This is a genomic window from Janthinobacterium sp. 64 (assembly GCF_002813325.1).
In the GTDB taxonomy this organism is placed as follows: Bacteria; Pseudomonadota; Gammaproteobacteria; order Burkholderiales; family Burkholderiaceae_D; genus Janthinobacterium.
Window position 1 is genome coordinate 2337875 of sequence record NZ_PHUG01000001.1, and the last position, 57671, is coordinate 2395545.

General features: G+C 64.1%; 48 protein-coding genes (2 of these 48 running past the window's edge). 33 read left to right on the forward strand and 15 right to left on the reverse strand.

What is annotated here, in order from left to right:
- Positions 1-1463 carry the 5' portion of a Y-family DNA polymerase gene (locus CLU91_RS10230; RefSeq protein WP_100874066.1) on the reverse strand. 25 nt of this gene lie to the left of the window's left edge, so 1463 of the gene's 1488 nt are visible here — the first part of the coding sequence; it begins with the start codon at positions 1461-1463; the stop codon falls past the left edge of the window.
- Positions 1393-2103, reverse strand: a complete 711-nt coding sequence (gene imuA, locus CLU91_RS10235) for a translesion DNA synthesis-associated protein ImuA (protein ID WP_100876675.1) — start codon at positions 2101-2103, stop codon at positions 1393-1395. Before imuA ends, CLU91_RS10230 begins: the two co-directional genes overlap by 71 nt.
- A gap of 206 nt (positions 2104-2309) precedes the next feature.
- Between imuA and CLU91_RS10240 the strand changes: the two genes are divergently transcribed.
- Positions 2310-3575, forward strand: a complete 1266-nt coding sequence (locus CLU91_RS10240) for a putative Na+/H+ antiporter (RefSeq protein ID WP_100874067.1) — start codon at positions 2310-2312, stop codon at positions 3573-3575.
- 34 nt (positions 3576-3609) lie between these two features.
- Here the strand turns inward: CLU91_RS10240 and CLU91_RS10245 are convergent, their stop codons facing one another.
- From CLU91_RS10245 to CLU91_RS10255, 3 genes are all read right to left on the reverse strand, one after another.
- A complete protein-coding gene (locus CLU91_RS10245) occupies positions 3610-5643 on the reverse strand; it encodes a GNAT family N-acetyltransferase (RefSeq protein WP_100874068.1) in 2034 nt (677 codons plus the stop codon).
- Positions 5644-5726: 83 nt separating this feature from the next.
- A complete protein-coding gene (locus tag CLU91_RS10250; RefSeq protein WP_100874069.1) occupies positions 5727-6941 on the reverse strand; it encodes an MFS transporter in 1215 nt (404 codons plus the stop codon).
- A gap of 284 nt (positions 6942-7225) precedes the next feature.
- On the reverse strand, positions 7226-8428 hold the full coding sequence (locus CLU91_RS10255) for an extracellular catalytic domain type 1 short-chain-length polyhydroxyalkanoate depolymerase (protein WP_100874070.1): 1203 nt from the start codon (positions 8426-8428) through the stop codon (positions 7226-7228).
- Positions 8429-8666: 238 nt separating this feature from the next.
- Between CLU91_RS10255 and CLU91_RS10260 the strand changes: the two genes are divergently transcribed.
- Complete coding sequence (locus CLU91_RS10260) at positions 8667-9254, forward strand: PRC-barrel domain-containing protein (RefSeq protein ID WP_100874071.1); 588 nt, start codon at positions 8667-8669, stop codon at positions 9252-9254.
- 188 nt (positions 9255-9442) lie between these two features.
- On the opposite strand, the gene hrpA is transcribed toward CLU91_RS10260, so the two are convergent.
- Positions 9443-13639, reverse strand: coding sequence for an ATP-dependent RNA helicase HrpA (gene hrpA / locus CLU91_RS10265; protein WP_198521301.1), 4197 nt, complete (start codon positions 13637-13639; stop codon positions 9443-9445).
- A 57-nt stretch (positions 13640-13696) separates the two neighbouring features.
- On the opposite strand from hrpA, the gene argA reads away from it, so the two are divergent.
- Positions 13697-15007: an amino-acid N-acetyltransferase gene (gene argA / locus CLU91_RS10270; RefSeq protein ID WP_100874072.1), complete on the forward strand. Its 1311-nt coding sequence runs from the start codon at positions 13697-13699 to the stop codon at positions 15005-15007.
- A gap of 73 nt (positions 15008-15080) precedes the next feature.
- Here argA and CLU91_RS10275 read toward each other — a convergent pair whose 3' ends face one another.
- The 3 genes from CLU91_RS10275 to kdsA all read right to left on the reverse strand — a co-directional run bounded on the left by CLU91_RS10275 (position 15081) and on the right by kdsA (position 24362).
- On the reverse strand, positions 15081-16763 hold the full coding sequence (locus tag CLU91_RS10275; RefSeq protein WP_198521302.1) for a ShlB/FhaC/HecB family hemolysin secretion/activation protein: 1683 nt from the start codon (positions 16761-16763) through the stop codon (positions 15081-15083).
- A 66-nt stretch (positions 16764-16829) separates the two neighbouring features.
- Entirely contained in the window at positions 16830-23279 is a 6450-nt protein-coding gene (locus tag CLU91_RS10280) for a YDG domain-containing protein (protein ID WP_100874074.1), read from the reverse strand.
- A 237-nt stretch (positions 23280-23516) separates the two neighbouring features.
- On the reverse strand, positions 23517-24362 hold the full coding sequence (kdsA, locus tag CLU91_RS10285; RefSeq protein WP_071075913.1) for a 3-deoxy-8-phosphooctulonate synthase: 846 nt from the start codon (positions 24360-24362) through the stop codon (positions 23517-23519).
- 219 nt (positions 24363-24581) lie between these two features.
- On the opposite strand from kdsA, the gene CLU91_RS10290 reads away from it, so the two are divergent.
- Together CLU91_RS10290 and CLU91_RS10295 are read left to right on the forward strand one after the other, a co-directional pair.
- Positions 24582-24854 carry an oxidative damage protection protein gene (locus tag CLU91_RS10290; RefSeq protein ID WP_034750797.1) on the forward strand — a complete coding sequence of 91 codons (273 nt, stop codon included), beginning with the start codon at positions 24582-24584 and terminating at the stop codon, positions 24852-24854.
- A gap of 166 nt (positions 24855-25020) precedes the next feature.
- Positions 25021-25545 carry a DUF6622 family protein gene (locus CLU91_RS10295; protein WP_100874075.1) on the forward strand — a complete coding sequence of 175 codons (525 nt, stop codon included), beginning with the start codon at positions 25021-25023 and terminating at the stop codon, positions 25543-25545.
- 36 nt (positions 25546-25581) lie between these two features.
- On the opposite strand, the gene rpiA is transcribed toward CLU91_RS10295, so the two are convergent.
- The gene (rpiA, locus tag CLU91_RS10300; RefSeq protein WP_099762697.1) at positions 25582-26259 is read right to left on the reverse strand and encodes a ribose-5-phosphate isomerase RpiA; all 678 of its coding nucleotides are present in this window, start codon (positions 26257-26259) and stop codon (positions 25582-25584) included.
- Between the two features lie 206 nt (positions 26260-26465).
- Here rpiA and CLU91_RS10305 point away from each other — a divergent pair, with 206 nt between their 5' ends.
- The 23 genes from CLU91_RS10305 (at position 26466) to CLU91_RS10410 (ending at position 46514) form a co-directional block, all read left to right on the forward strand.
- Complete coding sequence (locus tag CLU91_RS10305) at positions 26466-26834, forward strand: response regulator (RefSeq protein WP_100874076.1); 369 nt, start codon at positions 26466-26468, stop codon at positions 26832-26834.
- A gap of 2 nt (positions 26835-26836) precedes the next feature.
- Positions 26837-27463, forward strand: a complete 627-nt coding sequence (locus CLU91_RS10310) for a chemotaxis protein CheC (RefSeq protein ID WP_071075909.1) — start codon at positions 26837-26839, stop codon at positions 27461-27463.
- 5 nt (positions 27464-27468) lie between these two features.
- The gene (locus CLU91_RS10315) at positions 27469-28428 is read left to right on the forward strand and encodes a sensor domain-containing diguanylate cyclase (RefSeq protein WP_198521303.1); all 960 of its coding nucleotides are present in this window, start codon (positions 27469-27471) and stop codon (positions 28426-28428) included.
- A gap of 150 nt (positions 28429-28578) precedes the next feature.
- Entirely contained in the window at positions 28579-30246 is a 1668-nt protein-coding gene (locus CLU91_RS10320) for a sensor histidine kinase (protein ID WP_157814671.1), read from the forward strand.
- Entirely contained in the window at positions 30243-30944 is a 702-nt protein-coding gene (locus tag CLU91_RS10325) for a response regulator (protein WP_232730701.1), read from the forward strand. The genes CLU91_RS10320 and CLU91_RS10325 overlap by 4 nt, the downstream gene beginning before the upstream one ends.
- Positions 30945-31210: 266 nt before the next feature.
- A complete protein-coding gene (locus CLU91_RS27850) occupies positions 31211-31357 on the forward strand; it encodes a hypothetical protein (RefSeq protein ID WP_157814672.1) in 147 nt (48 codons plus the stop codon).
- A gap of 83 nt (positions 31358-31440) precedes the next feature.
- Positions 31441-31614, forward strand: coding sequence for a Flp family type IVb pilin (locus tag CLU91_RS10330; protein ID WP_100874079.1), 174 nt, complete (start codon positions 31441-31443; stop codon positions 31612-31614).
- 94 nt (positions 31615-31708) lie between these two features.
- Entirely contained in the window at positions 31709-31882 is a 174-nt protein-coding gene (locus CLU91_RS10335) for a Flp family type IVb pilin (RefSeq protein ID WP_100874080.1), read from the forward strand.
- Positions 31879-32949, forward strand: a complete 1071-nt coding sequence (locus tag CLU91_RS10340) for a phosphatase PAP2 family protein (protein ID WP_100874081.1) — start codon at positions 31879-31881, stop codon at positions 32947-32949. The genes CLU91_RS10335 and CLU91_RS10340 overlap by 4 nt, the downstream gene beginning before the upstream one ends.
- A complete protein-coding gene (locus CLU91_RS10345) occupies positions 32946-33533 on the forward strand; it encodes a prepilin peptidase (RefSeq protein WP_198521304.1) in 588 nt (195 codons plus the stop codon). The genes CLU91_RS10340 and CLU91_RS10345 overlap by 4 nt, the downstream gene beginning before the upstream one ends.
- 40 nt (positions 33534-33573) lie before the next feature.
- Positions 33574-34194 carry a methyltransferase family protein gene (locus CLU91_RS10350; RefSeq protein WP_100874082.1) on the forward strand — a complete coding sequence of 207 codons (621 nt, stop codon included), beginning with the start codon at positions 33574-33576 and terminating at the stop codon, positions 34192-34194.
- A 31-nt stretch (positions 34195-34225) separates the two neighbouring features.
- Complete coding sequence (locus CLU91_RS10355) at positions 34226-35572, forward strand: ATP-binding protein (RefSeq protein ID WP_198521305.1); 1347 nt, start codon at positions 34226-34228, stop codon at positions 35570-35572.
- The gene (gene cpaB, locus CLU91_RS10360; RefSeq protein WP_100874083.1) at positions 35569-36417 is read left to right on the forward strand and encodes a Flp pilus assembly protein CpaB; all 849 of its coding nucleotides are present in this window, start codon (positions 35569-35571) and stop codon (positions 36415-36417) included. The genes CLU91_RS10355 and cpaB overlap by 4 nt, the downstream gene beginning before the upstream one ends.
- A gap of 22 nt (positions 36418-36439) precedes the next feature.
- A complete protein-coding gene (locus CLU91_RS10365) occupies positions 36440-38008 on the forward strand; it encodes a type II and III secretion system protein family protein (RefSeq protein WP_100874084.1) in 1569 nt (522 codons plus the stop codon).
- A gap of 9 nt (positions 38009-38017) precedes the next feature.
- Entirely contained in the window at positions 38018-38296 is a 279-nt protein-coding gene (locus tag CLU91_RS10370) for a hypothetical protein (RefSeq protein WP_100874085.1), read from the forward strand.
- A 46-nt stretch (positions 38297-38342) separates the two neighbouring features.
- A complete protein-coding gene (locus CLU91_RS10375; protein WP_100874086.1) occupies positions 38343-39893 on the forward strand; it encodes a TadE/TadG family type IV pilus assembly protein in 1551 nt (516 codons plus the stop codon).
- Between the two features lie 7 nt (positions 39894-39900).
- Positions 39901-40368, forward strand: a complete 468-nt coding sequence (locus CLU91_RS10380; protein WP_100874087.1) for a TadE/TadG family type IV pilus assembly protein — start codon at positions 39901-39903, stop codon at positions 40366-40368.
- A gap of 10 nt (positions 40369-40378) precedes the next feature.
- Positions 40379-40897 (forward strand): TadE/TadG family type IV pilus assembly protein, encoded by a 519-nt coding sequence (locus tag CLU91_RS10385; protein WP_100874088.1) that lies wholly within the window; start codon positions 40379-40381, stop codon positions 40895-40897.
- A 36-nt stretch (positions 40898-40933) separates the two neighbouring features.
- A complete protein-coding gene (locus tag CLU91_RS10390; protein WP_100874089.1) occupies positions 40934-42085 on the forward strand; it encodes an AAA family ATPase in 1152 nt (383 codons plus the stop codon).
- Positions 42086-42149: 64 nt separating this feature from the next.
- A complete protein-coding gene (locus CLU91_RS10395) occupies positions 42150-43517 on the forward strand; it encodes a CpaF family protein (protein WP_100874090.1) in 1368 nt (455 codons plus the stop codon).
- A gap of 10 nt (positions 43518-43527) precedes the next feature.
- Complete coding sequence (locus tag CLU91_RS10400) at positions 43528-44502, forward strand: type II secretion system F family protein (RefSeq protein WP_100874091.1); 975 nt, start codon at positions 43528-43530, stop codon at positions 44500-44502.
- A gap of 19 nt (positions 44503-44521) precedes the next feature.
- The gene (locus CLU91_RS10405) at positions 44522-45472 is read left to right on the forward strand and encodes a type II secretion system F family protein (RefSeq protein WP_100874092.1); all 951 of its coding nucleotides are present in this window, start codon (positions 44522-44524) and stop codon (positions 45470-45472) included.
- 13 nt (positions 45473-45485) lie between these two features.
- Positions 45486-46514: a LytR C-terminal domain-containing protein gene (locus CLU91_RS10410; protein ID WP_100874093.1), complete on the forward strand. Its 1029-nt coding sequence runs from the start codon at positions 45486-45488 to the stop codon at positions 46512-46514.
- On the opposite strand, the gene CLU91_RS10415 is transcribed toward CLU91_RS10410, so the two are convergent.
- The 3 genes from CLU91_RS10415 to edd form a co-directional block, all read right to left on the reverse strand.
- Positions 46476-46997 (reverse strand): type IV secretion protein Rhs, encoded by a 522-nt coding sequence (locus CLU91_RS10415; RefSeq protein WP_100874094.1) that lies wholly within the window; start codon positions 46995-46997, stop codon positions 46476-46478. The two genes, CLU91_RS10410 and CLU91_RS10415, sit on opposite strands and share 39 nt — an antisense overlap.
- Before the next feature lie 181 nt (positions 46998-47178).
- Complete coding sequence (eda, locus tag CLU91_RS10420) at positions 47179-47808, reverse strand: bifunctional 4-hydroxy-2-oxoglutarate aldolase/2-dehydro-3-deoxy-phosphogluconate aldolase (RefSeq protein ID WP_100874095.1); 630 nt, start codon at positions 47806-47808, stop codon at positions 47179-47181.
- Between the two features lie 3 nt (positions 47809-47811).
- Complete coding sequence (gene edd / locus CLU91_RS10425; protein ID WP_100874096.1) at positions 47812-49725, reverse strand: phosphogluconate dehydratase; 1914 nt, start codon at positions 49723-49725, stop codon at positions 47812-47814.
- A gap of 336 nt (positions 49726-50061) precedes the next feature.
- On the opposite strand from edd, the gene pgi reads away from it, so the two are divergent.
- Both pgi and CLU91_RS10435 read left to right on the forward strand, forming a co-directional pair.
- Complete coding sequence (gene pgi / locus CLU91_RS10430) at positions 50062-51726, forward strand: glucose-6-phosphate isomerase (RefSeq protein ID WP_100874097.1); 1665 nt, start codon at positions 50062-50064, stop codon at positions 51724-51726.
- 11 nt (positions 51727-51737) lie between these two features.
- Positions 51738-52634, forward strand: a complete 897-nt coding sequence (locus CLU91_RS10435) for an SMP-30/gluconolactonase/LRE family protein (RefSeq protein ID WP_100874098.1) — start codon at positions 51738-51740, stop codon at positions 52632-52634.
- A gap of 94 nt (positions 52635-52728) precedes the next feature.
- Here the strand turns inward: CLU91_RS10435 and CLU91_RS10440 are convergent, their stop codons facing one another.
- Complete coding sequence (locus CLU91_RS10440; RefSeq protein WP_029496595.1) at positions 52729-53682, reverse strand: chemotaxis protein; 954 nt, start codon at positions 53680-53682, stop codon at positions 52729-52731.
- A gap of 528 nt (positions 53683-54210) precedes the next feature.
- Between CLU91_RS10440 and zwf the strand changes: the two genes are divergently transcribed.
- Together zwf and CLU91_RS10450 are read left to right on the forward strand one after the other, a co-directional pair.
- Complete coding sequence (gene zwf / locus CLU91_RS10445; RefSeq protein WP_100874099.1) at positions 54211-55683, forward strand: glucose-6-phosphate dehydrogenase; 1473 nt, start codon at positions 54211-54213, stop codon at positions 55681-55683.
- Positions 55684-55770: 87 nt separating this feature from the next.
- Entirely contained in the window at positions 55771-56625 is an 855-nt protein-coding gene (locus tag CLU91_RS10450) for an SIS domain-containing protein (protein WP_034750862.1), read from the forward strand.
- Positions 56626-56676: 51 nt separating this feature from the next.
- On the opposite strand, the gene CLU91_RS10455 is transcribed toward CLU91_RS10450, so the two are convergent.
- Positions 56677-57339 (reverse strand): DUF3304 domain-containing protein, encoded by a 663-nt coding sequence (locus tag CLU91_RS10455; RefSeq protein WP_157814673.1) that lies wholly within the window; start codon positions 57337-57339, stop codon positions 56677-56679.
- Between the two features lie 169 nt (positions 57340-57508).
- Here CLU91_RS10455 and tal point away from each other — a divergent pair, with 169 nt between their 5' ends.
- Positions 57509-57671, forward strand: the start of a protein-coding gene (tal, locus tag CLU91_RS10460; RefSeq protein ID WP_100874101.1) for a transaldolase. It continues 773 nt past the right edge of the window; the window shows 163 of its 936 coding nt (coding positions 1-163); its start codon is at positions 57509-57511; its stop codon lies off the right edge, out of view.

Here is a 57671-nt window from a genome sequence, read left to right on the forward strand (position 1 = left end):
CAGCGCGGCGCGGCGTCTTCCGCGCTGCCGGCGATGCGTTCGCGGTAGACCCAGTAATGGGCGTGGTCGCGTCCTTCCGCAATAAAATAGTCGCGCGCCTGCGACTGGCCCCACCAGCCCGCCTCGATGCGCTCGGCGACGGACACCATTTTCAAGGGCGAGCCATAGAATGGCCGGTGTTCGCGCATCAACAGGGCGATGGGCTGGGCCAGCAACCAGCCGGGGCGGGGCATGCCGGGCAAGCCGGGCGGCAAGTCGGGTAGCGCGATTTTTGCGCCTGGCTTGGCCGGCAGCGGCAGCCACTGGTTGGCCGCTTCGGGACGGTAATCGGCGCGCGGCACTGCCTGCAAGACATTCTCGGCGCCCAGGCGCGCCACCAGCAATTCCAGCAAACGCTGGCGCTCCTGCGGCGTGCCGCCCGGCTCGGGAAACAGGCTCTCGCTGGGCGGCGCCATCGGCTGCACCTGCAGCGCTTCCAGGGTCAGGCCGATCACGGGGGCCTCCAGCACCAGCTGCGCCAGGCGCTCCTTGAGCAGGCGCACCAGGTGCTCGTCGCGCCAGACGGCCTCGCCCAGCGCCAGGTCGATGACGGTGGGCGGGCGCGCCACCCTGCCCCGCTCGTGCGCCAGCAGCAGCTGTATGCGCTCGACGGCGAATTGCCGCGCGCACAGCCAGCCCGTCATTTGCTGCAGCAGGCGGCGCGCGCCGAACAGCAGCGCGTCGGCGTGCTCGACGCGGTCGAACAATTCCAGGCTGGCGCGGAACGTGGGCGGCGCCTCAATCCACACAAACAGTTCCGTGCTGTGGCCATGCGCGTCGTCGAGCATGTCCAGCACGGCGGCGCCGCAGCGGCGCTGCAAGCCGGGCCGGGGCAAGTGGCGCAGCTGCCCCAGGGTGCGGCAGCCGATGCCCTCGAACCAATCCAGGTAAGGGCGCGCGGGCGGCAGCAGGGCGCACGGCAGGCGGTCGAGGCGGCGCACCAGACTGGCCATGCTCAAGGTCCGGCCCCGGCGCGTGCCGGCGCGCGCCAGCAGCCAGGCGCCGCGCGCCGTGGGCGCGCACGACAGCTGGGCCGTGTAGCCGAGCGCGCGCAAGCTGGCCGCAATCTGCCGGCACAGGGCGCGCACGCCGCCAAACAGGCGCAGGCTGGCCCCCGCGTCGACCAGCAAGGTCGCTTCTTCGCCCTGCGCCACCAGCGGCGAGTATTGCAGCAGCGCCAGCGCCACCGCTTGCAGGGCCTGCGCTTCCAGTTCAAGCGAGCGTTCGTGCAGGCGCGCCTGCGGCGCCAGCATCAGCGCACCGGCGCGGCGCATGCCCGGCCGGATGCCTGCCGCCCGCGCCAGCGGCGACAGGGCCATCACTTGCTCCTGCTCCAGCACCACGCCCAGCTGGTCAGCCGACCAGCGCGGGCAAAACACTTCGAGCGGAAGCCGGGGCAGGCACAGGCCGATCCAGAGTCGCATGGCGTAACAGTAATGAAGGAGGTTGCAGGGGCAGGAACAGGGGCGCATCGCGCTGCGGTCCCCGGCGCTTGATGAAGCCGATTTCGATGCCGCCGGCGGCCGGGCGCACGGACAGGCGCAGCGGCGCCGGCGACGCATCCTGCGCGCCGTGCAAGGGGCGCAGCATGCAGAACAAGGTGTTGCCGCCTTGCGCGGCCAGGTGCAGCCGGCGCAGGCTGTCAGCGCGCACGTGCGGCTGCCAGAACAGCAAGGCGCCGCAACTGCCGCTGCGCAAGATGTTTTCTGCCGCCCATAGGGCATCCTTGCTGCCGGCGCTTTTGAGCCACAGCAGTTGCGACGGCGCCAGACCCTGCGCGGCCAGAGCCAGCGCCTGCGGCGGATGGGGCGGCTGCAGCAGCACGATGGGCAAGCCCGGCAGCTGCGCCAGCGCGGGCGCCAGCAGCCGCAATTCGCCACTGCCCGCCTGCTGCACCAGCAGGTCGATCAGGCTGCCGCTGGGCCAGCCGCCGCCGGGCAGTTGCGCCGACAGGGCGGCAAAGCCCGTGTCCAGGCAGCGCGTGGCCCCCTGCCCCAGCTGCGATGCGCGCCATAAAGACGGGTGCAAGGCTTCCGGCGAGGCCATCAATTGAGAATGTTGCATCATTGGCTAGATAGAAGAATACTGTATGCATATACAGTACTATCCGGCCCCGCTTTTGGCAAGGTTTATCTGTCAGATCGCGTGCCAGGGGCCGCTCCGCCATGTCCGAAAAACCCCGTTTTTGGCATCGATTGCTGTACCATAAGCACTCTCCTTACCGTCTGGCAAAGTACCAGTCGGCTCCCTTCGTCCATAAGGAAACGCATTTGACCACCATCCAACTCATCAGCGCCATCGTCTTCGGCCTTGCGCTCATCCACACCTTCGCCGCCAAGTCGTTTGAAACCCTGGCGAACCGCCATCCCCGCCATGCGGGCCTGCTGCACCTGCTGGGCGAAGTGGAAGTCGTGTTCGGCTTCTGGGCCTTTATATTGATCATCATCATGGCCTTTGTCTCGGGCGGCGAGGCGGCCATCGAGTACGCCGAATCGCGCCAGTACACGGAACCGCTGTTCGTCTTTGTCGTCATGGTGGTGGCCGCTTCGCGCCCCGTGCTCGACGCCGTGCAGCGCCTGCTCAAGGGCGTGGCGCGCGTGATGCCGCTGCGCACGGAACTGGCCCTCGTCTGGCTGGGACTGGCGCTCGTGCCCCTGACGGGCTCGATGATCACGGAACCGGCCGCCATGACCCTGGCCGCGCTGATGCTGGCGCCGCAAATCTTCCGTCCGGGCATCCCCGAATGGCTGAAATATGGCGCGCTGGGCGTGCTGTTCGTCAACGTTTCCATCGGCGGCACCCTGACTTCGTACGCGGCGCCGCCCGTGCTGATGGTGGCCACCACGTGGAACTGGGACAGCGCCTACATGGCCAGCCATTTCGGCTGGAAGGCCGCCATCGCCGTGCTGGTCAATGCCACGGGCGTGAGCATCTTGCTGCGTAAATACCTGCACAGCAACACCTCCGACATCAAGCCGAAGGCCGGCGAAGTGGAAGCGCCGAAAGTGCCGCTGGCCATCAGCCTCGTGCACATGATCGTGCTGGGCGGCGTGGTGGCCCTGGCGCACCATCCCGTGCTGTTCTTCGGCCTATTCCTGTTCTTCCTCGGCTTCGTGCAAGCGTATGAGCGTTATCAAAGCCCGCTGATCCTCAAAGAAGGTTTATTGGTCGGCTTCTTCCTCGGCGGCCTGGTGGTACTGGGCGGCATGCAGCAATGGTGGTTGCAGCCCATCGTCTCCAGCCTGAAACCGCTGGCCCTGTTCTTCGGCGCCCTGGGCTTGACGGCGATCACGGACAATGCCGCCCTCACTTACCTCGGTTCGCTGATCGTCGGCATGACGGACGAAGCAAAATACATGCTGATGGCCGGCGCCGTGGCCGGTGGCGGCCTGACCGTCATCGCCAACGCGCCGAACCCGGCCGGCGTGGCCCTGCTGCGCCGCGGCTTCAAGGATGAATCGATCGGCGCCGTCGGCCTGCTGGCTGGCGCCCTGCTGCCGACGGCCGTGGCGGCCCTGGCCTTCCTGGCTTTGTAGTCACCGCAGTGCGGCGGCCACCCTGGCCGCCGCTTTAATCGCCTTCATACACGAGGAAATGCAGCCGGTCATAGAACAGGCTGTAGGCATAGTCGAACGTGCCCACGCTGCGAAACCCCTTGTGCAGATACACCTGCAGCGCTTCGCTCTTTTCCCACACCGTCAGGGTGATGCGCGCACAGCCCTTGCGGCTGGCCAGGTCGCCGATTTCATGGAACATTTGCCGGAACAAGCCCTGGCCCCGGTATTTCTCGTCGATGGCCAGGCTGCTGACGAAACAGTCGTCGGCGCGCGCATGCGCGAGCACGAAGGCGTCATACGCATCGTCGAGCGCCTTCATGTCGTCGCGGTAATATGACACGGCGCCGCAGGCCTGGAACTCGTCCATCGTCGCGGCCGTGAAAAAGCCGATGAAGCGCCCGTCCTCGTCATGCAGGCCGTGGATGTGCGCCAGATACGGGTCGATGTTCTGCCGCCGCTGCAGTTCGACGAATTGCAGATTGAGTTTATTGCCGAACGAGCAGTATTCGAGGTAGCTGGTGGCAAACAGCAATTTGGCCATGCGGTTCTTCGTCTCGTCGTCCAGCAGTTCGCCCGGCACCAGCGTGAGCGGCGCATGCGACAGCAAGTCCGCCTGCGCCTCGTCACCTGGCGGGGCCGCATCGCCGATGGCCGGCATGCGGCTGCCGTGGCGGCCTACGGTCGGGCGCCAGAAGTTGCCAGCGGCAATCTGCTGCGCACGGTGGGCCAGCAGGTAGCGGCAAAAGACGCTATTCGCACGGTCGAGCTGCGGGTCGTCCGACAACACCGAGTAATAATGAAAATGCTCGATGTCGGCCCGCAACTGGGCCGCATACGCCATGCGCGGCACTTCCTCGATGTCGAACACGTCGACGATGTCGGGCAGGCGCAAAGGATCGTCGAGTTGCCAGCCGAGTTCATCGAGCCGCGCCACGCAGCGCGCATATGCGCGCCGCTCTTCGTCGCTCAAGGGGATGTGCATGTCGGTAATGATATCGTCCAGCAAGCGCATGCCGCGGATGCCGCCCGCCACCGCTTCGCGCACACCGTCATACAGCACGCAATAGCGCTGGTAGAACTCGGCATGGCTGAGCACAGTCACGCCCAGGTTCTTCTTCCATTCGGCATAAAACTGGCCGAACAGCTGCGCTTCGAATTGCGGGCAGGAACGGGGAACCTGCGCAGTGATGCCCGCATAGGCGAGGTTCACATTGCGCTGGATCACGCGCAGCGCCGCATCGTTCCTCTTGGCGATCAGCATGCCCGTTTCATCGAGAAACAGATTCATCCAGCTGACATGCCGACGCGCTTCGCTGTCATCAGCGTTGCGCTGGAAGTAGTCGGGCACTTCCGGCTTCATCAGGAAAATCGTCGCCGGATTGTGCGGCACCGTATCGACATCCATATACATGCCGCCGTATTCGCACATGATGAGGATGCGAAAATAATCGGACAGGGTAGCGAAGTAGCGCTGCGCATGCAGGGTATCGAGGATGCCGAAGCGGGCCGGCGCAAAGTCCAGCGCCAGCGCGCGCAGCGAGTTGATGTGCAAGGTCGTGCCGCCGATGGCGTAGCGGCCTATCGTGTAGCGCCCGGCGCCGCCCGTCGGGCTGAAACGCGCGTCATGGCACAGCTGCTGCGCATCCCACACCCACAGGATGGAGACGTACGGCGCGCCGCCGTTGCGCCGCACGTCGTCGAGCGCCGCGCCCCACTGCCCGATCGCTTCACAGGCGATGGCCGGCAAGGGGCCGCCCATCCAGATGCGGTGCAGGTAGCGCTCGTCGTCGCCCAGCGCGCGCGTGGGGATGCAGCTCAGCGAGGAACAGCTTGCCGCATTGAAATACGGAAAATTGCCGGCAACGAAGCTGCGCAGGGCGGCGATGCCCGCCTGGTGCTCCACGGCCAGTTGCTCCAGGTCGCTGCCGGGGGGCCGGACATCGGCCAGGGTGATGTAATCGAGTTTCAGCCGGTGGATGCGAAACTCGTATTCGAGGCTGAAAATCTTTGCTTGATCGTGTTTTGAGGCCAGGTCATCTATTTTCATGGGCGCACCATTTTCCACAGGAGAGTGTCAATCAACGTCGCAGGAGGTAAAACAAGGGCGGGAACAGGCGCAGCGTGGCGCCATCAGTGCCGGGCCAGCCGCACCGCGCTTTCCCGGCGCCCCGCCATGCCCCGCGTAAACAGCAGCAGGCAGGCGGCGATGACCACGATGACGGGGATATTGAGCAGCGCATACGTTTCCAGCGCATAGCCGAAGCGCTGGCACAGCACGTTGTACAGTTGCAGCCAGGCGGACAGATAAATGCAATAAAGGAGGCTCATGGCGGCCGTCGTCAGTGTCATCGCCTCCTTGCTGGCCGTAATCGCGCAGCGGATCAGGGCGCCGTTGAACAGGCCGAAGCCGATGGAATAGACAAACATGCAGGCCGCAAACACGTCCACGTGATGGCGGCCCGCGCCCGCGCCCAGCATGCCGGCCGCCGCGACCAGCCCGCCCAGGCGCAGCAAATGGACGAGGGGGAAATCCTGGCGCAGGCGCTGGATGGCGATGCTGCTGAGGACAAAGCCGGACAAGATCACGCATTGCAGGGCGATATATGTGGCGTACGAGGCGCCCATCTCCTGCAGCACGAAGAGGGGCGAAAAGCCGATCCAGGCCGTCAGGGGCACGGTGGCCAACCCGGCAATAAACATGCCGAACATGAAGCGCCCGTTGCTGAAAATGGCGGCATAGCTGCGCACGATGGCGCGGCCATCCAGGCGCGGCTGTGCCGGCGCCGTGCGCGGCATGCTCTTGAACAGACCCAGCAGAGACAGCAGCGCCAGCAGGCCGGAGAGGAAAAACACGTAGCGCCAGTCCAGCCGGCTGATGATGGCGCTGCCGAGGATGGGGCCAGCCAGGGGCGCGAGGATGGTGGTGCTCGACAGAATGCTGCTGAGCTTGACGGCGGCCATGTCGTCGAACAGTTCATGGATCATGGCATAGCCGACGAAGATGAAGCAGCAGCCCATGCCCTGGATGAAGCGCGCAGCGAGAAATTGCTCGATCGACGTGGAAAATGGCACGGCCATGGTGGCCAGCAAGAACAAGGTATTGCCGGCGAGTACGAGCTTGCGCTTGCCGATCACATCGGCCAGGGGCCCGAGGAAAATCTGCAGCGAACTGCCGCCCAGCAGATACAGGCTCAAGGACAGGGGGACGAACTTTTTCTCCGCCTGGAACTCGCCGACGATGCCCAGCATGGCCGGCATGATCATGTCGTTCGACAGATAGATATTCAGTTCAAAGACGAGGAAAAACGCAAAAAACCACAGCAACTGCCTGGACTGGATGGACATGGCGCGTTCCGTAATATGGGTGGCTGCCGTCAGTGCGTATCTACCGTCGTGGCATGGGGCGGCAGACACGGATCACACTGATAACGTGTACCAATTGTATACCAGTTAGGATTTTTATCGCCTGTTTTTGTGTTTTTTAAATACCGCAGCAATACCACTTAGAAAAATCGAGGGCAGCACGGCATGCGCTGCCGTGACTGAGGAGGTCACGGCCGGCGATGGGGGAAGGCAGTAGCGATGCGTACCAGTGCCTGCCGCGCCGTTGCGGCGCGCGGCAGGCTGGCTTAGCGGCGGCGGCGGTGGCTGGCGAAGAAATCGAGCAGCATCTTGCTGGCGTCGGGCCTGGCCTTGTCGTTGAACGGCAGGCTGGCGTCGCCGCCGCTCCACGCGTGTTCAAGGTGCTCGACCTGCGCCACGCGCAGCAGCACTTCCTGGCCCACCTGATAATCGTGCAGCGCATACGCATGCGCCGGATTGCGCCCGCCCGCCGCACCGCCCGGCAGGCGCTGCGCCGTCACCAAGGTATCGGCTGGCAGGCGGTTCACGCGCACGCTCTGGCGCACCAGCTGCGTCTGGTTGATGGGCCGCACCACCTTGTCGGCCAGCCCTTGCAGCAGGATGGTCGGCAGGCGGGGAAACGCGGGCTGGCGCGCCAGCACTTCATCGATGGCCGCGTCGGCACGGGCGGCAGCGCCATGCTGCATCACGCCCAGCGCGCCGATCAGGTTATGCCCGGCGCCAAACACGGGCCCCGAATGCAGGCCCAGCGCGGCAAACAGATGGGGATGGTTCAGGGCCACGATATGCGCCATGCCGGCGCCGGCGGAAATGCCGCAGATATAGATGCGCGCGCGGTCAATCGCGTAGCGGGCCGCCACCTGCTCGATGGCGCCGATGATCAGGCGCACGTCGCCGCCGCCCTCCTGCGTCAGCTTGTCGTACCACTTCCAGCAGCGGCGCGCATGCGAACGCAGCGATTGCTGCGGGTACAGCACGGCATAGCCCTTGCGTTCGGCCAGGCGGTTCATGCGCGTGCCTTCGGCAAACTGCGTGGCGCTCTGCTCGCAGCCATGCAGCATCACCAGCAGCGGCCGGCCCCGGCTGCGCATGGCGGCGCTGGGCGCTTTCTCGGGCAGGTACAAAAAATATGGCAGGCGCCGGCCCGGCAACTGCCCCAGCTCCGGCAACGGCGCATAGTGGGTGGCCAGCCACTTGCCCGGCGGGGGCGCCGTTCGCTTGCGCACGCGCGGCGGCGACAGGGGCGTGGCAAACGGCGCCAGCGCGGGCGTCGCATCGCCAGCCGGCCTGGCACGCGGCTTGGCGATTGTTTTGGCCTTGGCCTTGGCCACGGGCTTGCTGCGGGGTTTGGCCGTGGGCTTGGCCGGCACGGGCCCGAACAGCACCTTGGCCAGTGTGGTCGCCGTGCGCTGCTGCGCCTTACCGGCGCGCAGCAAGCCGCGCAGCCATTTGGTAGCGGGCTTTACCATGGCGCGCGGCGCGCATGTCGTGGTGGAGCGTACTGCCAGTTCATCCCATTGCAGCGTTGCATCGTCAGCATGTGCGGCTCCTCCTTGGAACGCATAGAGTACCGCAATTGGCTGACAGCACCGTACGTTTGCGCACCGATAAAAGTGCCGCAGGCACCATTGAGGCAGATCAAACGCGATCTGGAGCGTATGCTTAATCTGGATGTTCGATCAGCACTTCACACGAGGAGAGAACACCATGAGCTATCTGGACCGCGACATCCTGGGCATGTACCGCAACCACGACGGCCCGGGGCCGGCCCTGATGGGGGCCGATACCCTGATCGGGGACGATGTCTACAATCACGACGACGAGGAACTGGGCGACATCAAGGAAATCATGCTCGACATGCGCACCGGTCAGATCGCCTATGCCGTGCTGTCCTTCGGCGGCATCCTGGGCATGGGCGACAAGCTGTTTGCCGTGCCCTGGGAACGCCTGACCCTGGACACCGTCAACAAGCGCTTCCTGCTCAACGTGGACAAAGACCTGCTGAAAGACGCCCCCGGTTTCGACAAGGACAACTGGCCCGACATGGGCAGCGATGCGTGGAACCAGCAGATGGAAGCGTTCTATGGCAGCGGCACGCGCTATGGCAGCATGGCGGGCAGCCGCATGCCATCGGGCAGCGACCTGCGCGGCGGCGCCAGCCTGCAATCGGGCAGCGAAGGCAGCATGTCCGGCACCTCCATGAGCGGCAGCCGCGCCGGCACGGGCAGCAGCCAGGGCGACCTGGGCTCGCGCTCATCGCTCGGCGACGATGATGATCTCAATAGGCGCACTTGAGAAACCAGGTGAAGGCAGGTCGGGTAGGTCGGGTAGGTCGGATTAGCGGCGCAGCCGCGTAATCCGACACCACCAGCGGCACGGTTAACACCGCCAAACCGTAACCCGGCTGGCACCGCTAACCCTATCCACCGTCGCGCCAACGATATTGTCGGATTACGCGTGCCCTTCGGGCACGCTAATCCGACCTACCGCTGCATCGATTCCCATACTTTTTGCAAACGCTTGGCAGACACCGGCATCGGCGTGCGCAATTCCTGCGCAAACAGCGACACGCGCAGCTCTTCCAGCATCCAGCGGAACTCGACCAGTTTCGGGTCCGTGTTCTTGCCGGCCTGGCGGTCCTTGCTCTGGCGCAGATAGGGTGCGGCCGCCGATTGCCATTCGGCCATCAACTTGGTGTCGCGCGCAGGGTCGGCGCGCAGTTTTTCCAGACGCACATTGATCGCCTTCAGATAGCGGGGGAAGTGCGCCAGCTGCGTGTACTCATTTTCCGTCAAGAAACGCTTGTGCACGAGGCCCTGCAACTGCGACTGGATATCGGTGGCGGCCGCTGCGGGAATATTCTGCAAGCGCTTGGGCAAGCCGTGAAATTCCGTCAGCACTTGCGACAGCAGGCGGGCGATTTCATTCACCAACAGAACCAACCGCGACTTGCCTTCCGCCTGGCGCTTGGCAAACGAGGCGGCGTCCAGCGGCAGCGGATCTTGCAGGCATGCAATGTCGAGCGCCTTGTTGATGATTTGCTCGCGCAGCTCTTCCTGCGAACCGAGGGCCATGAACTGCATGCCCATCTGCTGCAAGCCCGGAATGCTTTTCTCGACGTACTTGATCTGCTCCTTCATTTGCAGCGCGAACAAACGGCGCAAACCGATCTTGTGCGTGCGGGCGGCCACGGTCGGGTCGTCAAACACTTCCAGATCGCAATGCGTGCCCTTGTCGACCAGCGCGGGGAAGCCGATCAGGGTCAGCTTGCCCTGCACGATTTCCAGCAGCTCCGGCAATTCGCCGAAGGTCCAGGCCGTCAAACCCATGTGCTGCGAGACGGTAGCATTGCTTGGCGCCGGCGCGGCGGCAGCGGCGGACGCGCCCTTGCCTGCTGCCACTGTAGCGCTCTGCGCCTGCAGCCGCGACGCCACTTGCGCGCCCGCCACCTTCGCACCGGGCGTGCCCGTGCCGGACACGCCCGACACTTCGGCCAGTTTCTGGAAACTCTGGCGCGCCTGGCCGCCGAATTCCGCTTGCAGGGTGGCCAGGTTGCGGCCCATGTCGAGCTGGCGGCCATGCTCGTCGATCACCTTGAAATTCATGAAGTGATGGGCAGGCAGGGTTTCCGGCTTGAAATCCGTCGTCAGCACGTTGATGGTGATTTGCGTGCGGATATCCGCGATGATGGCGTCTACAAGATCGCCGCGGCCAAACACGCCCGCTGCATGCACGCGCTCGCAGAATTTCGCCGCATAGTCAGGCAGCGGCACGCAGTGGCGGCGCAGCTTTTGCGGCAGGGATTTTAATAACAGATGCACTTTTTCCTTCAGCATGCCCGGCACCAGCCATTCGCAGCGCTCGCGCGGCAACTGGTTCAGCGCATACAGCGGCACGGCCAAGGTCACGCCATCGCGCACGCTGCCCGGCTCGAAGTGGTACGTCAGGCCCATTTCCAGGCCCGTCACGGACATGGTTTTCGGGAACAGGTCGGTGGTCACGCCGGCCGCCTCGTGGCGCATCAGCTCTTCGCGGTTCAGATACAGCAGCTTCGGATTGTCGCGCGTCGCTTCCTTGTGCCATTTCTCGAAACCGGCGCCATTGCACACGTCCACCGGCAGCAGCTTGTCGTAGAAGGCGGCGATCAGTTCATCGTCGACCAGCACGTCCAGGCGGCGCGATTTGTGTTCAAGGTTTTCAATATCCTTGATCAGTTTATGGTTGTGCGCAAAGAAGGGCGCGCGCGTATCGAAGTCGCCGCCGACGAGGGCGTCGCGGATGAAAATCTCTCGCGCTTCCGGCAAGTTGAAATTGCCGTAATTGATGCGGCGCTGGCTGTACACCACCAGTCCATATAAAGTCGCCCGTTCGGACGCCGTCACCTGCGCCGAACGTTTTTCCCAGCGCGGCTCGCCCCACGATTTTTTCAACAGATGTTCGCCGACCTTTTCCAGCCATTCGGGCTGGATCTGCGCCACGCAGCGCGCGTACAGCCGCGTCGTGTCGACCAGTTCGGCCGCCATGATCCACTTGCCCGGCTTTTTCAGCAGCGAGGAACCGGGCCAGATATGGAACTTGATGCCGCGCGCGCCCAGATACCCGGCACCCGGCTCGTCCTCGCCCTTGAAGCCGATATTGCCCAGCAAGCCGGTCAGCAAGGCCATGTGCAGATTGTCGTAGGTGGCCGGTGCCTCATTCAATCGCCAGCCCTGCTCCTTGACGATGGTCAGCAGCTGCGAATGCACGTCGCGCCATTCGCGCAAGCGCATCTGCGACAGGAAATTCGTGCGGCAATTGTCTTGCAACTGGCGGTTGGTTTTCTTGTGCTCGATGGCGGACTCGAACCAGCGCCAGATTTTCAGATAGCTCAAGAATTCCGATTTTTCATCGGCAAACTTCTTGTGCGCCTCGTCGGCCGCCTGCTGGTGCTCCATCGGGCGGTCGCGCGGGTCTTGCACGGACAGGGCCGCGGCGACGATCAGCACTTCCGTCAGACACGCGTTATCGAGCGCGGCCAGGATCATGCGGCCCACGCGCGGATCGAGCGGCAGCTTGGCCAGCTTGTTGCCGAGCGGCGTGAGCTGGTTCACCTCGTCGACGGCACCGAGTTCCTGCAGCAATTGATAACCGTCGGCGATCGCGCGCGCCAGCGGCGGCTCGATGAAGGGGAAGGTTTCCACGTCCGTCAGGTGCAATGACTTCATGCGCAGGATGACGGCGGCCAGCGAAGAGCGCAGGATTTCCGGTTCCGTGAATTTCGGGCGCAGCAGATAATCCTGCTCTTCATATAAACGGATGCACACGCCATCGGCCACGCGGCCGCAACGGCCAGCGCGCTGGTTGGCGGCGGACTGGGCGATCGGCTCGACCTGCAGCTGTTCGACCTTGTTGCGATAACTGTAGCGTTTCACGCGCGCCAGGCCCGCATCGACCACGTAGCGGATGCCGGGCACGGTCAGCGAGGTTTCCGCCACGTTGGTGGCCAGCACGATGCGGCGCGCATTGCTGGTCTTGAAGACCCGCTCCTGCTCTTCGGCCGACAAACGGGCGAACAGGGGCAGGATTTCCACGTGCGGCGGATGGTGCTTGCGCAGCGCTTCGGCGCAGTCGCGGATTTCGCGCTCGCCCGGCAAGAACACCAGCACGTCGCCTGAGCCGATGCGGCACAGTTCTTCCACGCCATCGACGACGGCATCCATCAGGTCGCGCTTTTCGCGCGCAGCAGCCGTGCGCTGGCCCGGCTTGTCGGCGTTCGCACCCGAACCGGGCATGGCCACCTGCTCGCGCTCCACGGGACGGTAGCGCACTTCCACCTGGTACAGACGGCCCGACACTTCGATCACGGGCGCCGGTTTTTCCGGCGTGCCGAAATGGCGCGAAAAGCGTTCCGCATCGATGGTGGCCGAGGTGATGATGATTTTCAGATCGGGCCGGCGCGGCAGCAGCTGTTTCAAATAACCGAGCAGGAAATCGATGTTCAGGCTGCGTTCGTGCGCTTCATCGATGATGATGGTGTCGTAATTTTTCAACAACGGGTCGGTCTGCGTCTCGGCCAGCAAAATACCGTCCGTCATCAGCTTGACGGAGGCGCCACGGCTCAGGGTATCGGTAAAGCGCACCTTGAAGCCCACCGTTTCGCCCAGCGGCGTACCGAGTTCCTGCGCGATGCGCTTGGCCGTCGAGGAAGCGGCGATACGCCGCGGCTGCGTGTGGCCAATCATGCCCTTCTGGCCACGTCCCAGCTCCAGGCAAATCTTCGGCAATTGGGTCGTCTTGCCGGAACCCGTCTCGCCCGAGACGATGATGACCTGGTTTTCCGTCAATGCCTTGGCGATTTCGGCGCGCCGGCCCGAGACGGGCAAGTCTTCCGGATACGTGATCGGTGGCAGCGGGTTGCGGAAAGCCTTTTCGGCTTCGCGCGCGGCGCGGGCGGCATCTCGGCTTTCGCGGCTTTCCTGCCCCTCGCGCGGCGGACGCGCGGCCTGGGGCCTGCCCTCTGCCGATCGCTGCTGCTGTTGCTGTTTCTGTTGTTCCGCGCGCGGCGGCTGCTGCCTTTGCTGGCTCACGGGCGGGCGCTGGCGGCCCTGTGCAGACGTGGCGGCAGGCGTGGCAACATCCCCGCTGGCGGGCACATTTGCAACGGTGGAAGGAGGGGAAGACTTATTGCTGGCTGAAGACATTGTTTTTTTACAGGTATTTTAAGCGCGCACATCGCGCAGCGAATTATAATGCGCTTAATGGAAAACCCTACCCAATTCGTCCAATGGCTGCGCTCCGTCGCGCCCTACATCCACGCCTTTCGCGGCAAGACCTTCGTGGTCGCCTTCCCCGGTGAACTCGTCAGCGCCGGGGCGCTGCAGGTGCTGGCCCATGATTTGTCCCTGCTGCATGCGCTGGACATCAATGTCACCGTCGTCTACGGCTCGCGGCCGCAAGTGGCGGAACAGCTGGCCTTGCGTAACGTCGAAGGCCGCTTCCACAACGGCGTGCGCATCACCGATATCGCCGCGCTGGAATGCGCGAAGGAAGCTGCCGGCGAGCTGCGCCTCGATATCGAGGCCGCGTTCAGCCAGGGCTTGCCGAACACGCCCATGTCGCATGCGGCCATCCGTATCATTTCCGGCAACTTCATCACGGCGCGCCCGCTGGGCGTGATCGATGGCGTGGACCTGGAACTGACGGGCATCACGCGCAAGGTCGACGCCGAAACCATCCATTCCATCCTCGGTTCGGACGGCCTGGTGCTGCTCTCGCCGCTGGGCTTCTCGCCGACCGGCGAAGCGTTCAACCTGACCATGGAAGACGTGGCCTGCAGCGCCGCCATCGCCCTGCACGCGGATAAACTGATTTTCATCACGGAAACGCCGATGATGGCAGACGCCACGGGCGTGGAAATCCGCGAACTGTCGTCGCACCAGGCCGAAGCCGTGCTGATGGCGGGCTTCCTGCCCGACGCCACGGCTTTCTATTTGAAACATTGCGTCAAGGCTTGCCACAACGGCGTCGAGCGCTCGCACATCGTGCCGTTCTCGATGGACGGTTCCGCCTTGCTGGAATTGTTCACCCATGATGGCGTGGGCACCATGATCAGCCATGAAAACCTGGAAAGCCTGCGCCAGGCCACCATCGAAGACGTGGGCGGCATCATCAAACTGATCGAGCCGCTGGAAGCGGACGGCACTTTGGTGAAGCGGGGCCGCGAGCTGATCGAGCGCGAAATCGATTATTTCTCCGTCATCGAGCATGATGGCGTGATCTTCGGCTGCGCCGCCCTGTACCCGTTCCCCGCGCAAAAGATGGCGGAAATGGCATGTTTGACGGTGAACCCGGAAGTGCAAGCCCAGGGCGACGGCGAACGCATCCTGAAACACATGGAAAACCGCGCGCGCGCCGCCGGCCTGAACAAACTGTTCGTGCTGACCACGCGCACCTCGCACTGGTTCAAGAAACGCGGCTTCGTGCCGGCCACCGTCGACGATTTGCCGAAGGACCGCCAGCATATGTATAACTGGCAGCGCAAGTCGCAGGTGCTGATCAAGACCCTGTAATCGCCTCACTGGAAACGTAAAAAGCCTGGCACTGCCAGGCTTTTTTGCATTACCAACATTGGCAGGCGAGTATTTACCTTACCCAGCCAGCCTGGAACAGCAAACGCGTGCGCGACGCCGACTCGCTGGTCGGCACGCCGCCGACCGTACGGTGCACCAGTTGCAGGTTGAGCAGCACGCCGCCAGCCATGGCGCTCAGGCCCAGGCCGATATCACCGAGCTTGCGCGACGCGGGGACGCCGGCCGGTGCGGCGATGGACTTGGCCCAGCCATAATCGGTGAAGATGCTGCCGCTCAGCTGCGCCGTGCCGCCACGCGCCAGCGGACGGGCCAGTTCGGCGCGCAGCAGCGCCGCATGGTCGCCACTGAGTTCGCCGATCGGATAGGCGGCCACGCCACCGTCACCGGAAACGCTCATGCGTTCGACACCATCGAGGCTTTTATTGTTCAGCGACGCCTGTGCCCTGACGCTGGTGGTCAGCAGAAACTGCGATGGCAGCGCGCTGATGCGCGACGCCGCCAGACTCAGCTTGGCATAGTTACCCTGCGTATCGGCGCCGGCCGCATCCATCGCTTCGGCAACCGCTTCCTTGAAACGCAAGCGGCCTACCGTCAGGCTCGTGCTACTCTGGGTCAAGCCATCGAAACCCAGGAAAGCATGCGTACGGCGGTCCGAGATATTGGCGCTGAGACTGCTCAACTGCTTGCCCACCGAGGTGTGGGTGACGCCGATCTCGTCCTTCAGATCCTTGTACACCACGCCCAGGCTCGCTTCCACCGTGTGCTCGCGGGTACGCTTGAGCGGTTTGCTCAGGAATAAGTCCACACCGTTGGACGTGCCCGAGGCATCGAGCGCGGCATACACATCGCTGAGCTCGTAGGTTGTGCGGCTGAGCGCGCCTTCGAGACGGGTACCATCCGACCCCAGCAGCATCGAATACGCCAGGCGGCCGTTCAGCAAGCCACTGTTGCGCGTGACCATGCCGCTGGCTGACAGGCGGTCGCCGCGGCCGCTGGGCGAATTCCAGTCGGCATTGAAGCGCAGGCGCTGCTTGCCCGTGTACGTCGAGCCATAGTTATCCAGCAACACATAAGCGCCCCATGCGGGCGTGGCTTGCGTGCGGATGGCGAAGTCCGAGGTGCCGACCTGTTCGCCAGGCATCACGTCGGCCTGCACCACCTTGACGCCAGGCGTGTCATTGATGATCAACATGGCCCGCTCCAGGCTGTCGAGCGAGACGATATTATCGCGCTGCTTGGCCTCGTCCAGCAAACCTTGCACGACGCTATCTTGCACGCGCGAAGTATTGCTGAGGATAAATTTGCCGTAGTGGCCTTCCACCACGCGAATGATCAGCTTGCCATCGGTCAGCTCCTGCGCCGGAACATAGGCGCGGGCCACAAAGTAGCCGTTGGAACGGTAATGGCGCGTGATGCGGGTGGCCAGCTCTTCGAGCTGGACGAGGGTCAGCGTCTGGCCCAATGCCGGCTGCAGCAGCGCCAGCAGGGCAGCGCTGTCGACGACACGGTTGCCTTCCAGCACAAACTGCGTCACCCTGACCTTGCTGGTGGCATCGCCGGGCAGGGCTTGCAGCGCTGGCGCAGCCGGCACGCCACCGAGTGCAGGCAGCGATGGCGGCGGCGTCACCGGCGGCGTCACCGGCTGGATCTGGCGCACGACGTCGCCGATGGTGGGTACTTGTTGCGCCTGTACCGCGGCGACAGTGCCCAGGGCCAGGGTCAACGCCAGCGACATGGCCGTGCGTTTGCATGCAGCCGTGCGAGCGAAGGATATGGTGGCGTTACAGATAAGCATGCTCATTTATTGGGCCTTCACGACAAACAACAATTGGTCTACGCCATCGGGTAACTTGACGCCGCCATTGACGATTTCCATCAAGGAATTACGGCTGACTGGCAAGCGCAAAGGCTGCGATGCGCCGTTGCCCTGGGCACCGGACGGCTGCAGCAGCCGCTGCATCTGCGCCAGGGTGAGGCTTTCGCTCGCCTCGCCCGCACCTGGGCTATACAACACGCTCAGCGGTGCATTCGGGCCAAAGGTGGCGCCCAGTGGCAGCGCGCTGCTATTCACGGTCGGCGGCACGGCAGCGAACGGGGTCAAGTCGCTTTGCAGCGGCAAGCCCAACTCGCGCAGAACCTCGCGCTTGGCAGGGACGCTGGTCCGGGATACCTCGGCTACGGTGCTTGCCAGACTCGCAACGGGCACCACCGAGACGATCTCCACAGTGCCGCTGGCGTTCGCGCCGGTAAGCGTGTAATTGCTGTTGGATACAGTCAAGCCCGACAAACCGACGATGGATTGATTGCCAGCCTCCTTCGAAGACAGGGTGGCCTTTCCACCCAGCACAGCGCTATCGCCTGCCAGCACGCCGTTCAAAGCCAGTAAATTGGCAGCCGCATCCGCCGTGTCGTCAAACGCCCGGCTCGCGCCGGCGACTGCCGCCACATTGACGGGCAAGGCCGTAATGGCCACGCTGCCGGCAGGCAACACGCCATTCAAGGTGTAATTGGCATTGTCCAGGCTCAAGGTGCCCAGGCCGCTGATGGCTTGCGTACCGACATTCTTGCTTGCCAGTACAGCATTGCCGCTCAGGCTGGCGCTATCACCCGCCAGTACGCCGCCCAGGCTCAGCAAACCCGTGGCCGCATTCACGCTGCCGTCATAGCGGCGCGTGGCGCCACTGGCCGCATTCACGCTGAGCGCGCGCGGCGTCACCAACACCGTGCCGCTCGCCGTGGCGCCCGTCACCGTGTAGTTGCTGTTGCTCAAGGTCACGCCGGAGATACCGCTGATGGTCTGGCTGCCCGCATCCTTGGCCGCCAGGTTCATGCTGCCGCCCAGCACCAGGGTGTCGCCCGACACTAGGTTGTTCACCTCCAGCAAGCCGGGGCCGGCAGCGATGCTGCCGTCATATTCCTTCTGCGCGCCACCGATGGCGGCCACATTGACGGGCAAGGCCGTGACGGCCACGCTGCCGGAAGGCAGCACGCCGTTCAAGGTGTAATTGGCGTTGTCCAGGCTCAAGGTGCCCAGGCCGCTGATGGCTTGCGTACCGACATTCTTGCCTGCCAGTACAGCATTGCCGCTCAGGCTGGCGCTATCACCCGCCAGCACGCCGCCCAGGTTCAGCAAACCCGTGGCCGCATTCACGCTGCCGTCATAGCGGCGCGTGGCGCCACTGGCTGCCTGCACGCTGAGCGCGCGCGGCGTCACCAACACCGTGCCGCTCGCCGTGGCGCCCGTCACCGTGTAGTTGCTGTTGCTCAAGGTCACGCCAGCGATGGTGCTGATGGCCTGGCTGCCCGCATCCTTGCCCGCCAGGTTCATGCTGCCGCCCAGCACCAGGGTGTCGCCCGACACTACATTGCTCACCTCCAGCAAGCCGGCGCCGGCAGCGATGCTGCCGTCATATTCCTTCTGCGCACCGCTCACGGCCGCCAAGTTGACGGGCAAGGCCGTGACGGCCACGCTGCCGGCAGGCAGCACGCCATTCAAGGTGTAATTGGCGTTGTCCAGACTCAAGGTGCCCAGGCCGCTGATGGCTTGCGTACCGACATTCTTGCTTGCCAGTACAGCATTGCCGCTCAGGCTGGCGCTATCGCCCGCCAGCACGCCGCCCAGGCTCAGCAAACCCGTGGCCGCATGCACGCTGCCGTCGTAGCGGCGCGTGGCACCACTGGCCGCATTCACGCTGAGCGCGCGCGGTGTCACCAACACCGTGCCGCTCGCCGTGGCGCCCGTCACCGTGTAGTTGCTGTTGCTCAAGGTCACGTCGGCGATGGTGCTGATGGCCTGGCTGCCCGCATCCTTGCCCGCCAGATTCATGCTGCCGCCCAGCACCAGGGTGTCGCCCGACACTACATTGCTCACCTCCAGCAAGCCGGCGCCGGCAGCGATGCTGCCGTCATATTCCTTCTGCGCACCGCTCACGGCCGCCAAGTTGACGGGCAAGGCCGTGACGGCCACGCTGCCGGCAGGCAGCACGCCATTCAAGGTGTAATTGGCATTGTCCAGACTCAAGGTGCCCAGGCCGCTGATGGCTTGCGCACCGACATTTTTGCCTGCCAGGACAGCATTGCCGCTCAGGCTAGCGCTATCGCCCGCCAGCACGCCGCCCAGGCTCAGCAAACCCGTGGCCGCATTCACGCTGCCGTCATAGCGGCGCGTGGCACCGCTGGCCGCCTGCACGCTGAGCGCGCGCGGCGTCACCAGCACCGTGCCGCTCGCCGTGGCACCAGTCACCGTGTAGTTGCTGTTGCTCAAGGTCACGCCGGCGATGGTGCTGATGGCCTGGCTGCCCGCATCCTTGCCCGCCAGGTTCATGCTGCCGCCCAGCACCAGGGTGTCGCCCGACACCACATTGCTCACCTCCAGCAAGCCGGCGCTGGCAGCCACGCTGCCGTCATATTCCTTCTGCGCACCGCTCACGGCCGCCAAGTTGACGGGCAAGGCTGTAATCGCCACGCTGCCGGCAGGCAGCACGCCATTCAAGGTGTAATTGGCATTGTCCAGACTCAAGGTGCCCAGGCCGCTGATGGCTTGCGTACCGACATTCTTGCTTGCCAGTACAGCATTGCCGCTCAGGCTGGCGCTATCGCCCGCCAGCACGCCGCCCAGGCTCAGCAAACCCGTGGCCGCATGCACGCTGCCGTCGTAGCGGCGCGTGGCGCCACTGGCTGCCTGCACGCTGAGCGCGCGCGGCGTCACCAGTACATTGGCGCCCAGGCTGGCTGACGCGAACGTGTAGTTGCTGTTGTCCAGCACCAGGTCCGCATAGCCGGTCAGCGCCTGTGTACCGGCATTACGCGACGCCAGCGTACCCGTGCCGCTCAGGTTGACGGTATCGCCACCGAGTACATTCGTGATCTGCAGCAAGTTAGCGTTGAGTTTGTCGGTCGCGTCGTACTCCCTGCCGCCCAGGCTGGCAAGATGCACTTCCAGCGCGCTGATGGTCGCCGCCAGGTTGACGGTCGGCGTGGACAGGATGTAATTGCTGGCCAGGCCCGCGTTGGCGCCGCTGCCGTCCCCCACCAGCAAGCTGGCCGCCACAGTGCGGGCGCCGGCGTTGACGCTGTCGAAGGTGCCGCTGGCCAACAGCGACAGGTTTTCGCCATTCACGAGGCCCACCAGGGTGCCGGCGTTGATGCTGGCCGCGTTCGTGCGGTCATACGTCTTGTTGGCGGCGCCGATGCCGGCAATGGTCAGCACGGCCGGCGTGATCGACAGGGTACCCATGCTGTAGGTGATGTCATAATCGCTCAGCTTGCCATAGCCGGCGCCCAGGGTCGGCGCGAACAGGCTGGCGCCGTAATTGAGCGTGCCGACGGAGGTGGTGGGCAGCAGGGCCGCACTCCAGTCAACGCCGCTCACGCATGCCAGGTTGTTGTCGCAGCCGCTGACCGTCCAGCCGCCAGCTAGCAGCGGATTGGCCCCGCCATAGGTTTTCGTCAGGGCTGGATTGTTCAGCGTGATGGTGATCGGATCGGTATAACCAAACGTGCGCAACACGGGATAGCCGTCATTGAGCGTGGCCTTGCGTCCCCATACCCCGCTGTGGAAGGTGAAATCCCAGCTGTTGGTGGTGAACAGATTGCTGTCTTGCATTTGCGCCGTGGTCTTGCCCGTGCCGTCGCCACTGCTGTTCTGACCGCTGGTCTGCGTATCCCAGAAACTGTTGCTGACGCCGCCGATGCTGACACCCATCAAGCCGCCTACCCCCACACCCGGGCTAGTCACCAGGCCGGTCGAATAACTCTTGTCGGCCGTGCCCAGATTGTTGCCGATCAGACCGCCCACGTAGTTGCCGGAGGTCGAGACGGCGCCACGGGCGTAGGTATTGACGACGTGGTTGCCAAAATTACGGCCGATCAAGCCGCCCACACTGTCGCCGGTAGCCGTCACTGCACCGCTCGCATAGCTGGTATTGATTTCATTGTCCGGCGTGGCAACGCCGCCCGAGGCGCTGCTCAGGCCGATCAAGCCGCCGACCGTGCTCGTGCCGGTGACGGCGCCGCTGGCGTAACTACCGCTGACCTTGCCGTTATTATTGTTACCGACCAGGCCGCCTGTATTCGTGGTGCCCGTCACCGTGGCGGTGGAATAGCTGCCGCTGACTATGCCGCTATTGTTATTGCCGACCACGCCGCCCGTGTCGCCCTTGCCATTGACGATGCCAGTGACATGGCTGTCGACGATGCGGCCGTAATCGTTTTGCCCGACCAGGCCGCCAGTCCAGACGCCGGTCGTGTTCGTCACCGTGACATTCGCATAGCTGTTGGCCAGGGTGATCTGGTAAGCCAGGTAACCGGTCAGTCCGCCGACATTATTGCCCTGCGAATTGACCGTGCCATCGAAGTGCAGGCGAGTGAGCGTGCCATCGAAGATCGCACCGATCAAGCCCCCCACATAGCCACCCGGCCCCGTCACGCTGCCTGCGGCGTAGCTGTTGTACACGCTGCCCATGTTCAATCCGATCAACGCCCCCACGCCCTGGTTGGCGCTGACCACCGCATTCGACATCGCCACGTTGCGCACCGTGCCGTTGTTGGTGCCGAACAGGCCCACATAGCTGCCGGCTGGCTGGTTGATGCGCAAGCCGCTGACGGTATGACCGAGGCCATCGAACATGCCGGAGAAGGCCAGGGGCGCGAAACCGGCGCCAGAGTTCCAGGCGCTGGTGGCGCTGGCGTCGATATTGCTGGCCAGCGCATAGCGGCCGCTACCGCCACCGTTGATGCCCTGCAAATCGAGGCTATTGGTGCTGTTGGCGCTGCCCAGCGCATTGATCAGGGTGTAGCCCGTGTTATTGATCGTCAGCAACCCCGTGCCGGCGCGGTCGACATCGATGCGGCCCTTGAAGACGCCGGCGTCATCGATACCCACCAGCACATTCTTGCTCGTGTTAAACGCCGGGCTGCCGGGATTGAAGTTGTAGCCCGTCTTCATGTCCAGGGTCGAGCTGCCGGTGGCGCTCATGACGGCGTTGACATTGATGTCGCCGTGCGCTTCCAGGGTCAGCTTGTTGGCGTTCCAGGCCAGCGCCGCGTTGACGTGGATATCGCCCGCTTCGCTGCCGGTCGCCTGGGTCTGGATCGTGACATTGCCGGCGGCCAGCGCCGCTTGCAGGGTATCGACGCCGATGCCGCTCGCGCCTTGCGCGGCGCTGCCGCTGCCGATCGTGAAATCGATGGGGTCGATCAGCCAGGAACCGCTGCGGCCCGCCGCCGCGCTGGTGTCGACGCGCGTGCCGTCAGCCACGCGCAGCACGGGGCCCGAGGTTTCGATGAAGCCGCCATTGCCGCCCTGCGGCGCGCTGGCGTCGAGCTTGCCGGCCACCTCGACGGCACCGCCCTCGCCCAGCAGGAAAATCCGGCCGGCCCGCTCGTTGATGGTGCGCGCGCGCACTTCACCGGTGTTGTTGACAACGGTATTGAGCAAGCCGTCGGCGCCTTTCGCCGTCAGCACCACCAGGCCACCATCGGCATGCACGGCATTGCCGTTGGCCACCAGCGCGGCCAGCGCCGCCTCGTCGACGGCCACGCCCACCAGCGCGCCGCCATCAAACGTCAGGCTGACCTTGTTGCCGGCCGCCAGCGCCACCGTGCCCAGCCTGGCGCTGATCACGCCCTCATTGCGCACTTGCGCGCCCATCAGCACGACATAGCCGCCATCGTTGGCATTCAAACTGCCCAGATTGGTGACGGCGCCGCCCTTGCCGCTGAAGCTGGTCTTGCCAGCCATAAAATCGGCATCGCCGAGATTGAGCGTGCTGGCCACCAGGCCTGCCGTATCGACTCTGGCGCCCTTGCCGAACAGCACGCCGTTGGGATTCAAAATGAACACCTGGCCATTCGCCTTCAGCGCGCCGTCGATCACGGAGCCTTCATTGCCCTTGATCCTGTTGAGCGTGACGGAGGCGGCATTCGGCTGCACGAACGTGACCTTGGCATCCTTGCCGATCGAAAAATTGTTCCACTCGATGGCCGCCTTGCCCGTGGCTTGGGTCACGGTCATGGCCGCCCCGCTTTGTCCGACATGCGCCTGGCCGGCCGTCACCACGGCGCCAGTAGGCAAGGCCGCGGTGGCAAGGTCGGCCGCCTGCGCCACGCCTCCCAGCATGACGCCGGTCAAGACGCTGGCCAGCAGCGTGCCCGTGGTGCCGGAGCGCTTGCCCGCGCTGCCAGCATGTTCTGCCACGACCATGACGGCGTTGCGGCGGCGGTTCCATACGGTACGATGAATGCGATTCATGTGAGGTCCCCATCTGACGTGATGACACCATGGCTTGCCAGGAATTTTCAGCAAAAGCAGCTAACAGCATTATAAAATGCTGCAAGTAAGCAATTTCGACAAATTCTCCCCATCGGGCGTTAACACAACACGCATGCCAAACGACAGCGCCCGCAGCCGCTGCAGGCAAAAAAAAACCACCGGAACCGGTGGTTTTTTTGCTCACAGAACGCGCGAAAAACCGCGACTAGTGACTAGTTACTTGATATTTAGCGGCGCAAACGATTTGACCAGGTCGTCGAGCGCCTTCAATTGCGCCAGGAACGGTTCCAGCTGGTCCAGCGGCAAAGCGCTGGGGCCGTCGCAGCGGGCGTTGTCGGGATCGGGATGGGCTTCCAGGAACAGGCCGGCGATGCCCACGGCCAGGCCGGCGCGGGCCAGGTCCGCCACTTGCTGGCGGCGGCCGCCCGACGCGGCGCCGCCGGGATCGCGCTGCTGCAGCGCGTGCGTGACGTCGAAGATGATCGGCAAGTCGTCACAGGTCTTTTTCATGACGCCAAAGCCCAGCATGTCGACCACCAGGTTGTCGTAGCCGAGGCACGTGCCACGGTCGCACAGGATCAATTGATCGTTGCCCGCTTCCTTGAATTTCTCGACGATATTGGCCATCTGGCCAGGGCTTAAAAATTGCGGCTTCTTGATGTTGATGACTTTGCCCGTTTTCGCCAGGGCCACGACCAGGTCCGTCTGGCGCGCCAGGAAGGCGGGCAGCTGCAGCACGTCGACCACTTCGGCCACCTGCTGCGCCTGCCATGGCTCATGCACGTCGGTAATCACGGGCACGCCGAACGCCGCCTTCACGTCCTGGAAGATGCGCATGCCTTCTTCCAGGCCCGGGCCGCGGTAGGAGTGGATCGATGAACGGTTGGCCTTGTCGAAGCTGGCCTTGAACACATAGGGAATGCCCAGTTTTTGCGTCACGCGCACATATTCTTCGCAGGCGCGCATGGCGAGATCGCGCGATTCGAGCACGTTGATGCCGCCAAACAGCACGAAGCTGCCTGTATTGCTGACGTCGATGCCATGGACTTTCACTGAGGTCATAGGGATTCCATATTAGTTAATTGTTACTACTTGCTTGGAAGAGGCGCAGCCAGCGGCTGGCGCGATAAGGCATCTTACTAGCTGGGGCGGCGCAGATCAAATTTGATCCAGCGCAAGGGCACGGCAAACGGCATGTCGCCAGGCCGCGACGGCCCCGCGAGGGCTGGCGCAAAGTACCTTATAATCACGCTTTATCTCTACACTGATTCAGGAGCACAGATGGCCCGCACGATCCACTGCATCAAACTCAACAAGGAAGCCGAAGGACTGGATTTCCCGCCGTACCCGGGCGAACTGGGCAAGAAGATTTACGAATCCGTGTCGAAGGAAGCGTGGGCTGCCTGGCTCAAGCACCAGACCATGCTGGTCAACGAAAACCGCTTGAACCTGGCCGACGCGCGCGCCCGCAAATACCTGGCCACGCAAATGGAAAAGCATTTCTTCGGCGATGGCGCCGATGCGGCCATGGGTTACGTTCCCCCTACCGAGTAAGTTTAAAACATGCCCGTGACCACGTCACGGGCAGTTTCACCTGCGTTTCACGCCCGCCCCCGCCGTTTCACGGCCATCCCTCCCCGTTTCGTCGCACCCCGCTCGCCGCCCGCGCCGCCCGCTGGCACAGTACGTCCATCGACAATCTCATTCCAAGGCGAACACCATGTTGCAGCACATCTTCAGCCACACTCCCCTGTACGTCTGGGCCATCCTGGGATTTCTCGTGTACCGGGGCGTGCTGGCCAGCCGGGCGCGCGAAGTGAGCTTGCGCAAGCTGTGCATCATTCCCCTGGTCATGCTGGCCCTGTCGCTGAGCGGCGTGCATGGCAGTTTCGGCTTCGATGGCGTGGCGCCGCTCGCCTGGGCAATCGGCGCCCTGGCCGGTGCGGCGCTGGCGTGGACGCTGACCGATGCGCGCAAGATCGTCGCCATTCCCGAACGGGCCAGCGTGCGGCGTCCCGGCAGCTGGCTACCATTGATCCTGATGATGAGTATTTTCTGCATGAAATATGCGGTGGCCGTCACCTTGGCCATTGCCCCGGCCTACGCCCGTGCGCCCGGCTTCATGGTGCCCGTCTGTCTCGCCTACGGTGGCTTCAGCGGCATCTTCCTCGGCGGCTTGCTGCGCACCGTGAGCGTGTACCGCCAGGCGCATATGACAAGCGGCCCGCAAGGGGCCGCCGTGTAAGACAGGTACCAACGCCGGCGAACGCCGGCTATCATCTTAGTAGGCCAGCGTCCGCACGCCTTCCGGCATGCCCAGCAGGCAAACATTGGCGCCGCGCACGGCGAACAGGCCGACGGCGATGACGCCGACGATCTGGTTGATCTGCTGTTCCAGCGCCACCGGATCGGCGATCTGCAAGCCCAGCACATCGATGATTTCGCCACCGTTGTCGGTAATGAAGGCTTCGGTGCTGCCCGCTTTCAGGCGCAAGCGGGGCGTGCCGCCCAGCGCGGCCAGCTGGCGCGAGACGGCGGCGCGTGCCATCGGCACCACTTCCACCGGCAGCGGGAAGGCGCCCAGGGTATCGACCAGCTTGGAGCCGTCGGCGATGCAGACGAACTGCTTCGAGACCGAGGCGACGATCTTTTCACGCGTCAACGCCGCGCCGCCACCCTTGATCATGGCGCCGCTGGCCGTGATTTCATCGGCGCCGTCGATGTAGACGGCGATCGACTCGACATCGTTGAGGTCGAAGACGGCAATGCCATGGCCTGCCAGGCGCGCGGCCGTCGCTTCGGACGACGCGACCGTGCCTTTGATGCGGTGCTTGATCTTGGCCAGTTCATCGATGAAAAAATTGGCGGTGGAACCGGTGCCGACACCGATGATTTCACCGTCGACCACATAATCAATGGCGGCGCGGGCTACGGCTTGCTTCAATTCGTCTTGGGTCATGACATTCAGGCTAAAGTGGGGAATGGCGCTATTTTAACGGATTGCCAGCCCGGCTTGCCGGCCATGATGACCGACGCTGCGACGCGATACAACAGCTAAATGGGAAAACCTTGCCATAGGGCAATTCCGCACTCAATTACTCTCTATGGCCTTTAAAATATGCGAAAATGGAATGATAGTCCGATATGACGTTTCAGGAATAGCACATGAATCACAGTAAACAGGTACTTGTTGTCGATGACAGCCGGGTTTCACGTTTGATGTCGCATCAGTTCATCCTCAGCAAACATGCCGACTGGCAAGTGATTGAGGCGGCGACGGGTGAAGAAGCCCTGGAAAAAGTCAAGACAATCAGCCCTGTGCTGATATTACTGGATGTCAACATGCCCGGCATGGGCGGCGTGGCGGCAGCGGAACAATTGCGCGCGCTGTGTCCGCAAACGCACATCATTCTCGTCACGGCGAATGTACAAAACGCCATCCGCAACCGCGCCAGCGAGCTCGGTGTCGGCTTCATGGAAAAACCGATCACGGAAACCCGCATCCATCAGCTGATCGAATCACTGGGACTGTGAGCATGATCAATCTCTCCGAACTCGAAAACGATGCACTGGTAGAGATATTCAACATCGGGGTGGGCCATGCCGCCGCCGCGATGAGCGAGATCGTCAATGAAGAAGTGACCATGTCGGTGCCGTCGATCACGTTCCTGAACCGTGCCGACGCGGCCGCCCTGCTGGGCAGCAAGAAGGATGGCGAACGCATCTGCGGCGTCAGCCAGCATTACGATGGCGCCTTCGCCACCGAAGCCATCCTGATGTTCCCGGAAGACAAGAGCCTGGAAATCGTGCGCCTGATGGTGGGCGACGCCATGCCGCTGCAGGAACTGACGGAGATGGAACAGGAGGCGATGAGCGAAATCGGCAACATCATCCTGAACTCCTGCGTGGGCACCCTGGCCAACCTGTTCGACAGCGAACTGCATGGCTCGCTGCCCCTGTACCACGTGGGCACCAGCGCGGAAATCCTGTCTTCGTTCGGCGGCCGCGATGACGAAGCCGTCGTGCTGATGCTGCATATCGACTTCGTGCTGTCCAAGCACCAGATCCACGGCTATGTCGCCTTCGTGCTCGACCTGTCCGCCTTGCACGACCTGAAACAGCAGGTCAGCCACTATCTGGCCAAGGTCCTGGGACAGGCGTGACGATCATGCCGGATGCCTTACACCGACTCGCCCTGCTCGAAAGCATACTCGGCGCCGTGAACCTGGGCGCCATCGTGCTCGACGAGCAGCACCGCATCGTGCTGTGGAACCACTGGATGGCACGCCACTCGGCTTGCCGGGCCGACGCCGTGCTGGGCCAGGACTTCTTCGCCGTCTATCCGGACCTGCGGCACAAGCGCATAGCCTCGGCCATCACCCAGGCCCTGCGCGACAATTTCCAGTCGCTATTGTCGCAAACGCTGCACAAGGCGCCGTTCGAGCTCTACACGCACGGCACCAGCGAAGGCCAGGAACGCATGCAGCAGGCGATCGCCGTCACGCCGATCAATCTGCCCGGTTCGCCGCGCCACTGCCTGATCCAGATCAACGACGTCACCATCGCCGTGGGCCGCGAAAAGCTGCTGCGCGAACAGACCATGGTCTTGCGCTCGCAAACGTTTTCCGACGGTTTGACGGGCATTGCCAACCGCCGCCACTTCGACGTGGCGATCGAGAAGGAAATGCGGCGCGCCATGCGCACGGGCAGCCCACTGTCGCTGCTGATGATCGATATTGACCATTTCAAGGATTACAACGACCATTACGGGCACCAGCAGGGCGACGACTGCCTGATCCGCGTGGCAGCCGAACTGGCCGCCATGCTGCAGCGCCCCACCGACCTGCTGGCACGCTATGGCGGCGAGGAATTTGCCGCCATCTTGCCCGACACGGACGCGGCGCAGGCGCTGCGCATGGCCGAGGCGATCCGCGAACGGGCGGCCGGGCTGCGCATTCCGCATGCCAAGACGGACAATGAGGTCAAGCACATCACGGTCAGCATCGGCATCGCCACGCAGCAGCCGCAGCAGCAACTGGCCATCTCCGCCCTGATCGGCGCCGCCGACCGCGCCCTGTACCTGGCCAAGGGCGCCGGGCGCAACCGTGTGATGGTACAGCCATTGTAGGAAATGCAACGCCAGGCGAAGGATTCCAGTAGACATCTTTACGGCGTGTGCGTAGACTCGTAACTGATTGCAGCAACAACAACAAAAATTTATCTTTGGTATCTATCCCTGCGCATGGCCGCCCCATGCGGGACATGGCCAGGAGCGCTTGTGAATCTCGATCCTCCCCTCAGATCCGGCTTGCCGGGTGCCGGCATGGATACGACCATGGTCAACGGCATGCGCCTGCTGCTGTCGAGCGCTACCTTGCTGACCCTGTTCATCGATCCCGAAAGCGCCGGCAAACTGAGCAAGATCACCTGGCTGATCTTTTCCGCGTATACCCTGCACAGCCTGCTGCTGTATGTGCTGGCCGTCCTGGGCCTGAGCTTGCCGGAAGATATTCTGCTCTACTGGCTGGACGTGGCCTGGTATGCGCTGATCGTGTTTTCCACCAGCAGCCACAACAATCTGTTTTTCCTGTTTTTCTTCTTTGCCATCCTGACGTCGTCGTTCCAGCGCGGCTTCGAAGAAGGCGCGCGCGTCACCCTGGCTTCGGCCGGTCTGTTCGCCGCCACCGCCATGTTTGGCGAAACGGATGCGGAACTGTCGCGCCTGCTGCTGCGCACCACTTTCCTGCTGGCGCTCGGCTACATGATCGCCTACTGGGGCGGCTCGGCCATCACGCAGCGCAGCCACCTGGCGCTGCTGCGCGATGTCAGCCAGCTGTCCAATCCGCGCTTCGGCGTCGACCAGACCATCATCTCGGTGCTGGAAAAAACCCGCAGTTATTTCAACGGCCGCAGTTGCCTGCTGGTCATGCAGGACAAGGGCACGCGCGTCTGGTCGCTGCGCAGCGTGCTGCATACGGCAACGGGCATCGTGCACACCAGCTCGCTCCTCAGCGACGACGCGGCCAGTCCCCTGCTCGCTTTCGCGCACGATAAAATCGCACTGTACAACCAGCCCGCCGGGCGCTGGCTGCCGTGGACAGGCGGCGCGCGCATGCTCGACCCCCACAGCGGGCGCTGGCTGCGCCATGACGACGCGGCAGGCGCCCGCCTGGCCGAACTGCTCGAAGCGCACGCCTTCATCAGCGCGCCACTGCCCTTGCGCAATGGCAAGGGCCGCATCTTTGTCGTCTCCGCCACCAGCATGAGCAAGACGGACGCCCTGTTTCTCAGCCATATCGGCGCGCAGGCGTTTCCCGTCATTGAAAACATCGATCTGCTCGACCGCCTGGCATCGCAGGCGGCCTCGCGCGAGCGCGAAAAGATCGCGCGCGACCTGCACGACACGGCCGTGCAACCGTATATCGGCTTGCGCCACGGCCTGGCCGCGCTGCGCAATGAAGCCACGCCGGGCAACCCGCTGCTGCCCGAACTGGAAAAGCTGATCCTCATGTCCGGCCAGGTGATCACCGACCTGCGCAGCTACGCGCGCACGTTCAAGAACGGCCAGGTGCAAAGCGAGCCGGAACTGCTGGTCGCGCTGCGCCGCCAGGCCATGCAGATCCGCGAATTCTATGGCATCGACATCGCCCTGCATATCGAAGGCGACCTGCACATCAACGACCGCCTGGCGGCCGAGGTGTTCCAGATCGTCAACGAGGGCATGAGCAATATCCGCAAGCACACGTCGGCGCGCCACGGCGCCGTCAAGCTCACTTGCGTGCAAGGCGCGCTGCACATCAGCATCGACAACGAGTGCGCCGCCGCGCACGTACCCGATTTCCTGCCCGACTCGCTGGCCGAGCGCGCCGCTGCCCTCGGTGGCACGGCACGCGTCACGCACAGCATGCTGGGCAACACCTCCGTGCAGATCGAGATCCCCATATGAATGACTTACGCCCCATGCCACCGGCCAGCCATGTCATCAGCGTCATGCTGGTGGACGATCACAAAACGATGCTGTGGGGCCTGGAACGGCTGATCGGCGGCGAGCACTCGGGCATGCGCGTGGTCGCCACGGCGTCCGACAGCAGCGAGGCACTGGAGCAGGCGAAGGCGCTGCAACCGGATGTGATCGTGCTGGACCTGGACCTGGGCGGCATCAGCTCGCTGGCCATCCTGCCCGCGCTGGCGCAGTGCGGCAGCACGCGCGTGCTGGTGCTGACGGCCAGCCACGACCAGGCCATCCTCGACCAGACGGTACTGAAAGGCGCGCGCGGCATCGTCAGCAAGGACGCGCCGGCGGAAGTCGTGCTCAAGGCCATCGAAAAGGTGTACCACGGCGAACTGTGGCTGGAACACGCGATACTGGGACGCATGCTGACGCAGCTGACCCAGCCCGGCGGCGGCTCGGCGCAAGCCATCGCCGTCGCCAGCCTGACCCTCAAGGAAAGAAAGATCATCGCCGCGCTGGTACACGGCAGCGGCACGCCGGCCAAGCTGCTGGCGGACCAGCTGTGCATCTCTGAGCACACCTTGCGCAATCACCTGACGTCGGTCTACCGCAAGCTGGGCGTGTACAACCGCCTGGAACTGTACGCCTACGCCACCAAGCACCAGCTGGGCGAATTGCCGCCCGGTGCCTGACCCTGCCGCAGTACCACGTGGCGGCCATCTGGCCGCACACCTCCTCACACCCCCCTTCCTGCAAGCACGCCAGTGCGTCCATTGGCCAGCCCGGCCATGCCCCTCCTGCGCATCAAACTCGACCATGACAATTGTCACGAAAAAAACGAGCAGTTCCTCCTCGCAATAAAAGGATGTTCTTCTGATGTAGATCAAGCTGCCGACTTCTATAGTGGTTTTACCGGAGTGCAAATCACCGCGCTGCCCACCACGACACGGAGCACAACATGCGCCTTGACAAGTTTCTTCCGACAGCCCTGATCACCTATTTGCAGGGCAAGGAAAAAGCTGCGTTCTACCGCTATGCACTGGTGGCGGCGCTCATGGCGGTGGTGTGCATCATCGGACTGCTGGCACTGGGCGAAAGCCCATGAGAACGCCAGGTCGTAGCAGCAGGAAGCAACACTGTCATCCCGTTTTACCCACCGCCGTACCTTAACCACCACCAGGAGTTGTCATGAACATCATCAAAAACTTTATCCGCGAAGAAGATGGCGTCACTGCAATCGAGTACGGCCTGATCGCGGCCCTGATTGCCGTGGTGATCATCGCCGCCGTCACCATCGTCGGCACGCAGCTGAGAGCAACCTTCAACAGCATCGGCACCTCGCTCAAGACGGCAAACGCTTGACCGCATGCAAACCGGGCCGGCCCCAGCGCCAGCCCGGTGACAGCGCTTCAACTTTTCCACCAGGTTCACACTGCTTAAGTATTCCGAGGCCATCGTGAAATCTCTCTTCGCCCGTTTCTCCGACGAGTCGGCCGTCACAGCGATCGAATACGCGCTGCTGGCGGGCCTGATAGCGGCAGTGCTGGTGATCACGATCACCTTGCTCGGCGACCAGGTCCGGCTGCTGTTTGTCTACGTCAAGGACCAGGTGGTCCTGGCCCTGTCATGAATACCCTGCGCGCCTCGCTGCGCACCCATCGCGCCCTGCTGCTGATCGTGCTGCTGTACGCCGCCGCAGCCATGCTGCTGGCCGGCAGCCTGCCCAGCCCATCGGACATCGTCACCGTGCTGGCCGGTTTCCTCATGGCCATCCTCACGGGCCCCATCTTCATCCTGTGCGGCTACACCATCCACGTCATGGTGATGCAACGCCCGCACCGCCTGTGCCACTACCTGTACCACGATCTGCGCCGCTACCTGAGCAAGGAGCGCCTGCTGCACGCGCTGCCGGCCATGCTGCTGATCCCCGTCTTCGCCTGCAGCTTCACCGTCTTCAAGGCCGCCATCCCGCGCCTGCACCCCTACACCTGGGATACCACCCTGTCCGCCTGGGACACCGCGCTGCATGGCGACATGGCGCCATGGGAACGGCTGCAGCCGCTGCTGGGCCACCCGCTCGTCACGGGCCTGCTCAACTTCAGCTACCATTTCTGGTTCTTCCTGTTTTACGCCATCCTGTACTGGCTCATCCTCGACACGCGCCGCCCGCTGCTGCGCATGCAGTTCCTGCTCAGCTTTGCGCTGACCTGGATCGCCCTGGGCAGTGTCATGGCCGTGCTGTTTGCCTCGGTCGGCCCCTGCTACTACGGCCACTTTCACGGCAGCGATCCGTATGCGCCGCTGATCGCCTACCTGCATGAGGCCAACGGGCACGTTCCCGTCTGGGCCTTGCAGGTGCAGGACATGCTGTGGCAAGGCTATCAAAGCAAGGGCGCGCACGGCGAACTGGGCATCTCCGCCATGCCCAGCATGCATGTGGCCACGGCCGTGCTGATGGCGATCATGGGCTGGAAAGTGAGCCGCGCCGCAGGCATCTCGCTGACCGCCTTCGCCGTGCTGATCCTGCTCGGCTCCATCCACCTGGGCTGGCACTATGCGCTCGACGGCTACGTCGGCGCGGCCGGCGCGGCGCTGGTATGGCGCCTGGTGGGACGGCTGCTGGGCCGCCAGGCCGCGGCCCCCAGCATGCACATGGCCACGGTGCCCTGCATCGGCAAGGAAGGACTGACATCATGAACGCCCACCTGCCCATGCTGCTGTGCCTGGCCGTGCTGGCCACGCTGCTCGCCGCCGCGCTATGGCACGACCTGCGCACGCGCCGCATCCCGAACCGGCTGGTGCTGTGGGGCACCCTGGCGGGACTGGTCCTCAACAGCGTCGTGCCATCGGGCGCCGGCCTGTTCGACACCGCCTTCGGCGGCCTGGGACTGCCGCAGGCGCTGGCCGGTGCCGCCGCCGGACTGGCCCTGCTGCTGCCCATGTATCTGCTGCGCGCCCTGGGCGCGGGCGACGTCAAGCTGATGGCCATGTGCGGCGCCTTCCTGGGCGCGGATGCCGTGCTCGAGGCGGTCCTGCTGACTTTCCTGTGCGGCGGCGTGCTGGCGCTGGCCGCCGCGCTGGCAGGGCGCCGCCTGCGCCTGGTGTTGCGCAATACCTGGCACATGATGCTGGGCGCGCTGCTGCACAGCCTTGCCGGCGGTGCCGCCACGATCGCCGAACCGCCACCGGCCACCGGCAAGCTGGCCTACGCCTTCGCCATCGCCAGCGGCACCGGCTTGCAAGTGTTCCTGCATTCCACCCACCTGTGGAGCCTGCGCTGAAACGCGCCACGCCACCTGTCAGCCACCCTAGGACACGACCATGGACACCATCGCCACGCTCTGCCACTCGCGCCACGCCAGCCTGCTCACCAGCATCACCATGGCCGGCCTGTGGGTATTCTTTGCCAGCGCGCACGTGGTCGGCTTCCTGCACAGCGGCGACTGGAGCTATCTGCTGTTCTGCGCCGCCGAAACCCTGGCCGCCCTGTTCTTCATCGTGCGCTCGGCACCCGTCAGCGTCTCCACCGATGCGGGCGACTGGCTGCTGGCCATCGGCGCCACCTTTTCCCCGTTCCTCCTCTCGCCTGCCGACATGGCCATCTGGCCCGGCGCGCGCTACCTGCTGGCCATCGGCAGCCTGCTGCAGATCGCCGGCCTGCTGTCGCTGAACCGCAGCTTCGGCCTGGTGGCGGCGCAGCGCGAAATCAAGACGGGCGGCGCCTACCGCGTGATACGCCATCCGCTGTATGCCAGCTACCTGATTTCCATGAGCGGCTACCTGCTGTCCAACACCTCGCCCGCCAACGCCGTCATCTATGTCGCGACGATGAGCATGATGGTGATGCGCCTGCTGCGCGAAGAGCGCTTTCTGTCCACCGACGTGCGCTATCGCGTCTACATGCGGCAGGTGAAGTACCGCCTGCTGCCCTTCATCTTCTGACATCCGGCCACCCGAGCGAGGAGTACCCATCATGCCTGACACCTATCCAGAACGCAGCGACGGCGGCGGCATCGAGCCGGCCGCCAGGCGCGCGCCACGCACGGTCGAGGAAACGGGATTGCCCTTCCTGTTCCTGGTCGAACTGCTGGTCAAGATACTCTTCCTGCGCGGCCAGATCGGCCTGCCCGCCCTGTCGACGCACGTCAAGCTGGGCGCCGGCGTGCTCGAACCGCTGCTCACTTTCATGCGCGCCGAAAAACTGTGCGAAGCGCGCCGCAACGGCGGCAGCGGCACCGATGCCGACCTGTATTACCTGCTGGGCGACCAGGGCCGCCTGCGCGCCGCCGAGTACATGCGCCGCAATGCCTACAGCGGTCCCGCCCCCGTCACCCTGGCCGACTACAGCAACCAGGTGCTGGCGCAAAGCGTGGCGGACATGCACGTCACGCGCGACGACGTGCAGCGCGAATTTCGCGACGTGGTGGCCAGTTCGGCCGTGCTCGACCAGCTGGGCGCGGCGATGAATTCCGGGCGCGCGCTGTTCTTCCACGGCCCCGCCGGCAGCGGCAAGAGCTACCTGGCCGAGCGCCTGAACGGCCTGCTCAGCGGCGCCATCGCCCTGCCCCATGCGGTGATGGTCGACGGCGAAGTGCTGCCCTTCCTCGACCCCATGCTGCACACCGTATCGCGCGGCGGTTCCGTGCCGCCCGACCCGCGCTGGGTGCGCGCCGAGCGCCCCGCCGTGCTGACGGGCGGCGAGCTGACGCTCGACATGCTGGACCTGCAATTCGACCAGGGCACCCGCTTGTACCAGGCGCCGCCGCACCTGAAGGCCAACAACGGCATCTTCATCATCGACGACCTGGGGCGCCAGCGCTGCTCGCCCGTGGAACTGATGAACCGCTGGATCGTGCCGATGGCGCGCCACATCGATTACCTGTCGCTACACACGGGCTACAAGTTCCCCGTGCCCTTCGACGTCATCGTCGTGTTCTCGTCGAACCTGGCGCCGCAGCACCTGGCCGACGACTCCTTCCTGCGCCGCATCGGCTACAAGATCCACGTGGGTCCTTTGAGCGCCTACCACTACCTGGCCGTGTTCCGCAGCACCTGCGCGCAGCTGGGCATCAATTTCGATGAAGCCTCGTACAGCTACCTGCTGCACCTGCACAGCCAGTACGGCCGGCCCCTGCTGGCCTGCTATCCGCGCGACATCCTGGCGCAGATCTGCGACCAGGCGCGCTATGAAGACCACGCCGCGCAGCTGTCGCCGGAAGGGCTGCTGTGGGCATGGAAAAACTATTTCGGCAGCGATGACGACCTTGCAAGCACACACACCGGACCGGCAGCGGTCCAGCACAAAGGGGAAGCAAAATGAGAAACGCACGCGCTCTGACGATGATGGCCATTGCGGTCATCCTGGCGTTCGCCGCGGTCATCGTGGCCGCGCGCTGGATCAATGCCCAAGCCTCGGGCAACATCAACAAGGTGGCCGTGGCCCAGGTCGACATCAGCCTGGGCGCGCGCCTCACGCCCGACATGGTGCGCATGGTGGACTGGCCATCGAACGCGCTGCCACCGGGCGCCATCAACGATCCGAAACTGCTGGACACGCGCGTCACGCGCACCAGCATCCAGCACGGCGAACCGATCATGGAAGGCAAGCTGGCGCCTCCCGGCACGCAAGGCGGCCTGTCGGCCGTCGTCGCCGAAGGCAAGCGCGCCATGACCGTGCGCGTCAACGATGTGGTGGGCGTGGCCGGCTTCGCCCTGCCCGGCAACTTCGTCGACATCCTCGTCAATACCCAGGGCGAAGGGGCGCGCAAGACACCGGACCGCGATCCGAACATTTCCAAGATCGTGCTCGAACGCATCCTCGTGCTGGCCATCGCCCAGGAATCGAGCCGCGACGACACCAAGCCCAAGGTGGTCAACGCCGTGACCCTGGAGCTGACGCCGGAGCAGGCGGAAAAACTCGACCTGGCACGCAGCGTGGGCACCCTGTCGCTGGTGCTGCGCAACCAGGTCGAGGACAAGCCCGTCAACACGGAAGGCGCCACCAAATCCAGTTTGCTCGATGAAAAAGTCGCCGTTGCCGCCCCCGCCGCCATGGTGCAAGCCAAGCCGCTGCCCCGCCGCCGTCCTGCCGCCGCACCGGCGCCACAGGCCGGCCCCCGCGTCGATGTCATCAAGGGGCTGGAACGCAGCTCCCAACAATTCTAACCTGCACCAGAGGAGCCACGCCATGAGTACATATCGCACAGCAAGCGGCATCCGGGGTCTGCACCTGGCGCTTGCCATCGCCGCCATCGGCGCCCTGGCGCCGCGGGCGCACGCCGAGCCAGCCGCCGCCGCCACCGCCGTTGCCGCCGACACGGGCGCGGCCCGCGGCAGCCGCGCCGCCACCCGTCCCAAGTCCACGCCGCCGCAAAGCGAATCGCGTGCCGGGCGCACCGAGATGGCGCCGCAAATGAGCCTGGCCGAAGGCAAGTCGACCCTGATGCGCCTGCCGTTTTCCGCCAGCCGCATGTCCGTCGGCGATCCGCGCATCGCCGACGTCATCCTGCTCAACCCCAGCGAGGTGTACCTGCTGGGGCGCTCCGTCGGCACCACCAACCTGATCCTGTGGAACAAGAACAATGACGCCACCATCATCGACCTGGCCGTCGGCATCGACAGCAGCAGCCTGCAGGCCCGCATGGCCGAACTGCTGCCGAACGAAAAGATCCACGTCACGGTGGCGGGCGACACCCTGATCCTGTCGGGCATGGTCAGCGACGTCGTCAAGGCCGACCAGGCCCTGTCGCTGGCCAACGCCTACGTGCAGCGCAGCAGCCGCAGCGGCGGCGCCACCTCCGGCGCGGCACCAGCGGCCGGCGCCGCCGCGCCCGCCCCCGCCGCCACACCCGATGCATCCATGCCGCGCGTGATCAACCTGCTGTCGATCGCCGCGCCGCAGCAGGTGATGCTGGAAGTGAAGGTGGCCGAAGTGTCGAAGGTGCTGGTGGACCAGCTGGGCGCCAGCCTGGGCATCAACAAGACCATCGGCAGCTGGTCGTATTCGCTGCTGTCCAGCCTGCTCAGCAACAATCCCAGCGGCTTGAGCGGCGCCAGCAAGAACAACTTCTTCAACCTCGACGCGCAAAAACGCGATGGCCTGATCAAGGTGCTGGCCGAACCGAACATCATGGCCATCAGCGGCCAGGAGGCCAGCTTCCTGGCCGGCGGAAAAATCTTCATCCCCGTCAGCCAGACCAATAATAACGGCGTGCCCACGATCACCCTGGAAGAGAAGGAATTCGGCGTGGCCGTGAAATTCACGCCCACCGTGCTCGAAGGGGGACGCATCAACCTGAAGGTGGCGCCGGAAGTGTCGGACCTGAACAAGGACGGCATCGGCATCACCGCCACCGGCATCTCGGCCACCGCCATCCTGCCCTCGTTTACGACGCGGCGCGCCACCACCACGGTGCAGCTGTTCGACGGCCAGAGCTTCGCCATCGGCGGCTTGATCAAGAACAATGTGACCAGCAATATCAAGGCCTTGCCAGGCCTCGGTGAAGTGCCCGTGCTGGGCGCCCTGTTCCGCAGCACGGACTTCCAGACGGACCGCTCGGAACTGGTCTTCATCATCACGCCGCACCTGGTCAAGCCGCTGCCGCCCGACTACAAGCTGCCCACCGACGGCTACATCCAGCCCACGCGCGGCGACATGTTCATGCAGGGAAAAATGGAAGGTACTGCGCCCGCCGCCGCCCCCATGCAGCCGCAAGCAGCCGCGCCCCAGCCTGCCGCCGGCTTCGACCTCAAATAGGAGAACACCATGAAAACCGCACATTGCCTGCCTTGCGCCGCCCTGATATGCCTGCTGGCCGGCTGCGCCGCCACCACCACGCCCGTGCTCGATTCGCACTTCGGCGAATCGGTGGCCCTGCTCAAGTCGCAGCAGATCATGTATCCGGACGCTTACCGCAACATGGACCCCGTCAGCGGCATCGATGGGAAGTCAGGGGCCAGCGCCTACCAGCGCTACCAGAAATCGTTCGCGGCGCCGGAACCGCAACCGAATGTCTTCACCATCGGCGTGGGCGGGCGCCAGTAGGCGCCGGTCCCGCGATGCACTTCCCCCAGGCCACCAGGAGACGCCCATGAACACCGCATTTCGCAGGCACGACAGGCAACACGGCGCGATCGCCATCGTGCTGGGACTGACCCTGGTGGTGCTGTTTGCCATGGGCGGTCTGGTGCTGGACCTGGGCCACCTGTACATCGCCAAGACGGAACTGCAGAACGGCGCCGACAGCGCCGCCCTGGCAGGCGCCGTGGAACTGAACCAAAGCGCCGCCGGCATCGACAACGCGCAGGCCAAGGCCATCGCCATCGCGCAAAAGAACCGCTACGACTTTTCCACCGCGCTGACCATCACGTCCGCCAACATCAGCTTCGGCCCCAGCCCGGACGGCCCCTGGTCATCCGGCGCCAGCGCCCGCACCAGCCCGGACGGACAGACCTTCATCCGCATCGACACGGGCAGCAAGACCTTCGCCACCTACCTGATGGGCATCGCCGGCATCGCCAGCACCAGCACCTCGGGCGTAGCCGTGGCGGGCCGCTTCGTCAACGACGTCACGCCGATCGGCGTGTGCGCCGTCGATCCGGCCAACAAGACGGCGCAATACACGTATCCGGCCGCGCCGGCCGGCAGCGGCCTGACGGAGCTGGTCGAATTCGGCTTTCGCCGCGGCGTCACCTACAATCTGTTCGGCCTCAATCCGCTGGGCGGACCGTCCGATCCCTATCTGATCAACCCTGTCGACGCCCCGCCCGGCAGCTGCAGCGCCTCGCATTCGAGCGCCGCCTCCACCGCGCCATTCATGTGCACGGGCAGCAGCGCCGTCATCACCAGCGGTACGGGCCAGGTCTACACGAACACGGGCTTGACGGCGTCGCTGGCCGCCTCGCTCAATTCACGCTTCGACGATTACGGCGGGCCGTCCGTGTGCGATCCCGTGACGGCGCCGCCCGACACCAACATCAAGGAATATCCGTGCGTGGGCGCCGCGTCGCCCTGCGCCGCCGCTGCCGCCAACTCGCCGCCCACCGGCTGGATGCAACCAGGCGCCAGCACCTTGCCCAGCCAGCAGTCGGTCAGCCTGGCCGGCAACAAGCCGAATTACCAGTTACCGTCGGCCGGCTCGGTGCCTGTGCCCTCGGCCACGTTCGCCCAGTTCGCCGGCTACGGCGTGCTGTGGTCTTACGGCCCCGCCTACCAAAGCAATGGCGCCAGCCCGGCCAAGGCGGGCGCGGCGTACAGCGTCGCAGACGGCAACGCCAACCCTCTGTACAGCACGGCCAAGGCGAATTACTTCGACGCGGCCAGCTACCCCGTCAGCGCTGGCGCCTCCTTCCCCGTCGGCACGCCGCCTGCGCCCTACAACCAGACCAGCGGCCCCACGTTCCAGGCGCCGTCGGTGGCCCATCCGGGCCAGCGCAACCGGCGCATCCTCAACGTGGTGCTGGTCGATTGCCGCACGGCGCCCGTCGGGCCGGCCTCGTGCGGCACCATGAATGCGGTGGGCATCGGCAAATTCTTCATGACGATGAAGGCCGATTTCAGCGGCGGCACCAAGCGCCTCGACGTCGAGTTCGCGGGCCTGATCGAGCCCGTGCCGAATTCCGAAATCAAACTCTACAAGTGAGGCGGCCATGCGCATCCACCATTCCTCCCTCAGCCAGCGCGGCGGCGCCGCCGTCGAATTCGGCATCGTGCTGGCCCTGCTGGTGACCCTGCTGGCCGGCATCTTCGGCTTCGGCCGCGCCTTCTGGTACTACGATGCGCTGGCCAAGGCGACGCGCGACGCGGCGCGCAACATGTCCGTCAAGGCCAAGGCCGGCATCGCCTCGCAAGGCGTGCCGGCGGCCAGACAGACGGTGGTCGATGCGGCCACCAGCGCCGGCATCGGCGGCTTCACCACGGCCAACGTGACGGTCACCTGCCTGGACGCGGCGTTCAACGACAGCAGCTGCACCGATGGCACGGCGCCGGGCGGCATCCGCGTCGAAGTCGTCAACTACACGCTGTCGGTGGGCCAGTACCTGCCCTTCGTGATCGGCGCGGCCAGCACCTATGCCACGCCGCTCTCGCCGCGCACCACCATGCGCTACATGCTGTAAGGAGAACGCCATGCGCCACCGCCATCCACTTGCCCTCCGAACTGGCCGCCAGCGCGGCGCCGCCGCCGTCGAATTCGCCCTGGTGGCGCTGCTGTTTTTCACGCTGCTGTTCGGCATCCTCGAATTTGGCCGCATGCTGTACCTGTACAACACGGTGCAGGAAGTGAGCCGCCGCGCCGCGCGCGAAGCGGTGGTGCGCTGGATCGACCAGACCGACGCCGTCAAAACGCTGGCCCTGTTCGGCGGCACGGCCCTGCCGGCCGCGCCGGAACTGACGGCCGCCAACATCACCATCCGCTACCTGAACAAGAGCGGCGCCGAAGTGACCTTGCCGCCGACGGACCCGGGCGACAACCTGTCGGCCTGCGGCGACAACACGCGCACGGCCAGCTGCATCGACAGCGTGCGCGTGTCGATCGACAACGTCAGCTATGCGCCGATGGTCAGCCTGTTCGGTTTTCTCAATATCGCCGTGCCCGCCTCGGTGGTGGTCATGCACGCCGAAAGCCTGGGCTTCCAGATCAACTGAACGCCTTTACCGAACGCCTTTACCAGGGAGTGCCACGTGAACATCGTCATCGTCTCGAAGAATGAAGCCCAGCTCAAGCGGCTCACGCGCCTGCTGCGCGAACGCAGCGCGGCCGACCGCGTCGCGCTGCTGGCGAGCATACCCGATGTATTCGACAACGGCGTCACGCCGGACTTGCTGCTGCTGGAACAGGAGCAGACGGGCGAGGCGGAGCTGACACAGCTCGAGCTGCTGGGCGGACGCCATCCGAGCCTGGCCATCATCGTGCAATGTCCGCAGCAAAGTCCGCAATTCCTGCTGCGCTCGATGCGCGCCGGCGTGCGCGAAGTGCTGCAGCCGGACGATGATGCAGCGCTGTGCGCCGCCTTGCGCCGCATCGAGGACAAGCTGCAGAAACAGGTCACGCGCAAGGGCCAGGTGCTGGCCTTCGTCTCGTGCAAGGGCGGCAGCGGCGCCACCTTCATCGCCGCCAACCTCGGCTACGCGCTGGCCGCCGGCGAGCAGCGCAAGGTGGCGCTGTTCGACCTGAACCTGCAGTTCGGCGACGCCGCCCTGTTCGTCTCGGACCACAAGCCGGCCGCCACCCTGTCGCAGCTGTCGCAGCAGATCGTGCGCCTCGACGCTTCGCTGCTGGCCGCCAGCATGATCCAGATCACGCCCGCCTACAGCGTGCTGGCCGCCGCCGACGATCCGGCCCATGCGGCCGACATCGAAGCCGAACATATCGACCGTTTGCTGACCCTGGCGCGCAGCCAGTACGACTACATCCTGCTCGACGTGGGACGCGGCCTCGATCCCGTCAGCGTGCGCGCGCTGGACCGGGCCGACCTGATCTTCCCCGTGCTGCAGGCAACCTTGCCGTACGTGCGCGACGGCAAGCGCCTGCTCGACGTGTTCCGTGGCCTCGGCTACCGCGAAGACAAGATCCGCCTGATCCTGAACCGCTATGCCAGCAGCGACAGCATCCGCGTGGCCGACCTGGAAGCGGCGTATGGCAAGCGCGTCTACAAGTCCATCCCCAACCACTACGAAGCGGTGGCGGCCTCCGTCAGCCAGGGCGTGCCCATCCTCAAGCTGGCGCCGCACAACCCCGTCTCGCGCGCGCTGCAGGAACTGGCCGCCAGCCTGGCCGGAGAAACCCCGCCCGCCGCGCAAGGCTGGGTTGCGCGGCTGCTGGCGCGCGCCTGATTCCCTACAGCGCGCCTGATTCCCTACAGCGCGCTTGATTCCCTACATTGACCGGAGACCGACCATGACTGCCGAAAAACTCACCCTGCGGGACCGCCTGGGCTACGCCCAGGATGACGCCAGCCTGAATGACGATGCCGCGCACCAGGGCGCAGCCAGCCAGAGCTACCAGCAACTCAAGCACCGCACCCACCAGGCGCTGCTCGACAGGGTCGACCTGGAAGGCATGCAGCGCCTGTCGCGCGAGCAGATCCGCGAAGAGCTGAAGATCCTCGTCAGCGACGTGCTCACGCAAGACAATGTGGTGATCAACGAGCTGGAACGGCGCTCGCTGATCCGCGACATCCAGGACGAGGTACTGGGCTTCGGCCCGCTCGAACCGCTGCTGGCCGATCCCGGCGTGTCCGATATCCTCGTCAACACCTACCGCCAGGTGTATGTCGAGCGCCATGGCCGCCTGGAGCTGAGCGACGTCTGCTTCACCGACGACGCGCATTTGATGAAGATCATCGACAAGATCGTCTCGCGCGTGGGCCGGCGCATCGATGAATCGAGCCCGATGGTCGATGCGCGCCTGCCCGACGGTTCGCGCGTCAACGCCATCATCCCGCCGCTGGCCATCGACGGCCCCGTGATGTCGATCCGCCGCTTCTCGGCCCAGCCCCTGCGCTTGGCCGACCTGATGCTCAAGCACAGCCTGACGGAGGAAATGAGCACCACCCTGCAGGCGCTGGGCAAGGCCAAGGTCAACATCCTGATCTCGGGCGGCACGGGCAGCGGCAAGACCACCATGCTCAATGCGATTTCCGGCTTCATCAGCACGGCCGAACGCATCGTCACCATCGAAGACGCGGCCGAACTGCAGATGCAGCAGCCGCACGTGGTGCGCCTGGAAACACGGCCCGCGAACATCGAGGGCAAGGGCGAAGTGACGCAAAGGGCGCTGGTGCGCAACGCGCTGCGCATGCGCCCCGACCGCATCATCCTGGGCGAAGTGCGCGGCGCCGAGGCGCTCGACATGCTGGGTGCCATGAACACGGGCCATGAAGGCTCGATGGCCACCATCCACGCGAACACCCCGCGCGACGCGCTGACGCGGCTGGAAAACATGATCAGCATGGCCTCGGCGGGCCTGCCCATGAAAGCCATGCGCCAGCAGATCAGTTCGGCCATCAGCGTGGTGGTGCAGGTGGCGCGCCTGACGGACGGCAAGCGCAAGATCATCTCGATCCAGGAAATCACGGGCATGGAAGGCGAGATGATCACCATGCAGGAAATCTTCACCTTCCGCCAGACGGGCATCGGCGAGGATGGCACGGTGCAGGGGCATTTCCATGCCAGCGGCGTGCGGCCGCATTTCCTGGAACGCCTGCGCGCCTTCGGCATCAGCCTGCCGGAAACCCTGTTCGATCCCGCCCGCCAGTACCATTAAGGGGAGCATCATGGACTATCTCTATTACGTATTCGCCATCCTCACCTTCATCGCCGTGGTGCTGCTGATCGAGGGTCTGTACCTGGCGTGGAACACCTCGCGCGGGCCGGAAGCGGAAAGGGTGGCGCGCCGCCTGCGCATCATGTCGGCCGGCGCGCATGGCGACGCGGGCAGTTCGATGATCAAGAAGCGCCTGCTGAGCGACACCCCGGCCCTGCAGCGCGTGCTGCTCAGCGTGCCCCGCGTGCATGCGCTCGACCGCCTGCTGGAACAGTCGGGCCTGAGCTGGAGCGTGGCCAGCTTCGCCGGCGTGATGCTGGCCTCGGCTGGCGCCGCGTTTTTGCTGCTGAGCTACTTCAGCGTGCCGTGGCTGCTGCGCCTGCCGCTGGTGGCCGGCGCGGCCCTGCTGCCGCTGCTGCTGGTCTTGCGCGCCAAGGCCAAGCGCCTGCAGCGCATCGAACAGCAATTGCCCGATGCGCTCGACCTGATGGCGCGCGCCCTGCGCGCCGGCCACGCCTTCCCCACCGCCCTGAAAATGGTCGGCGATGAAATGAATGCGCCGCTGGCCGTGGAGTTTCGCGTCACCTTCGACGAAGTCAATTTCGGCATCGCCATGCCCGACGCCCTGATGAACCTGGCCACGCGCGTGCCCAGCACGGACTTGCGCTACTTCGTCATCGCCGTGCTGATCCAGCGTGAAACGGGCGGCAACCTGGCCGAACTGCTCGACAGCATCAGCCGCATCATCCGCGAGCGCATCAAGCTGCTGGGACAGGTGCGCGTGCTGTCGGCCGAAGGCCGGCTGTCGGCCTGGATCCTGTCGCTGCTGCCCTTCGGCGCGGCAGCCATGATCCACCTGACCAACCCGCAATTCCTGGAAATGCTGTTCGTCGACCCGGGCGGACGCAAGATGCTCGTCGGCGCCCTGGTGATGATGGTGTTCGGCGTCCTGGTCATGCGCAGCATCATCCGCATCCGCGTCTGAGCCCGCAAGGAGAACCCTCATGAATCCCGTCCATTACGCTTTTCTCGCCCTGCTCTTCATCGCCGTCTTCGGCACCGTGCTGGTGGCCATGCGCAGCTTCGCCCCCGACCCCTTGCGCCAGCGCATGGACAACGCCACCGGCAAGAGCGCGGCAGCGCCTGACACCGCCTCCGCGCCCAGCCCCTGGCTGGCGCGCGTGGTGCGCCTGAGCGGCCCGCTGGCCAAACTGTCGCTGCCCGACCAAGGCTGGGAAGGCTCCGTGATGCGCCGGCGCTTCATGAATGCCGGCCTGCGCCAGGCGTCGGCGCCCATCCTGTTCTTTTCCGCCAAGACCATGCTGGCCATCGGCCTGCCCCTGCTGCTGTTCCTGGGACTGAGCGCCTCGGGCAGCCAGATGGCGGGCAAGGCTCTCCTGTTCTGGCTGCTGATCGTGGCCGCCATCGGCTACTACCTGCCCAATATCGTGCTGGCGCAAATGATCAAGCGGCGCCAGCGCGACATCTTCGAGAGCTTTCCCGATGCGCTGGACTTGATGACGGTGTGCGTGGAAGCGGGCCTGGCCATGGATGCGGCGCTGGCCAGGGTGGCGGCCGAGATCGCCCTGAAAAGCACCGTGCTGGCCGAGGAATTGCACCTGGTGATGCTGGAACTGCGCGCCGGCAACACCAAGGAGCGGGCCCTGCGCAACCTGGCCCTGCGCACAGGGGTCGAGGATGTCGATGCGCTGGTGGCCATGCTGATCCAGGCCGAGCGCTTCGGCACCAGCATCGCCGCCTCGCTGCGCGTGCAGTCGGATCAGCTGCGCACCAAGCGCCGCCAGCTGGCCGAGGAAGAGGCGGCGAAGATCGCCCTCAAGCTGCTGTTCCCGCTGATCTTTTTCATCTTCCCTTCGCTGCTGGTCGTCCTGATGGGACCAGCCTTCCTGCAAATCTACCGCGTGCTCCTGCCCAGCATGGGCGGCGGCAACTGACCGGAGAAGCGCCATGTCACAGCACACCACCCTGATGTTCATGCTCGCCTGCGCCGGCCTGCTGCCCGCCTGCGGCCACCTGCCCGGCCCGGCCAGCCAGGGCAGCCAAGGCAACCATGTTGCGCCGCCCCAGGCGCGCATCGATGACAGCCCCGCCACCCGCAGCGCCGCGTACTGCAAGCTGGGCAAGCGCCTGCAGGAAGTGGGCGACCCGCGCGCGGCGCTGGCGGCCTATCGCGAAGCGCTGCTATTGACGCCCGACTCGACCGATGCGCGCAATGGCGCCGCCGTGCTGCACGCGCAGCTGGGCCAGCTGGAAACAGCGCGCGCCATGCTGCAGGCGCTGGCGCAAGAGGCGCCGACGGCCAGGACCTACAACAATCTCGGCTACGTGCTGTACCTGCAGGGAGACCATGCCCAGGCGGCGGCCGTGCTGCGCCAGTCGCTGCAGCTCGACAACGGCCAGCAGCCGGCGCGCGCCAACCTGGATCTCGCCATCGCGGCGCTGGCACGCAGCATCAGCACGGTCGATGCGGCCGATGCCAGCGCGGACGCCATCGCGCCCGACCTGGCACCAGCGTCCGCGCCTGCCAGCCGCCTGCAGCTGACGCAGTCGCAGCCGAATATCTTCACGCTGAGCTGGCGCGATGCGCCCGTGATCGCGCGCACAGCCTTGCCGGCCCCGGCAAAACCGGCAGCGAAGGCGGCACCGCTGCCACGGCTGGAAGTCATCAACGGCAATGGCGAAACGGGGATGGCGGCGCGCATGCGCGGCATGCTGGGCGGCATGGGCATCAGCGTGCTGCGGCTGGGCAACCAGCGGCCGTACGGCGCCCAGGCCAGCAGTATCGTCTACCGCCCCGGCCACGCCGAGGCGGCCGCCGCCTTGGCACTGGCACTGGGCGGCATGCCGCAAGTACAGGCGTCGGACGACAGCGGCATCGGCACCGGGGCCGACCTGCGCTTATTGCTGGGCAAGGATGCGGCGGCCAGCCTGACGGCGTCAGCGCGGCAGCAATTGACGGTCGCCGGGATTGAGTAGAAAACCCTGCAGGATGTCCTGCAGCTTCGGCAGTTGCGCCACGTAGGCGGGAATGCCCAGCTGGCGCGCGCCGAAGTAGTGGGCGATGATGTCGCCCTGCTGCTCCATGTTGAAGTCGGACAGGACGCCGCCCGCCTGCGCATCGTAACGGTAGGCGCGCTGCCCGATGTAGCCGCCGCACAGCGCCAGCAGCACGCCATGCAGCAGCACGCTGTAGCCGAGCTGGTACTGCCACACGTGCACCATTTCGTGGATGAAGAACAGCTTGCCGCCATTGCCTTCGCGCGAAAAATCGTCGCGGTACTGGGCCGGCATGAAGTGCAGGCTGCCGCGCGGCGTCATCGCCGTGTTCTGGTCCTGCAAGCCGAATGGTAAAAAGGAGCCCCGCACGACGCGCACGCGCGCATAGTCGATGGCGCCCTGGAAGACGCTGCGGGCCATGGCGGTTTCGCCGATGGTGAGGGGGCGGCGCAAGACGCGCATGGCACTCCGTCAGAAGAAAGAAGCGGCAAGCATGAGAGCTTGCCGAGTACTATAACTGCAAGTACCTGACAGAAGCGTAGCGAGCGGCAGCGATTTGTGACTAAGAAGCGCAACCGTACTCCAGTACGGTGAGCATCGCAGGCCGCAAAGCGCGACGCGCAGTAGCTTATGTCAGGTACGACTAGGCGGAACGCAGGCCGCTGGCAGCTTTCGCGATTTCCGTGATGCGGTCCCAGTTGCCGGCCACGATCGCGTCTTTCGGCGTCAGCCACGAACCGCCCACGCAGGCGACGTTTTTCAGCGCCAGAAACTGCGACGCCGTCTCTTGCGAGATGCCGCCCGTCGGGCAGAAGGTGATGTCCGGCAGCGGGCCGTAAATCGCGTTGAGCATGCCGATGCCGCCGGCCGGCACGGCCGGGAACAGTTTCAGCTGCTGGAAGCCGTTTTCACGCGCCGCCATCACTTCGCCTGGCGTCATCACGCCTGGCAGCAGGGGCAAGCCGCTGCTTTTCGCCGCCGCCACCAGGGCGGACGTCAATCCTGGCGAGACGCCGAAGACGGCGCCCGCGTCGCGCGCCTGCGCAAATTCTTCGGGACGGGTCAGGGTGCCGACGCCGACGATGGCGCCCGGTACTTCCGACATGGCGCGGATCGCTTCGAGGCCGTGCTTGGTGCGCAGGGTTACTTCCAGCACGCGGATGCCGCCCGCCACCAGCGCGCGCGCCAGCGGTACGGCATGTTCAGGATCGTCGATCGCAATCACGGGGATCACGCTCGATGTGCGCATAATTTCCAGTAGTGTCATGGTCATCTCTTATTTCCTAGCCAAAAAGTCTTCATCGGAACCCGGTACGGTATCACCGACATTGTCGGCGTCGTGCAAGGCGACGGTGGTGGGAATCGGCGACGGCAGGCCGAAGGTGGTGGCACCTTCTTCCGCCGCGCTGACGGTGGAACGGAACATGGAAAACAGCTCGCGGCCCATGCCGATGTGGTTCGGCGACAGGTCGGCCGTGACCAGCGAGCGGGCGTGCCAGACGTCGGCCGGCACCAGCGCTTCGAGCACGCCGGTAAACGCGTCGAGACGGATGATATCGCCGTCGCGCACGAGACCCAGCGGGCCGCCGGCGAGGATTTCAGGCGACACGTGGATGGCGGCAGGCACCTTGCCCGACGCGCCCGACATGCGGCCATCGGTGACCAGCGCCACGTGGCGGCCCGCATCCTGCAGATTGGCCAGCGCCGGCGTCAGCGCATGCAATTCCGGCATGCCGTTGGCGCGCGGGCCCTGGAAGCGCAGCACGGCGACGAAGTCGCGGTCCAGCGTGCCCGCCTTGTAGGCGGCCATGAATTCTTCCTGCGAATTGAATACCAGGGCAGGCGCTTCGACCGTGCGGTGCTGCGGCTTGACGGCCGACACTTTCATCACGGCGCGGCCCAGGTTACCGGCGACGAGCACCATGCCGCCGTCCGGCGCAAACGGGTTCGACGCGGGGCGCAGCACGTTGTCGTCGGCGCTGGCGGCCGGTGCATCTTTCCAGAAGACCTTGCCGTCTTCGCCGAGGAACGGTTCCATGCAGTGCGCGCGCAAGCCGTGACCCAGGATGGTGTTGACGTCTTCGTGCAGCAAGCCCGCGTCCAGCAGTTCGCGGATCAAGTAACCGGTGCCGCCGGCCGCGTGGAAATGGTTCACGTCGGCGTCGCCGTTCGGGTAGATGCGCGTGAGCATGGGCACGATGGCCGACAGTTCATTGAAATCGTTCCAGTCGATGACGATGCCGGCCGCCTTGGCGATCGCCACCAGGTGCAAGGTGTGGTTGGTCGAACCGCCCGTGGCCAGCAAGCCCACGACGGCGTTGACGATACATTTCTCGTCGACAATATGACCAACTGGCAAGTAATTGGCGCTTTGCGCCGTGATGCCGGCGGCGCGCTGGGCGGCGGCTCTTGTGAGCGCATCGCGCAGCGGCGTGTTTGGCGTGATGAAGGCGGCGCCCGGCAAGTGCAGACCCATCACTTCCATCAGCATCTGGTTGCTGTTCGCGGTACCATAAAAAGTACAGGTACCGGCGCCGTGGTAGGCTTTCGATTCGCCTTCGAGCAAGTCTTCGCGCGTGGCTTTGCCTTGCGCATACAACTGGCGCACCTTGGCTTTTTCCTGGTTCGACAGGCCCGACGTCATCGGACCGGCCGGCACGAAGACGGCCGGCAAGTGGCCGAAGTGCAGCGCGCCGATCAACAGGCCCGGTACGATCTTGTCGCACACGCCCAGGTACAGGGCCGAGTCGAACATATTGTGCGACAGCGCCACGGCCGTCGACATGGCGATGGTGTCCCGCGAGAACAGCGATAATTCCATGCCGGGCTGGCCTTGCGTCACGCCATCGCACATGGCGGGCACGCCGCCGGCGAACTGGGCGACGGCGCCCACTTCGCGCACGGCTTGCTTGATGATCTGCGGGAAGCCTTCAAACGGCTGATGCGCCGACAGCATGTCGTTGTACGAGGACACGATGGCCACGGACGGCTTCTTGTATTCTTTCAGCGACAATTTGTCGTTGACGGGAAAGGCGGCAAAGCCGTGTGCCAGGTTGGTGCACGACAGCGCGCCGCGCTGCACACCCTGGATGCGGGCCGCATCCAGATGCGCCAGGTAGGCGCCGCGCGATGGCCGGCTGCGCGCGATGATGCGCGCTGTTACGGATTCGACTACTGGATGCAGCGCCATATGGATTTCCTTAAAAATGAATATTTCGTGAAATTTTACTACAAAACGGTGAAGAAGAAGCATTCTTGCATGCGCCAACAACACAAATAAGCGACGGATTGCGGCGTATCAAAGCCAACCCCGGCAATATCGCGTATCCGCAGCTGCCAACAGATCACTTATATACGGCTGCTGCAGTCGCTAAAAAAAACACAACAAAATCGGCTTCGCGTCACAAACTGTAGTGAAATTACGTTTTTCTGATGTATTATTCTCATACCAACGCCGGATCCGCTGTTCTCCACGATGAACGCGCCGCGCTCCCTTCAACCGAGACAAGCACCCAAGCCGACCGCCATGCGCCAGCCAGCACCTACTCCTGCCATCACCGCCACCGCCAGTTTCCAGTCCCTGCAAGCGCACAGCGCCAGCCTGCGCGAAGTGCATCTGCGCGAGCTGTTCGCGCTGGATTCCGCACGTTTCTCGACGATGACGGTCGATGCGGCCGGCCTGCTGCTCGATTACTCGAAGAACCGGGTCGACGCCACCGCCATGCGCCTGCTGATGGACCTGGCGCGCGAACGCGGCGTGGAAGCGCAGCGCGAAGCCATGTTCACTGGCGAGAAAATCAATCTTACCGAACATCGGGCCGTTCTGCATACGGCTTTGCGCGCGCCACGCGGCACCAGGCTGGTCGTCGATGGCCAGGATATCGATGCCGACGTGCAAGATGTGCTGCAGCGCGTGAAAGCGTTTACGGACAAGGTCCGCAATGGCAGCTGGCTCGGCTACACGGGCAAGCCGATTTGCGACATCGTCAACATCGGCATCGGCGGCTCGGACCTGGGCCCGAAAATGGCGTGCCTGGCCCTGCGCTCCTACGCCAACCCGGGCCTGGAAATGCACTTTGTGTCCAACGTCGACGGGCACGACATGGAAGCGACCCTGTCGAAAGTCGATCCGGAAACAACGCTCTTCATCGTGGCATCGAAAACTTTTGTGACAGCCGAAACCATGCTCAACGCCAACACGGCGCGCGCCTGGTTTTTACTGGAAGGCGAAGAAAAGGACCTGGCGCAGCACTTCGTGGCCGTCTCGACCAACACGCAAGCCATCGTCGACTTCGGTATTTCGCCGGACAATATGTTCCCGTTCTGGGACTGGGTCGGCGGCCGTTACTCCGTCTGGTCGTCGATCGGCCTGGCCGTGGCGCTGTCCGTCGGTTTTGAATACTTCAGCGATTTCCTCGCCGGCGCGCATGCGATGGACCAGCATTTCCGCCAGGCCCCATTGGAACAAAACATGCCCGTCGTGCTGGCCATGGTCGGCTTCTGGAACCGCCAGTTCCTCGACTGCGGCTCCGTTTCCATCGCACCGTACCACCAGGACTTGAGCCGCTTTGCCGCCTACTTGCAACAGCTGGACATGGAAAGCAACGGCAAGCGCGTCACCAAGGACGGCGTGCCCGTCGATGTGCCGACCGGCCCCGTCATCTGGGGCGATTGCGGCACGAATGCGCAGCATGCGTATTTCCAGCTGCTGCACCAGGGTACCGACATTACCCCCATCGACTTCATCGCCGCCCTGCGCGCCACGCACGATTTGCCGGGCCACCACGACGCCCTGCTGGCGAACTGCTTCGCCCAGTCGGAAGCCTTCATGACGGGCAAGACGGGCGAGGAAGTGCGCCTTGATTTACAGGCGCAAGGCTTGCCGGAAAGCGAGATCGAAGCGCTGGTGCCGCACAAGACCTTCCCCGGCAACCGCCCCAGCAACACCATTTTGATGGACCAGCTGACCCCGACCACCCTGGGCGCCCTGATCGCGCTGTACGAACACAAGACCTTCGTGCAGGGCGTCTTGTGGAACGTCAACAGTTTTGATCAGTGGGGCGTGGAACTGGGCAAGGTACTGGCCAAGAAAATCCAGGCCGAACTGACGGGCGAAGCCCGTCCCGACCACCACGACAGCTCGACCAATGGCTTGATTGCCCTGGCGAAAGCAGCAAAAGCCGCATATTAAAAAAGAGATAGATGAATATTTACGAAATCAAAGTAGTGAGCGACAAGCCCATGCAAGTGGGCGAATGCCCGCTATGGCATGGCAAGGAAGCGGCCCTGTACTGGGTCGACATCGATGGCCGCGCCGTGCACCGTTTGCACCCGGCCAGCGGCAAGCATGAACAATGGAGCATGCCGACGGAACCGTCGGCGCTGGCCATCAATGCGGATGGCGGCCTGATCGTCGCCTTGCGCAGCGGCTTTGCCCACCTCGACACGAAGACGGGCAGCCTGGCGGACATCGCCCCGGCGCCGTTCGACATGGCGACCACGCGCTTCAACGATGGCAAGGTCGACCCGGCAGGCCGCTTCTGGGTCGGTACGATTTTCGAGCCGCGCAACGCCGATGCGGCGGAAATGTTCGTGCTGGAAAAGGGACAAGTACGCAAGGTCTGGTCGGGCGGCATGACCGTGTCGAACGGCCTGGGCTTCAGCCCGGACAAGCGCACCATGTACCACGCAGATACCACCACGCACCGCATCGACCGCTACGATTTCGATGCGGCCACGGGTGCCATTTCCGCGCCGCAACCATTCCAGCGTTTTTCCACGGACAAGAAAGCGTTTGATTACGGCGGGCGCCCCGATGGCGCAGCCGTCGACAGCGAAGGCAATTACTGGTCGGCCATGTTTGAAGGCGGCAAGATTTTACGCTTCGCCCCCGATGGCCATCTGCTCGGTGAAATTACCGTGCCCGTGCGCTGCCCCACCATGGTGACGTTTGGCGGCCCCGACCTGCGCACCCTGTACATCACCAGCGCCAGCCACAACCGTTCCGCAGCCGAACTCGCCGACTACCCGTTGACGGGCCACGTGCTGTCCGTGCGCGTGGATGTGGCGGGCCAGGCGGAAACGCCGTATCAAGCGTAATAGTTCCGGGGTCAGACCCTCAATGCCGCTAACTCAGAGGCTTGTGCTGCCGCCCCCGGGGGTCTGACCCCAGCTTTTCGACCTTGGGTTGAAATTACCGCGCCAGCACTTTGCGGATGGTGTCAGCCAGTTCCGCGGCCACAAACTTGGCCACATAACCATCGGCGCCCACGCCCTTGACGTGGTCTTCGTTGGTCGAGCCCGTCAGCGACGAGTGGATCACCACGGGGATGTTGGAGAAGCGGCCATCATTCTTGATGTTGCGCGTCAGGGTAAAGCCATCCATTTCCGGCATTTCCAGGTCGGTCAGCACCAGCGCGACCTTGTCTTTCGCCGTCTTGCCTTCGGTCGCCGCCTGGGCCGAGATCGCCTGCAGGCGTTCCCATGCTTCCTTGCCCGTTTTAGTCATGATGAAGGGCACGCCCATCGCTTCGAGACCCTTTTCGATCAGCGAGCGGGCCAGCGAGGAATCGTCGGCCGCGAGGATCACGGCGCCGGCAGGCAAGCGCACTTGCGGGCCGATGCTGTTCTTGTCCACGTCCGGGTCGCCCGACGGCAGCACGTCGCGCAGGATTTGCTCCACGTCGAGCACTTGCGCCAGGCGCGTCTTGTCCGTGTCGCCATCGAGGCGCGCGATGCTGGTGACGAGGCCGCCACCGACGCTCGATTCGGCCGACAGCACCTGATTCCATTCCAGGCGCACGATTTCATCGACCTCTTCCACGGCAAACGCCTGTGTCGAGCGGGCAAATTCGGTCACCATCAGGATCTTCAAGCCGCTGCTCTTGCAACCGACCGCCATCGGCAAGTCGATCACGGGCACGATCTGGCCACGGATATTGACCACGCCCAGCATGTGCGGGTGCGACCCGGCCACCGCCGTAATGGCCGGCATCTCCATGATTTCACGTACCTTGAACACATTGATGCCGAACAGTTCGCGGCTGGTCGAGTGATCGCTGGTGCCCAGCTTGAACAGGAACAGTTCGAATTTGTTATTGCCTGTCAGGCTGGTGCGTTCATCGACATCTTGTTGCATTGAATTCATTGTGTCCCCTTAAGCCGTCTTGTAAAGTTAAGTCTGCCTACCCGTGATGCTGCGAACAGTGCGGACTGCACGTCGCACAGACGTCGGATGGCGGGTTCGGGGCATGGCCGGCGCTAACGGTGCAGTGCAGTACAACCAATAGTTGCTATTGATTTCAGCTTGAATTATACGTTTTTTTACTTTCCTTAAAGCTACTTTACGCTGCTATCGGCGATCCTGACAGTATTTCTTGATTTGCTTGTTGCTACAGCGCAAATGATGACGGAGAGAACCGAAAATTTCCCTGGCAACCATGGTGGCTTTGAAAATCCCTGCGCCAGCGAACGGCATATAATGGTCTTGCCAGCGCCGCCTGCCAGCATACCGGGCAAAATGGCGACGGCAGCGGATGGAATGTAGTAAAATTTCTTGCAATTGCCTGTTCTACGTAGTAAATTTACACCATCGATTATAGTAGCGACAGACTGGCACTTCCGGTCGGCTTTCTCCCCCGCTCCGGCCCTTTTACTTTTGCGACGACACTCACTTATGGCACTTACCGATTTTGACCTGGTCCTGTTTGGCGGCAGCGGCGATTTAGCAATGCGCAAGTTGTTGCCTGCAATGTATGCGCGCGACGTCGCGAACGATTTGCCGCCGACGGCGCGCATCATCTGTGTGGGCCGCCAGGACAGCGGCCAGGATGCCTTCCTGAAAATGGTAGAGACCAACTCGCGTCCCCATATCAAGGCCAGCACCCTGAATGCCGCCACCTGGAGCAAATTTTGCGCGCGCATCGTGTATGTGTCGCTCAACGCCAGCGATGCGGCCACGTACGCGCCGCTGGTCGAAGCGCTGCGCGGCGATGCCGAACTGACGCGCGTGTACTACCTGGCCACGCCGCCGCATCTGTTCGCGCTGATCTGCGACAACCTGGAAGACAACGGCCTGGTGACGCCGAACTCGCGCGTGGTGCTGGAAAAGCCGCTGGGCCGCGACCTGGCCAGCGCCAAACAGATCAACGCCGAAGTGGGCAAGGTTTTCCAGGAATCGCAGATCTACCGTATCGACCATTACCTGGGCAAGGAAACCGTACAGAACTTGCTGGCCCTGCGCTTCGGCAACATCCTGTTCGAACCGCTGTGGCGCCGCGAATGGATTTCCGACGTGCAGATCACCATCGCCGAAAAGCTGGGCGTGGGCAACCGCATGGGTTACTACGACACTTCGGGCGCGCTGCGCGACATGCTGCAAAACCACTTGTTGCAACTGCTGTGCATCGTCGCCATGGAACCGCCGACCTCGATCGCGCCGGACGCCGTGCGTGATGAAAAGCTGCAAGTGTTGCGCTCGCTGAAAAAATTCACGCCCACCACGCTGGCGCAAAACATCGTGCGCGGCCAGTACCGCGCGGGCCACGTCGATGGCGCCACCGTGCCGAGCTACCGCGACGAGCCGGATGCACCGGAACATTCGCGCACCGAGACCTTCGTTGCGCTGAAGGCGGAAATCGACACCTGGCGCTGGGCCGGCGTGCCGTTCTACCTGCGCACGGGCAAGCGCATGGCCGACAGCCTGGCCGAAATCGTCGTGCGCTTCAAGCAGATCCCGCACTCGATCTTCAACCAGCCCACGTCGAGCTTCCAGCCGAACTGCCTGGTGATCCGCTTGCAGCCGGACGAAGGCTTGCGCATGAACCTGATGGCGAAAACCCCGGGCGACGGCATGCGCTTGAAACCGGCGGAGCTGGAACTCGATTTCCGCGAATCGTTCAAGACGCCGCGCATGGACGCCTACGAGCGCCTGCTGCTCGACGTCCTGCGCGGCCAGCTGACCCTGTTCATGCGCGGCGACGAACTGGAAGCGGCCTGGGAATGGGTCGAGCCGATTCTCGACAACTGGGAACAGAACGACAGCGCGCCGATTCCGTATACGGCCGGCACCTGGGGCCCCGCGGCCGCCAGCGCCCTGATCGGCCGCGATGGCTTGCAGTGGCGTGAAGAAGCCTTACCTGAGGATTAACAGGCAAGACAAGGGCCTGCCCGCAGATGGGCAGGCCTTTTACCTATTATCCCCACACTCCTGAACACCTACCAGAAGACTACCCTGATGCTGCTTGACTCCATCCGCACCCAGCTCGATTCGCTCTCCAAGTCGGAGAAAAAGGTCGCGCTGGCCGTGCTTGACCAGCCGAACCAGACGGTCAGCCAGAACATCACGGCGCTGGCGAAAAGCGCGCAGGTGTCGGAACCGACCGTGGTGCGCTTTTGCCGCACGCTGGGCTATGACGGCTGGCATGAATTCAAGCTGAAACTGGCGCAGGGCCTGGCCCTGGCCATGCCGGGCGCGAACGAGCAGCCGGCGCAGGACGACCTGGCGGCCGACCTGGTGAATAAAATCTGCAGCCGCTCGATCAATACCCTGCTCGACCTGCGCAACAACCTGAACCCGGAAGCGATCCAGCGCGCGCTCGACATCCTGTCGCGCGCCAGCAAGATCGAATTCTATGGCCAGGGCACGTCGGGCATCGTGGCAGCCGACGCGCAGCACAAGTTCTTCCGCTCGGGCGTGCCGACGGTGGCCTACAGCGATCCGAACATCCACAGCATCGCCGCGGCCCTGCTGCGCGGCGGCGACTGCCTGGTGGCCATCTCGCAGCGCGGCAACAGCCCTGCCCTGGTGCGCTCCGTAAAACTGGCGCGCCGCGGTGGCGCCGACGTCGTCGTGCTGGCCCCATCGGGCACGCCGCTGGCCGACCTGGCCACCGTGCTGATCCCGATTGACCTGGTCTTCAACACCGACCCCTACACGCCGATTTCCGCGCGCCTGGCCTACCTGGTCGTGATCGACGTGCTGGCCGTGGGCCTGGCCCTGCAGCGCGGGCCTGAATTCCGCAAGAAGATGCAGAATGCACAGAAGGCCTTGCAGGAATTCGACATGCAGTTCGACTCCTTCATCGGTTGATCCCCCATCGGCGCCAGCCTCGCTGAGCGGCGCAGTCGCCTTGCCCATGCGTCATTCCAGATGCGGCTTGCGGGGGATGCCATAGAAAGGATTCTCAATTTCTTGCCGGCAGAACTGTCCCTGGGGAAGGCGCGTGGCATGCGATTTCACCTCGGCTGCAGCAAGCGGCGTATCCGTCTTGAATGTTCCCAGCCGTGCCTGCACCGTGCCATCGGCAAGAAAGTGCAAGAGCACGATGTGCGGGCGGTCGGGACCTGTCGCGGGAAGAATGTCGACCATGGCCTGGCACCAGCGGCTGCCGGGAGCACTGCTCCGTGACGTGCGTTCATCATAAGACAGACTCGATTTTCCATCGTGGTAGCTCGTGTCAAATACCACGCTCCACACCACCCGCACCCTCAGCGGCTTGTCGAGCGGCCGGTCCCAGCTTAAACAGCAATTGCCAATGCTGACGGCAACTTTTTCACCATTATCCAGTGTCCTCTCGCTGGCGTCGCGAAAAAAAATGGAGCCGCCGCTGGGCGCGTCATCGATATTGAAGGGCAGCGAGACTTCCTTGTAGGCAATGGAATACAGGTCGTACGGCGTGTAGTTATAGGAAGTGGTCGTAAAAGTTTGCTCACTTAACTCTTTTTGCAATCGCTCCTCCTTCTCCCTGGCATTGCAGGCAGCCAGCATGGACAGGGACAACAGGATGAGGATAAATTTTTTCATGATCAGAAAAATGTACAAAACAGACAAGTCCGGGCAATTATGCGCGCATTCCCAAAAAAGCAAGATTCAATTAGGCAAGTAGTGCCAGGGAGAAGACAATAGTGGATCCCACATGCGATGGATTCGGTACAATAGTCCGGCAAGCCCATTCACTCTTTCCCGTGCAGCCATGAACCAACTCGAACAACTGAAGCAATTTACTACCGTGGTGGCCGACACCGGCGACTTCCAATCGATCCAGGCCTACACGCCGCGCGATGCGACGACGAATCCGTCGCTGATCCTGAAGGCCGTGCAGAAGGATGAATACAAGCCGCTGCTGGAAAAGGCCG

Excerpts from the sequence above, each read along its gene's own strand:
- imuA (WP_100876675.1), bottom strand. The coding sequence starts at position 2,103 with ATGCAACATTCTCAATTGATGGCCTCGCCGGAAGCCTTGCACCCGTCT.
- CLU91_RS10245 (WP_100874068.1), bottom strand. The coding sequence starts at position 5,643 with ATGAAAATAGATGACCTGGCCTCAAAACACGATCAAGCAAAGATTTTC.
- CLU91_RS10250 (WP_100874069.1), bottom strand. The coding sequence starts at position 6,941 with ATGTCCATCCAGTCCAGGCAGTTGCTGTGGTTTTTTGCGTTTTTCCTC.
- CLU91_RS10255 (WP_100874070.1), bottom strand. The coding sequence starts at position 8,428 with ATGGTAAAGCCCGCTACCAAATGGCTGCGCGGCTTGCTGCGCGCCGGT.
- CLU91_RS10260 (WP_100874071.1), top strand. The coding sequence starts at position 8,667 with ATGAGCTATCTGGACCGCGACATCCTGGGCATGTACCGCAACCACGAC.
- hrpA (WP_198521301.1), bottom strand. The coding sequence starts at position 13,639 with ATGTCTTCAGCCAGCAATAAGTCTTCCCCTCCTTCCACCGTTGCAAAT.
- argA (WP_100874072.1), top strand. The coding sequence starts at position 13,697 with ATGGAAAACCCTACCCAATTCGTCCAATGGCTGCGCTCCGTCGCGCCC.
- CLU91_RS10275 (WP_198521302.1), bottom strand. The coding sequence starts at position 16,763 with ATGTCGCTGGCGTTGACCCTGGCCCTGGGCACTGTCGCCGCGGTACAG.
- CLU91_RS10280 (WP_100874074.1), bottom strand. The coding sequence starts at position 23,279 with ATGAATCGCATTCATCGTACCGTATGGAACCGCCGCCGCAACGCCGTC.
- kdsA (WP_071075913.1), bottom strand. The coding sequence starts at position 24,362 with ATGACCTCAGTGAAAGTCCATGGCATCGACGTCAGCAATACAGGCAGC.
- CLU91_RS10290 (WP_034750797.1), top strand. The coding sequence starts at position 24,582 with ATGGCCCGCACGATCCACTGCATCAAACTCAACAAGGAAGCCGAAGGA.
- CLU91_RS10295 (WP_100874075.1), top strand. The coding sequence starts at position 25,021 with ATGTTGCAGCACATCTTCAGCCACACTCCCCTGTACGTCTGGGCCATC.
- rpiA (WP_099762697.1), bottom strand. The coding sequence starts at position 26,259 with ATGACCCAAGACGAATTGAAGCAAGCCGTAGCCCGCGCCGCCATTGAT.
- CLU91_RS10305 (WP_100874076.1), top strand. The coding sequence starts at position 26,466 with ATGAATCACAGTAAACAGGTACTTGTTGTCGATGACAGCCGGGTTTCA.
- CLU91_RS10310 (WP_071075909.1), top strand. The coding sequence starts at position 26,837 with ATGATCAATCTCTCCGAACTCGAAAACGATGCACTGGTAGAGATATTC.
- CLU91_RS10315 (WP_198521303.1), top strand. The coding sequence starts at position 27,469 with ATGCCGGATGCCTTACACCGACTCGCCCTGCTCGAAAGCATACTCGGC.
- CLU91_RS10325 (WP_232730701.1), top strand. The coding sequence starts at position 30,243 with ATGAATGACTTACGCCCCATGCCACCGGCCAGCCATGTCATCAGCGTC.
- CLU91_RS27850 (WP_157814672.1), top strand. The coding sequence starts at position 31,211 with ATGCGCCTTGACAAGTTTCTTCCGACAGCCCTGATCACCTATTTGCAG.
- CLU91_RS10330 (WP_100874079.1), top strand. The coding sequence starts at position 31,441 with ATGAACATCATCAAAAACTTTATCCGCGAAGAAGATGGCGTCACTGCA.
- CLU91_RS10340 (WP_100874081.1), top strand. The coding sequence starts at position 31,879 with ATGAATACCCTGCGCGCCTCGCTGCGCACCCATCGCGCCCTGCTGCTG.
- CLU91_RS10345 (WP_198521304.1), top strand. The coding sequence starts at position 32,946 with ATGAACGCCCACCTGCCCATGCTGCTGTGCCTGGCCGTGCTGGCCACG.
- CLU91_RS10350 (WP_100874082.1), top strand. The coding sequence starts at position 33,574 with ATGGACACCATCGCCACGCTCTGCCACTCGCGCCACGCCAGCCTGCTC.
- CLU91_RS10355 (WP_198521305.1), top strand. The coding sequence starts at position 34,226 with ATGCCTGACACCTATCCAGAACGCAGCGACGGCGGCGGCATCGAGCCG.
- cpaB (WP_100874083.1), top strand. The coding sequence starts at position 35,569 with ATGAGAAACGCACGCGCTCTGACGATGATGGCCATTGCGGTCATCCTG.
- CLU91_RS10365 (WP_100874084.1), top strand. The coding sequence starts at position 36,440 with ATGAGTACATATCGCACAGCAAGCGGCATCCGGGGTCTGCACCTGGCG.
- CLU91_RS10370 (WP_100874085.1), top strand. The coding sequence starts at position 38,018 with ATGAAAACCGCACATTGCCTGCCTTGCGCCGCCCTGATATGCCTGCTG.
- CLU91_RS10375 (WP_100874086.1), top strand. The coding sequence starts at position 38,343 with ATGAACACCGCATTTCGCAGGCACGACAGGCAACACGGCGCGATCGCC.
- CLU91_RS10380 (WP_100874087.1), top strand. The coding sequence starts at position 39,901 with ATGCGCATCCACCATTCCTCCCTCAGCCAGCGCGGCGGCGCCGCCGTC.
- CLU91_RS10385 (WP_100874088.1), top strand. The coding sequence starts at position 40,379 with ATGCGCCACCGCCATCCACTTGCCCTCCGAACTGGCCGCCAGCGCGGC.
- CLU91_RS10395 (WP_100874090.1), top strand. The coding sequence starts at position 42,150 with ATGACTGCCGAAAAACTCACCCTGCGGGACCGCCTGGGCTACGCCCAG.
- CLU91_RS10400 (WP_100874091.1), top strand. The coding sequence starts at position 43,528 with ATGGACTATCTCTATTACGTATTCGCCATCCTCACCTTCATCGCCGTG.
- CLU91_RS10405 (WP_100874092.1), top strand. The coding sequence starts at position 44,522 with ATGAATCCCGTCCATTACGCTTTTCTCGCCCTGCTCTTCATCGCCGTC.
- CLU91_RS10410 (WP_100874093.1), top strand. The coding sequence starts at position 45,486 with ATGTCACAGCACACCACCCTGATGTTCATGCTCGCCTGCGCCGGCCTG.
- CLU91_RS10415 (WP_100874094.1), bottom strand. The coding sequence starts at position 46,997 with ATGCGCGTCTTGCGCCGCCCCCTCACCATCGGCGAAACCGCCATGGCC.
- eda (WP_100874095.1), bottom strand. The coding sequence starts at position 47,808 with ATGACCATGACACTACTGGAAATTATGCGCACATCGAGCGTGATCCCC.
- edd (WP_100874096.1), bottom strand. The coding sequence starts at position 49,725 with ATGGCGCTGCATCCAGTAGTCGAATCCGTAACAGCGCGCATCATCGCG.
- pgi (WP_100874097.1), top strand. The coding sequence starts at position 50,062 with ATGCGCCAGCCAGCACCTACTCCTGCCATCACCGCCACCGCCAGTTTC.
- CLU91_RS10435 (WP_100874098.1), top strand. The coding sequence starts at position 51,738 with ATGAATATTTACGAAATCAAAGTAGTGAGCGACAAGCCCATGCAAGTG.
- CLU91_RS10440 (WP_029496595.1), bottom strand. The coding sequence starts at position 53,682 with ATGAATTCAATGCAACAAGATGTCGATGAACGCACCAGCCTGACAGGC.
- zwf (WP_100874099.1), top strand. The coding sequence starts at position 54,211 with ATGGCACTTACCGATTTTGACCTGGTCCTGTTTGGCGGCAGCGGCGAT.
- CLU91_RS10450 (WP_034750862.1), top strand. The coding sequence starts at position 55,771 with ATGCTGCTTGACTCCATCCGCACCCAGCTCGATTCGCTCTCCAAGTCG.
- CLU91_RS10455 (WP_157814673.1), bottom strand. The coding sequence starts at position 57,339 with ATGAAAAAATTTATCCTCATCCTGTTGTCCCTGTCCATGCTGGCTGCC.